Below are 57,671 nucleotides of genomic sequence, written 5' to 3'. Positions count from 1 at the left end.
TGAATTGCTTTGTCAGTTTAGGCGCTGAGTTTGCCTCATGGCGATGAAATCCATCTGCTTTTCGTTTTGGCGCATCAATCGCCGGTTAACCTTGACCGCGGTACAAGGTATACTTTGGCGATTTTCACTGTTTTGAGCCAGACATGAAGCTGATACGCGGCATACATAATCTTAGTCAGGCCCCGCACGGGTGTGTGTTGACTATTGGTAATTTCGACGGCGTGCATCGTGGTCACCGCGCGCTGCTGCAAGGTTTGCAGGAAGAAGGGCGCAAACGTGGCTTACCGGTGATGGTGATGATCTTTGAGCCGCAGCCGCTTGAGCTATTCGCGACGGATAAAGCGCCCGCACGGCTGACTCGCCTGCGGGAGAAACTGCGTTACCTGGCGGAATGTGGCGTCGATTACGTGCTGTGCGTGCGTTTTGACCGACGTTTCGCCGCGCTTACCGCGCAGACGTTTATCAGCGATCTGCTGGTCAAACGCCTCGGGGTGCAATTTCTGGCTGTGGGTGATGATTTCCGCTTTGGCGCTGGCCGGGCGGGCGATTTCTTGTTATTACAGAAGGCTGGCCTGGAGTATGGCTTTGATGTCACCAGCACCCAAACCTTCTGTGAAGGCGGCGTGCGTATCAGCAGCACCGCCGTGCGCCAGGCGCTGGCGGAAGACAATCTGGCGCTGGCGGAAAGTTTACTGGGGCACCCGTTTACTCTCTCCGGACGCGTTGTCCACGGTGATGAACTGGGACGCACCATTGGTTTTCCGACGGCGAATATCCCGCTGCGCCGTCAGGTCTCCCCGGTGAAAGGGGTGTATGCGGTAGAAGTGAGGGGGCTTGGCGAAAAGCCATTGCCCGGCGTGGCGAATATCGGAACCCGGCCAACGGTGTCGGGCGTGCGCCAACAGTTAGAAGTGCACTTGCTGGATATTGCAATGGACCTCTACGGTCGCCATATAGATGTAGTGCTGCGTAAAAAAATACGCAACGAGCAGCGGTTTGCTTCGCTGGATGAACTGAAAGCGCAGATTGCGCGAGATGAATTAACGGCCCGCGAGTTTTTTGGGCGATACCCGGCTTAAATGCCTATGTATTAAATACGGAACCGAGAATCTGATGAGTGACTATAAATCAACCCTGAATTTGCCGGAAACAGGGTTCCCGATGCGCGGCGATCTCGCCAAGCGCGAACCGGGAATGCTGGCGCGTTGGACTGATGATGATCTGTACGGCATCATTCGTGCGGCCAAAAAAGGCAAAAAAACCTTCATTCTGCATGATGGCCCTCCCTATGCGAATGGCAGCATTCATATTGGTCACTCGGTTAACAAGATTCTGAAAGACATTATCGTGAAGTCCAAAGGACTCGCGGGATTCGACTCGCCTTATGTTCCGGGCTGGGACTGCCACGGTCTGCCGATCGAACTGAAAGTGGAGCAAGAATACGGTAAGCCGGGTGAGAAATTCACCGCCGCCGAATTCCGCGCCAAATGCCGTGAATATGCCGCTACGCAGGTTGACGGTCAGCGAAAAGACTTCATTCGCCTGGGCGTGCTGGGTGACTGGTCGCATCCGTATCTGACGATGGACTTCAAAACCGAAGCCAACATCATTCGCGCGCTGGGTAAAATCATCGGCAACGGCCACCTGCATAAAGGCGCCAAGCCGGTGCACTGGTGCGTAGATTGCCGTTCCGCGCTGGCGGAAGCGGAAGTCGAGTATTACGACAAAACGTCCCCTTCGATCGACGTGGCGTTTCGGGCGGTTGATCAGGATGCAGTGCAGGCGAAGTTTGGCCTGCCGGGCGTCAGCGGGCCGATCTCGTTGGTTATCTGGACCACGACGCCGTGGACGCTGCCAGCCAACCGCGCGATCTCTCTGGCGCCGGATTTCGACTATGCGTTGGTGCAGATCGACGGTCAGGCGCTGATCCTGGCGAAAGATCTGGTGGAAAGCGTGATGCAGCGTATTGGCGTGGCGGACTACCGCATCCTCGGCACGGTAAAAGGCGCGGAGCTGGAACTGCTGCGTTTCACTCACCCGTTTATGGGATTTGACGTCCCGGCTATCCTCGGCGATCACGTAACGCTGGATGCAGGTACCGGCGCCGTACATACCGCTGGTGGTCACGGTCCTGACGACTATACCATCAGCCTGAAATACGGTCTGGAAATCGCCAACCCGGTTGGTCCGGACGGCGCGTATCTGGCTGGGACTTATCCTGGGCTGGATGGCGTTAACGTTTTCAAAGCTAACGACACGATCGTTGAGCTACTGCGTGAGAAAGGCGCGCTGCTGCACGTGGCGAAAATGCAGCACAGCTATCCGTGCTGCTGGCGTCATAAGTCGCCGATCATCTTCCGCGCCACTCCGCAGTGGTTCGTCAGCATGGATCAGAAAGGTCTGCGCGCCCAGTCGCTGAAAGAGATCAAAGGCGTGCAGTGGATCCCGGACTGGGGCCAGGCGCGTATCGAATCCATGGTGGCTAACCGTCCAGACTGGTGTATCTCACGTCAGCGTACCTGGGGCGTACCCATGTCGCTGTTCGTTCACAAAGATACCGAAGAGCTGCATCCTCGCGCCGTTGAACTGATGGAAGAGGTGGCCAAACGCGTTGAAGTTGACGGCATCCAGGCGTGGTGGGATCTCGACCCGAAAGAGATCCTGGGCGACGAAGCTGACCAGTACGTGAAGGTCCCGGATACCCTGGACGTGTGGTTTGACTCCGGGTCTACTCACGCCTCTGTGGTTGACGTGCGCCCTGAGTTTGCCGGTCACGCTGCCGACATGTATCTGGAAGGGTCTGACCAACACCGCGGCTGGTTTATGTCATCCCTGATGATCTCCACCGCCATGAAGGGCAAAGCGCCTTACCGCCAGGTTCTGACCCACGGCTTCACCGTTGACGGTCAGGGACGCAAGATGTCCAAGTCCATCGGCAACACCGTGTCGCCGCAGGACGTGATGAACAAACTGGGCGCAGACATTCTGCGTCTGTGGGTGGCATCTACCGACTACACCGGCGAAATGGCGGTGTCGGACGAGATCCTGAAACGTGCCGCCGACAGCTATCGTCGTATCCGTAATACCGCGCGCTTCCTGCTGGCGAACCTGAACGGGTTCGATCCGGTGAAAGACATGGTGAAACCGGAAGAGATGGTGGTGTTGGATCGCTGGGCGGTCGGCTGTGCGAAAACCGCGCAGGACGACATCCTGAAAGCCTACGAGGACTATGACTTCCATGAAGTGGTGCAGCGTCTGATGCGTTTCTGCTCCGTTGAAATGGGCTCGTTCTATCTCGACATCATCAAAGACCGCCAGTACACCGCGAAGGCAGACAGCGTCGCGCGTCGCAGCTGCCAGAGCGCGCTGTACCACATCGCAGAGGCGCTGGTGCGCTGGATGGCGCCGATCATGTCCTTCACCGCAGACGAAATCTGGGGCTACCTGCCGGGCGAGCGTGAGAAATACGTCTTTACCGGCGAATGGTACGACGGTCTGTTTGGCTTAGGTGAAACCGAGCCAATGAACGATGCCTTCTGGGACGAGCTGCTGAAAGTGCGTGGCGAAGTGAACAAGGTGATCGAGCAGGCGCGCGCGGACAAGAAAGTGGGCGGTTCTCTGGAAGCGGCAGTGACCCTGTACGCGGAACCGGAACTGGCTGCCATGCTGACCGCGCTGGGCGACGAATTACGATTTGTCCTGTTGACCTCGGGCGCGAAAGTCGCGGACTATGCGGAGGCTTCTGCCGACGCACAGCAGAGCGAATTGCTTAAAGGACTGAAAGTCGCGTTGAGTAAAGCCGAAGGTGATAAATGCCCGCGTTGCTGGCATTACACTACAGATGTCGGCAAGGTGGCGGAACATGCAGATATCTGCGGCCGCTGTGTCAGCAATGTCGCCGGTGATGGCGAAAAACGTAAGTTCGCCTGATGAGTAAACCGATCTTTTCAACAGGGCTACGCTGGCTGTGGCTGGTGGTGGTCGTGCTGATTATCGATCTGGGCAGCAAATACCTGATCCTCCAGAACTTTGCTCTGGGGGATACGGTGGCGCTGTTCCCGTCGCTTAATCTGCATTATGCGCGTAACTATGGCGCGGCGTTCAGTTTCCTCGCTGACAGCGGTGGCTGGCAGCGCTGGTTCTTTGCCGGTATTGCGATAGGTATCTGCCTTATTTTGACGGTGATGATGTACCGTTCAAAAGCGACGCAGAAACTAAATAACATAGCCTATGCGTTAATCATTGGCGGCGCGCTGGGTAATTTGTTTGATCGCCTGTGGCACGGCTTCGTCGTCGATATGATCGATTTCTACGTCGGGGACTGGCATTTCGCCACGTTTAACCTCGCCGACAGCGCGATTTGTATCGGTGCGGCGCTGATCGTGCTGGAAGGATTTATACCTTCCAGACAAAAAACGGCGGCATAAACGCCGTATCCGGCCTTTGGGTAGAGGCCTGTTTAAGCAGGCCCGGTGACGCTTCGCATACCGGGCCTGGCGAAAGACAATAAGTGAGCAACCTGCATGTCTAAATCAGTACAGAGTAACAGTGCGGTGCTGGTGCACTTCACTTTAAAGCTCGACGATGGCTCCACCGCTGAGTCAACCCGTAACAACGGAAAGCCAGCGCTTTTTCGCCTGGGTGACGGCTCTCTGTCTGAAGGACTGGAGCAGCATCTTCTTGGCCTGAAGGCGGGCGATAAAACCACCTTTTCTCTGGAGCCGGATGCCGCGTTTGGCGTACCGACCCCTGACCTGATCCAGTATTTCTCTCGTCGTGAATTTATGGACGCGGGCGAACCTGAGATTGGGGCCATCATGCTCTTTACCGCAATGGACGGCAGTGAAATGCCTGGCGTGATCCGCGAGATCAACGGCGACTCGATCACCGTGGATTTCAACCATCCGCTGGCCGGGCATACCGTTCATTTTGATATTGAAGTGCTGGAAGTCGAACCGGCACTGGAGGCGTAAAATGCAGATCCTGTTGGCCAACCCGCGCGGTTTTTGCGCAGGTGTAGACCGCGCTATCAGCATTGTTGAAAACGCGCTGGCAATCTACGGCGCGCCCATTTATGTTCGTCACGAAGTGGTGCATAACCGCTACGTGGTCGACAGCCTGCGTGAACGTGGGGCGATCTTTATTGAACAGATCAGCGAAGTGCCGGACGGCGCGATTCTGATTTTTTCTGCCCACGGGGTATCTCAGGCGGTACGCAACGAAGCCAAAAGCCGCGATCTGACCGTTTTTGACGCCACCTGTCCGCTGGTCACTAAGGTTCATATGGAAGTGGCGCGCGCCAGCCGCCGCGGTGAAGAGTCGATCCTGATTGGTCACGCGGGGCACCCGGAAGTGGAAGGGACGATGGGGCAGTACAGCAACCCGGAAGGGGGCATGTACCTGGTCGAGTCGCCGGATGATGTCTGGACGCTTGACGTTAAAAACGAAGGCAAACTCTCCTTCATGACCCAGACCACGCTGTCCGTCGACGATACCTCGGACGTGATAGACGCGCTGCGCCAGCGTTTCCCGAAAATCGTCGGTCCTCGCAAGGACGACATTTGTTACGCCACCACCAACCGTCAGGAAGCGGTGCGCGCCCTGGCGGAGCAGGCGGATGTGGTGCTGGTGGTCGGGTCGAAAAACTCCTCTAACTCCAACCGACTGGCTGAACTGGCGCAGCGGATGGGAAAAATGGCGTTTTTGATCGACGATGCCGCCGACATCCAGGAAGCCTGGGTGAAAGACGCGGAATGCGTGGGTGTCACTGCTGGCGCATCGGCGCCGGATATACTGGTGCAAAACGTCATCGCCCGCCTGCAGGAGCTTGGCGGCGGGGAGGCAGTCCCGCTTGAAGGCCGCGAAGAGAATATTGTCTTCGAGGTGCCGAAAGAGTTGCGCATCGACGCGCAGGAAATCAAATAACCTCTCTCGTGCTGACAGACGTGATAATGCCGGGTTTGTTACCCGGCATTTTTTCGCCGCATACTGGCAAGTTAATCGATTAATCTGCTACTCTGACGATGTTGTTCTCCTCGGGCCGGAGACACATATGAACCTTTCTTTTAGCCAGCCGCCGCGGCTGGAATGGACTACCGGCGATTTATCCGGTGGTCCGCTATTGCGTAAGTCAACGTGCATTCAGGATCTCACTGGGATATTCAGCGATGAGCGTGCCCGCCAGTCACTGGCCGGGGAACGCATTGTGTATGAGGTTGAGATGCTGAACACGTCTCCCGCCGACGGCGAGCTTTATACCGGGATAACCCACCTTTATCCCGGTCGTGTCGGTCACGAATATTTTATGACCCGCGGTCATTTTCATGCCCATCGCGAACAAGGTGAGGTCTATTTTGGGCTACGCGGCGTCGGGTTGTTGCTGCTGCAAAATGAACAGGGCGAAGTACGTCTGGAAAAGGTCTTTACCGGCTCGGTCCATATCATCGCAGGTTATACCGCACACCGATTGATCAACACCGGAGACGAGGTACTCTCAGCGCTGGCCGTATGGCCGACGCTGGCGGGGCATGATTATCAGGCGCTGGCAAAAGGCTTCAATGTCCGGGTGTTTGAAGAGAACCAGCAACCGCTGGCGAGGAGGGTGCAGAATGGCTGAACCTTCATCACGTTTTGGGCTGGATATGGCGGTGCATCATCACCCGCTTGGGTTTAGCTATGGCGAGGAAGTAACCGGACCCATGCCGGAAATTCGTCGGCTCGAACATATTCGAGCCTCTCTGCGCGACCCGCACTGTTGCGGGCCGGAGGATGTTTACGCTATCGCAATGGATGTCGCGCGGATGCAGGATCGTGACGAGCTGAAAAAACGGATGCTGCTGTTTGGCGTGGTGACCTACGCGGCAGGGCGATTGGGTGAGGAGCCGATTCGAAGTCAGGGGCATGTTCATCGGATCAGCCAGCACAGCGGCTGGTCGCCGCCGGAGCTCTATGAGATCTGGCAGGGAAAAGCGATCGTTTATATGCAAGAGTATGTCGATGACGATCCAGGCCGCTGCTTCGCGGTGATCGCCGGACCGGGCGAGAAAGTACTGGTGCCGCCAGGCTGGGGTCATGCCACGATCTCCGCCGATCCTGATACGCCACTCACTTTTGGCGCCTGGTGTGACCGTGAATATGGCTTTGAATATGAGGCAGTCAGGGCACATAAAGGGTTGGCATGGTACCCGCTGCTACAGGGAAAAAACGTCGTCTGGCAGCATAATCCGCGCTATATCGCTGGCCGGTTACAGGTTGTGACGCCCCGGCACTATACGGAGTTTGGGCTTAGCTCCGCGCCAATCTATCAGCAGTTTATTGACGAACCGGCGCGCTTCCAGTTTATTTCCCGTCCGGATAAAGTCGCCGAGCTTTGGACGCAGTTTCATCCATAAAAAACCGGGGCATCGCCCCGGCCATTCGTTTTGCGTTGACGCTCTTTATGCCATCACGCGGATTTAACCCGCAAACAGGCCCGTTGCGACTCCCAGCGCCGCCAGCACCAGAAGCAGTATCATCGCTTTTACCGGCGAGACGCCGCGCTTCGCCATCAAATACCAGGTGCCAAGCACCACGACCAGCGGCAGGAGCTGAGGGAAGATGCCATCCAGCATCTGTTGAACATGAATATTTACGCCATCCTGCGTGATAAATTCCAGCCCGGTGCCTAACTTCACGTAGCTTGCCGCAACGCCGCCCATGACAAACACGCCCAGTAACGACAACGCTTCGCGTAGGCGGGTAGATTTACTGCTCACCAGCATCTCAACCGAACCAGAACCCATTTTGTAACCTTTCAAAAACAGGAACCAGGAGCCGGGAATGATGATCGCCAGCCAGGCGACGGTATAAAAAAGCGGCCCCAGTATATTTCCCCCTGCGGCGAGCGCCATGCCGATACTCAACAGAATGGGGATCAACATCCCTGGGATCATGGAATCGCCAATACCGGCAATTGGGCCCATCAGGCCGACTTTTAGGGTGTTAATGGTCTCGCCGTCAATGGGTTCGCCGTTAGCTTTTTTCTCTTCCAGCCCCAGCGCCATGCCGTTTACGATAGCGCCAATCTGCGGTTCGGTGTTGTAGAACGAGGCGTGGCGTCGCAGCATTTCGGTACGCTGCGCGGCATCCGGATAGAGCTTTTTCGCGACCGGCAGCATGCTCAGACAAAAGCCAAACGACTCCAGACGTTCAAAGCTCATTGAGGAGAGGTTGTGCATCATCCATGCTCGCCAGCAGCGCCGGAGATCTTTACGGGTCAGGGAACGTTCTTCCATCAGAATTCATCCTCATCATCTGTCGCGGCGGACGCCGCATTAGCCGCCTGCGGCGCTTCCGGCTTGTAGTTATAGTGAATCAACGCCAGCAGCGAACCGACGATCACCAGCGCGACCATGTTCAGTTTTAAGAAAACGATGCAGACAAAACCCACGAGGAAATAGATCAACATGGTGTAGTTTTTAATGATCTGCTTGAGGAGGATGGCGATCCCCACGGCGGGCAGAATGCCGCCCAGTACGTTCATCGTTGACAGCACGACGCCAGGTAAGCTGTCCATAAAGCCGCTGATATACTGTGCGCCGAAGTAAACGGCAATAAAGGTCGGAACGAAACGTAAAATAAAATTTGTCACCTGTGGCCAAATGGCGCTGTTCAGGTAGATGCCGCGCTCGTCGCCGCGCTCCAGCGCCACGTCGGCCCGATGGTTCCAGAAAGAGTTAAGCACCATCATCGCATTAAACAGGATGGTTCCGGCGATACCGATCGTTGCCGCCAGCGCGACCGCCACTTCAGGGCCTTTTCCGGACAGGATCCCAAGGGCAATCGCCGGGTAAGCCACAAAGTTAAGATCGGCGGGCATGGAGCCGCCGGGCGTCACCATGGCGATGTACACGGCCTGAACCGCAACGCCAATGATGATGCCGGTTTTCATATCGCCGAGGATGATCCCCACCAGCATACCGGAAATCAGCGGGCGGGTGATCAGATACCAGCCGCCCGTCAGCCCAAGAAGCCAGGGGCTACTGAGGGCGCCGAGATAGCACAGAATACCGATTAACGTCGCTTCGAAAATCATCGTCCCCTCCTTATTTCAGCTTCTGGCGTGCGTCCTGCCAGCTGTAGAAACCGGCATCCGGCACCAGGCGGAACTCCACCTGATGTCCGCGCTGCGTCAGCCAGTCAAACGCGGCGATTTCGTCTGGATTGACCGACTGGTTAGGACCGATGGTGGTGGTGCCGGCGCGGGCGCTCATCGGGCCGACGTTGATTTTGCCATTGCTGTTCTGCAGGCTGATGCCTGCCTCTTCGAGGCGCTTTAACGTGACGGGCGATTTGCCAATCACGAAATAACGCTTCTCACTGGCGATAACCTTTGGCAACTTCTCAATCGCGGTCGCCGTATCAAATAACCAGACTTTAGTGTCCTGAACCGCGCCTTTCATGACTGATGAGAGCAGAGGATCGGCCGCAACGGCGTCGTCGATCGCGACAATGCCGTCACAGGGCAGCTCTCTGGCCCAACGTGTCACGAGCTGCCCATGGATAACGCGGTCATCAATACGTACAAAAGAAATACTCATGGTGGTTTCCTTTAAAAATCATCTGACTGAACGGTTAAAACCGGGGCGGCTTTAATCAACGTCGGTACGGTTAACGCCAGCAGCTCGGCTGCGGCGGCATGCACGTCCGTTAAGTGGCAGATCTCTTCGCTTTGCAGCAGCATAGGAAAATTAACGCCTGCGACAACGGCGACAGGCGGTAAGGTCCGGGCAGAGAATGCATGCTGGCAGGCGACATTCCAGGGCGTGCCGCTTTGCATATCGCACAGTACCAGCACGCCATCCGCGTTTTGCCCGGCATCGGCCAGGGCTTTCGCAAAGCTCTCTTTAAATCCTTCAATCCCGGCCTGGTCGCTCAGCGTAACGGTGTGGACGTGCGGTAATTCGCCGTAAACCATACGGCCACTGGCGAGGAGCGCTTCTGCCAGCGGTCCGTGGGTGGCGACAAGAATGTTGATCATACGGTTATCCTCTTACCCAGGCTTTGATGGTGGCGAATGGCCGGTCGACACTGTTGCCAGACGGCGTAATCCGGTATTCGCCTACGGCCGCCGGAATGATAAATGTCTCAGCGTAGCGAACGGTAAATGGGGCGAACGCACCGCTGGGGCTGTCGACAATCGCCTCTGCCCCTTCCACCAGATTCAGAACGTTAACGCCACCCTGGGTGTGATGGATTACCGGCGCGCTAAACCAGTGGCGACGCGTTTCGATAAACTCTCGCTCATGCATGCCGGTGCGTTCTTCTCTCCAGCCTTCCCCTTGCGCAATGGGTTCAATGCGGTTAACCAGATTGTCGTAGACCCACTGCGTATCCCGCTGCCAGTCAATAACGCGCTCGCCGTGTTCAAGATGCACAGGCCGGGGCAAACCGTCTAAACCTAAGCGTCCCCAGTCCCACAGTTTGAAGGTGAAGATATACGGCGTCGCACTGATTTCCAGCACCATGGTGCCCGCGCCGGAACAGTGAACGGTGCCTGCCGGGATGAGAAAGTGATCGTGCTGGCGGGCTGGGATCTGATTTACGAAACGCGCATCGTCGAACGTTTTTTCTCCACGTTCCGCGGCGCGCAGGTCGTCCAGCATCGCCTGCGGCTCAATGCCCGTTTGGGTGCCCAGATACACCACCGCGCCGGGCTGTGCGGCGAGAATGTAATAACTTTCATCCTGGGTATAGTGCATCCCGAACTGCTGCTGGATATATTCCGTCAGCGGGTGAACCTGAAAGCTGAGATTCTGCCCGTCGATGGTGTCGAGAAAATCAAAACGAATCGGAAATTCCGCGCCGAAGCGGGCATGGACCTTCTCACCGAGAAGGGGACGCGGGTAAAGCAAAACTAAATCCTGAGAGGGGATCTCGATCCGTACGGCGCCAAAACGCAGTAACAGGCTGTTTTCCTCGGGCACGCAATCAAAACACCACGCGTAATTGGGTGCCGCAGGATCGAGATCAAACTGCTGCTTCATCCACTGACCGCCCCAGACGCCGGGGTCAAAGAAAGGAACAACGCGAAACGGCTGGGTGGTGGTCTGCTGCAGGCCAGCGCGTAGCGCATCGCCGCTGACCATGGCAGGCGCGTTTTCAACGGTGGAATCAAGCAAAAAGTCGGCGCGCTTGAGCAGTGGCGTTTTGTGTCTGTCAAAGACACGCCATTCAATGAAAAAAGCACGTTTGTAGCGACGGAGAATATCCTCGTCCGGATTTTCCGCCCCCCAGTTGCTCAGCCCGTGATGGCGCATACGCTGCTGGATTTCCCAGCGAGGGAGATCGGCATAGACGAGGATATCGCCGGGATGCGCCAGCGCTGCGCCGGGACCATATACGACGACCAGGCCCTCTTCTACCGAGGCGATGCGCTGGCGAATCTGATTGAGTTTGTCAGGATCAAAAAACTCAACAAGCTGATGGCAGGAAAGAACGCCGAACACCCGGTCATCGGTCAGGTTGCGGGCCAGAAGATCGTGTAATGCCTCTTTTCCGAGGCGGGCAGATTCGATATTCACCACCAACGCGGCATTTAAGGTGGCCAGAAGCCGTTGTTCCAGCTCATCTGAGCGCACGCCCGGATAGCAATCCACGACCAGCACGCGTTTTGTCAAACCTGAAACCCTGGTGTTGAGCACAGAAGCAATAGAATCCCAGCCTTGCCAGGCCTGGGTGTCATAACCCTGAACGACAACCTCAGGGAATTTATTATAGGTAGTCTGCATGTTGAGTCTCCGTAATCGCTGGATTAAGATTAATCGATTAACCTTAAATTCAAAGCGTGGTTAACGCGATTAACCCGCCATAATCAGAAACAAACCGGGATCATGCGCCGTCCGTGTGATGAGTATCACAGGCCAGAGGCGCCAGATTGGGGTTATTCGATTAACTGGCGTTTCACAAGGAGAAATCATGACAACAGTCACGTTAGCGCAGGTCGCGAAGCGCGCAGGGGTGTCGACGGCGACCGTTTCGATGGTACTGCGCAACCGGGGGCGTATTTCGCAGGCCACGCGTGAGCGAGTGCTGAAAGCGCTGGACGAGTCTGGCTATGTTTACAATCAAACGGCCGCGAATCTACGCAACCGGAGTAGCAACCAGGTAGGGTTGTTGCTGCATGACATCACCAACCCGTTCTACGGCGAGATGACCGCCGGGCTGAGCCATGAGATGGAACGGCATGACTTGCTGCTGTTTCTGGCGAACAGTGAAGAATCCGGCGAGCGGCAGCAAAAATTTGTGGATTCCCTGATGCGAAACAACGCCTGCGGCATGGTGCTTTGCGCAGCGCGGGAAACGCCAGTCTCGTTTTTTGCCGCGCTGAAAAGACGCAATATCCCCGCCATAATGGTGGTCCGCCCGCTCAGCGATCCTGATTTTGACTTTGTGGGCACCGATAACTTCCTCGGTACTCAGATGGCGACGACGCATTTACTCAGGTTGGGGCATAAGAATATCGCTTTTATCGGCGGTAGCCCAAGCTCTGGCAGTCGGGCGCAGCGAATGGGGGGATTCACCAGTACGTTGATGGAGTGGGGGATCTCACCGAATCCAGACTGGATCGTCGCCGCCGAAGCCAGTCAGATCGACGGCGCCAGAGTGGCGGAATCATTACTTACCCGCTATCCGCAGATCACCGCCGCTGTCTGTTATCAGGATATCGTTGCGCTAGGGGTTATGCAGGCGCTGCGTAAAATGGGACGGGAACCGGGGAACGATTTTGCGCTGGTGGGATTTGACGATATCACCGAAGCGGCGCTGGTGCAGCCCGCGTTGACAACCGTTTCGGTTGCGGCAAAAGAGATTGGTCGCAAAGCGGGTGAGCTGTTGTACAGCCGCATCCAGGGGAACGATGAGCCGCCGAAACGAATCATTCTGCCGCCCGCGCTGGTGATCAGAGAGTCATGCGGTTTTCGCTGAGTATCATGCCTTTTACTGATACTCCCTCCTGTTTATCATAAAATTCTAATTATCGGCGATTTCAGATGGCGGCTTTGTCTCGGGCTGGTTAATCTGAAAACGATTTACATCATTTTAACGTAAGAGAATAACTATGCATGATGCACAGGTCCGCGTCGCGATAGCGGGCGCGGGGGGCCGTATGGGCCGCCAGCTGATTCAGGCGGCCCTTGAAATGGAAGGCGTTGCGCTTGGTGCGGCGCTGGAGCGCGAAGGATCGTCATTGCTGGGCGCCGATGCCGGTGAGCTGGCGGGCGTCGGCAAAACGGGAGTGACTGTACAATGCAGCCTCGAGGCGGTAACCGACGATTTTGATGTTTTCATCGACTTTACGCGCCCGGAAGGCACGTTGAATCATCTGGCATTTTGTCGTCAACACGGCAAAGGCATGGTCATTGGCACCACCGGTTTTGATGACGCAGGCAAACAGGCGATTCGTGAGGCGGCAGCTGACATCGGCATTGTCTTCGCGGCAAATTTCAGCGTTGGGGTAAACGTCATGCTGAAGCTGCTGGAGAAGGCGGCAAAAGTCATGGGCGATTATACCGATATCGAAATTATTGAAGCGCACCATCGCCATAAGGTTGACGCGCCGTCCGGCACCGCGCTGGCGATGGGCGAGGCAATAGCGCATGCACTGGATAAAGATCTGAAAGCGTGCGCCGTGTACAGCCGTGAAGGTTACACCGGCGAGCGTGTGCCGGGTACCATTGGCTTTGCTACCGTGCGTGCGGGCGACATTGTTGGTGAACACACTGCGATGTTTGCCGATATTGGCGAGCGTATCGAAATTACCCATAAGGCCTCCAGCCGTATGACCTTTGCCAACGGCGCGGTAAGATCGGCGCTTTGGGTCAGTACAAAGCAAAACGGTATTTTTGATATGCGAGATGTCCTGAATTTACACAGTTTGTGATGTGTTATTACCCTTCGTGATGTGGTTATTGTAATCTTAATGTGTTGATTACATAGGGCAATATTTTATTGCCCTTTTATTTTAGCGTCTTTCCATTAAATTTTTCTTGTAATGCCTGAAATTCTACTTTTTGTTATCAAATATTGTGGCTGAAATGTAAATTTTGACCAGATGGTCCACTTTTTTCTGCGCTACCGCCATTTTTTATATTCTTCTTGCTGCGCAAGCGTTTTCTCAACCAGGTTAGTTGCTCTTTTTGCCCGTTAATCCGTCCTTTTTACCTCCAGGTTGCAAAAGAATATAAAAAATACTGCCTTTAAGTTGACTTTTAGCTGCCTTATCTCCAGAATGCCGCCGTTTGCCAGAAATTCAAGGTAAGCAAATTTGCATTGATTCATCGCGTATAAATGAATTAGTATGCAAATAAAGTGAGTGAATATTCTCTGGAGGGTGTTTTGATTAAGTCAGCGCTATTGGTTCTGGAAGACGGAACCCAGTTTCACGGTCGGGCCATAGGGGCAACAGGTTCGGCGGTTGGGGAAGTCGTTTTCAATACTTCAATGACCGGTTATCAAGAAATCCTCACTGATCCTTCCTATTCCCGCCAAATTGTTACTCTTACTTATCCCCATATCGGCAATGTCGGCACCAATGCTGCTGATGAAGAATCTTCTCAGGTTCATGCGCAAGGCCTCGTCATTCGTGACCTGCCGCTGATCGCCAGCAACTTCCGCAACACCGAAGACCTCTCGTCTTACCTGAAACGCCATAACATCGTGGCGATTGCTGATATCGATACTCGTAAGCTGACGCGTCTGTTACGTGAAAAGGGCGCGCAAAACGGCTGCATCATCGCGGGCGATAATCCGGATGCGCAGCTGGCGCTGGAAAAAGCGAAAGCCTTCCCGGGCCTGAACGGGATGGATTTGGCGAAAGAAGTGACCACGGCGGAAGCGTATAGCTGGACCCAGGGAAGCTGGACGCTGGCAAATGACCTGCCGGAAGCAAAACAACAAGACGAACTGCCGTTCCACGTGGTCGCCTATGACTTTGGCGCCAAGCGCAATATCCTGCGCATGCTGGTGGACAGAGGCTGCCGCCTGACGGTGGTGCCCGCGAAAACCTCAGCGGAAGATGTTCTGAAAATGAACCCGGACGGCATCTTCCTTTCAAATGGCCCTGGCGACCCGGCGCCGTGTGACTATGCTATCGACGCAATCCAGACATTCCTCGAAACCGATGTGCCGGTATTCGGTATCTGCCTCGGTCATCAGCTCCTGGCGCTGGCGAGCGGCGCGAAGACCGTGAAGATGAAATTCGGTCACCACGGCGGCAACCACCCGGTAAAAGATATCGACAACAATACCGTAATGATTACGGCGCAGAATCACGGCTTTGCCGTCGATGAAGCTACGCTGCCGGCGAACCTGCGCGTAACCCATAAGTCCCTTTTCGACCATACCCTGCAAGGTATTCATCGCACCGATAAGCCAGCGTTTAGTTTCCAGGGGCACCCGGAAGCCAGCCCAGGTCCGCACGACGCCGCGCCGTTGTTCGACCACTTTATCGAGTTAATTGAGCAGTACCGTCAGTCCGCGAAATAATCAGGAGTTAAGAGAGCCATGCCAAAACGTACAGACATAAAAAGTATCCTGATTCTGGGCGCGGGTCCGATTGTTATCGGTCAGGCGTGCGAGTTTGACTACTCCGGCGCGCAGGCGTGTAAAGCCCTGCGTGAAGAGGGTTACCGCGTTATCCTGGTCAACTCTAACCCGGCGACCATCATGACCGACCCGGAAATGGCCGATGCGACCTACATCGAGCCGATTCACTGGGAAGTCGTGCGTAAAATCATCGAAAAAGAGCGTCCGGACGCGGTGCTGCCGACGATGGGCGGCCAGACGGCGCTGAACTGCGCGCTGGAGCTGGAGCGTCAGGGCGTGCTGGAAGAGTTCGGCGTGACCATGATTGGCGCAACCGCCGACGCGATCGATAAAGCCGAAGACCGTCGCCGTTTCGACATCGCGATGAAAAAAATCGGTCTCGACACCGCGCGTTCCGGTATCGCCCATAACATGGAAGAAGCGCTGGCGGTGGCCGCCGACGTCGGTTATCCGTGCATCATCCGTCCGTCCTTTACTATGGGCGGCACCGGCGGCGGTATCGCCTACAACCGCGAAGAGTTTGAAGAAATCTGTACGCGCGGTCTGGATCTTTCCCCTACCAACGAGCTGCTGATTGATGAATCGCTGATCGGCTGGAAAGAGTATGAGATGGAAGTGGTGCGTGATAAAAACGACAACTGCATCATCGTCTGCTCCATCGAAAACTTCGACGCGATGGGTATCCACACCGGCGACTCGATCACCGTTGCGCCTGCCCAGACGCTGACCGACAAAGAATACCAAATCATGCGTAACGCCTCGATGGCTGTGCTGCGTGAAATCGGCGTTGAAACCGGCGGTTCTAACGTTCAGTTCGCGGTGAACCCGAAGAATGGTCGCCTGATTGTCATTGAGATGAACCCGCGCGTGTCGCGTTCGTCGGCGCTGGCCTCTAAAGCCACCGGCTTCCCGATTGCGAAAGTGGCGGCGAAACTGGCGGTGGGCTACACCCTTGACGAACTGATGAACGACATCACCGGTGGGCGTACCCCGGCCTCGTTCGAGCCGTCTATCGACTACGTGGTGACTAAAATCCCACGCTTTAACTTTGAAAAATTTGCTGGCAGCAATGACCGCCTGACTACCCAGATGAAGTCGGTGGGCGAAGTGATGGCGATTGGCCGCACCCAGCAGGAATCGATGCAGAAAGCGCTGCGCGGGCTGGAAGTGGGCGCGACCGGCTTCGACCCGAAAGTCAGTCTCGACGATCCGGAAGCGCTGACCAAAATTCGCCGCGAGCTGAAAGACGCTGGCGCGGATCGTATCTGGTATATCGCTGACGCGTTCCGTGCGGGACTTTCCGTAGACGGCGTCTTCAACTTGACCAACATCGACCGCTGGTTCCTGGTGCAAATTGAAGAGCTGGTCCGTCTGGAAGAAAAAGTCGCGGAGCTGGGCATCAATGGCCTGACCGCCGACTTCCTGCGCCAGCTTAAGCGCAAAGGCTTCGCTGATGCGCGTCTGGCGAAACTGGCGGGCGTACGCGAAGCGGAAATCCGCAAGCTGCGCGACCAGTACGACCTGCACCCGGTCTACAAGCGCGTGGATACCTGCGCGGCGGAATTCGCCACCGACACCGCCTACATGTACTCCACCTATGAAGACGAATGTGAAGCGAACCCGTCCGTCGACCGCGACAAGATTATGGTGCTGGGCGGCGGTCCAAACCGTATCGGCCAGGGCATTGAGTTCGACTACTGCTGCGTACACGCCTCGCTGGCGCTGCGCGAAGACGGTTACGAGACCATCATGGTCAACTGTAACCCGGAAACGGTCTCCACCGACTACGACACCTCCGACCGCCTGTACTTTGAGCCGGTTACCCTGGAAGACGTGCTGGAAATCGTGCGTATCGAAAAACCGAAAGGGGTTATCGTCCAGTACGGCGGCCAGACTCCGCTGAAGCTGGCGCGCGCGCTGGAAGCCGCGGGCGTACCGGTTATCGGCACCAGCCCGGACGCCATCGACCGGGCGGAAGACCGTGAACGCTTCCAGCATGCGGTTGACCGTCTGAAGCTGAAACAGCCGGCGAACGCGACTGTCACCGCCATTGAACAAGCGGTAGAAAAAGCGAAAGAGATCGGCTATCCGCTGGTGGTGCGTCCTTCTTACGTACTTGGCGGACGGGCGATGGAAATCGTCTATGACGAAGCGGATCTGCGTCGTTACTTCCAGACCGCGGTCAGCGTCTCCAACGACGCGCCGGTGCTGCTTGACCGCTTCCTCGACGATGCGGTTGAAGTGGATGTGGATGCGATTTGCGATGGTGAAAGGGTGCTGATTGGCGGCATCATGGAGCACATTGAGCAGGCAGGCGTTCACTCCGGCGATTCCGCCTGTTCGCTGCCAGCCTACACCCTGAGCCAGGAAATACAGGACGTGATGCGCCAGCAGGTGCAGAAGCTGGCCTTCGAGTTGCAGGTTCGCGGTCTGATGAACGTCCAGTTTGCGGTGAAAGACAACGAAGTCTACCTGATTGAAGTGAACCCGCGTGCCGCGCGTACCGTACCGTTCGTCTCCAAAGCCACCGGCGTACCGCTGGCGAAAGTGGCGGCGCGCGTGATGGTGGGCAAATCGCTGGCCGAGCAGGGGGTGACAGAAGAGATTATTCCGCCTTACTACTCGGTGAAAGAGGTGGTGCTGCCGTTCAACAAATTCCCTGGCGTTGACCCGCTGTTAGGGCCGGAAATGCGCTCTACCGGAGAAGTGATGGGGGTGGGGCGCACCTTTGCGGAAGCGTTCGCCAAGGCGCAGTTGGGCAGTAACTCCACGATGAAAAAACAAGGCCGTGCGCTGCTCTCCGTTCGCGAAGGCGATAAAGAACGCGTGGTAGACCTTGCCGCGAAGCTGCTGAAGCAGGGCTTTGAGCTGGATGCGACTCACGGTACGGCGATCGTACTGGGTGAAGCCGGTATTAATCCGCGTCTGGTAAACAAAGTGCATGAAGGCCGTCCTCACATTCAGGACCGTATCAAGAATGGCGAGTACACCTACATCATTAACACCACCGCCGGGCGTCGCGCGATTGAAGATTCCCGCGTTATTCGCCGCAGCGCGTTGCAGTACAAGGTGCATTACGACACCACCCTGAACGGCGGTTTCGCCACCGCGATGGCGCTTAATGCTGACGCCACGGAGAAAGTGATCTCCGTACAGGAAATGCACGCGCAAATTAAAAAATAACCGACCCTGATGTTCCACGGTCTTAAAAACGGTTCCGGAAACGGAGCCGTTTTTTTATGCAATCAGTCGTTTCCTGGCGAAATATACTGCAATAGCAGAAATGTGAATGTAACAAGCAAGATTTGGATCACACTCATGACCCGGCAAGTTGCATACTATCCCTTATATCCACAATTTTAATAGGGTCTTGTCGGGAATATGATGGACAGGACGCAACACGATTTTTAATTTGTGAAATGGTGTGCTTATGTGTGAAGAGTATGTTGAAAAACCACTTTATTTGATGATTGCCGACTGGGTCATGGCGGAAAAGCGTTGGGTCAGCGCAAAAGAGATTGCAAAGCAGTTTAATATGGATCACTGCAAAGCAATTAATACCGTCTCTTATATTCTCGCGGAAGTGGGGGAAATTCATTGTGAGACTAAGACCATCCCTAACCAACTGGAAGGACGGGGCTGTCAGTGCCAGCGTCTGGTGCGGGTAACCCATATCGCGCCGCAGCTTTACGCGCGTTTGGGACAGCGCGCGCAGGAAAAGGTGGCCAGCAGAGCGCCCCGGATCCCGGCGGTTCCACCGTCAGAACTGAACCGTGAGCAGAAATGGCAGATGATGCTGTCAAAGAGTTTGCGGCGGTAAGGCGGAGATCCGCCGTATCGAATGGCGGTATAAACGACGTATCCGGCCTGGGGATGGCGAACATCGCAGGCCGGATAAATGCTGTGCCATCAGGCGTTAACGGCCTTTCCATACCGGGGCGCGTTTTTCCGCAAATGCCTGCGGCCCTTCAAGGGCATCCTCTGAATGCAGGACCGACGGATAGTGCTTCAGCACGCCGCTGCGGATAAAACGATACCCTTCCTCGACCGGCATTTCACTGGTGGTCCGAGAGATCTCCTTCAGCGCGGCAATGGCCAGCGGCGCGCTGTTGACCAGTTCTTGCGCCAGTTCGCGCGCGCTGTCCATCAGTTCCTGCTGGCTGACCACGCGGTTGACGATCCCCCAGCGCAGCGCTTCCGCGGCATCCATTCGTCTGCCGGTCATTACCATTTCATTCACGATGGCCGGGGGTAACCGTTTTGGCAGACGCAACACGCCGCCGCTGTCTGGCACAATGCCCAGTTTCGCTTCCGGCAGCGCAAAGCTGGCGTTTTCGGCGCAGACGATAAAATCCGCCGCCAGCGCCAGTTCGAAACCACCGCCAAAGGCATAGCCGTTCACGGCGGCAATCACCGGTTTATCGAGATCAAAGCATTCCGTTAGTCCGGCAAAACCGCCGGGGCCAAAGTCGGCGTCCGGCGCTTCACCTTCTGCGGCGGCTTTTAAGTCCCAGCCTGCGGAAAAGAATTTCTCCCCCGCGCCGGTGACGATCGCGACGCGCAGTTCGGGATCGTCACGAAATTGCAGAAAAGCCTCCCCCATCTGAAAGCTGGTTTTGGCATCGATCGCATTGGCTTTAGGTCGATCCAGAATGATTTCCAGAACAGGTCCGTTACGGGTCAAACGTAAAGATTCACTCATGGTTCATCTCCAGAAAATAAAGTAACTGGCGGGCATTTCCCGCCAGCAGGGTTATTTCAGATTCTTTTTGATTATTTTTCCTGAACAGTTACGGGGCAGGTCAGTTCTTATTTCCATAAACGAGGGCACTTTGAATTTCGCCATATTTTGTTCGCAGAAATGGAAGAATTCTTCTTCCGTCAGCGTTTCGCCTTCATTAAGTACGACGAAGGCTTTAATGGCTTCGTCGCGAATCGCATCCTGAATACCAATCACCACGATGTCCTGAATTTTAGGATGTGCGGAAATGATATTTTCCAGCTCAACGCAGGAGACGTTTTCACCGCCGCGTTTAATCATGTTGCAGCGCCGGTCGACAAAATAGAAAAAGCCGTCTTCGTCGCGATATCCGGAATCGCCGGTGTGTAACCAGCCGGTGGAGTCGAACGCTTTCGCCGTGGCGTCGGGCCTGGCGTAATAGGCTTTAAAGAGTGTTTTGCCCGGTACCCCCTTGATGCAGATTTCGCCAATCTCGCCAGCGGGCAGCGCACGGTTCTGCTCGTCGCGAATTTCCGCTTCGTAGCAAAATCCCGGACGGCCTATCGACGGCCAGCGTCGCTTATCGCCGGGTCGGTCGCCAATGATGCCGACGATGGTTTCCGTCATGCCATAGGAGGTCAGCAGGCGCACGCCGAAACGGGTGACAAAGGCGTCTTTCTCCTGTTCCGAAAGGTTAAGGTAGAACATGACTTCCCGCAGACAATGTTGGTTGTCCTGCGGTGTAACGGGTTGCGCCATGAGCGTGCGGATCATCATTGGGATGCATTCTATGACGGTCGCGCGGTATTTTCGGATCTGCTGCCAGAAGGCGCGGACGCTGTATTTTTCAATCAGCACAAACGTCGCGCCTGCCGAGAATGCTGCCATGGCGGCGGTGCATTGACAGTCGATATGAAACGCAGGCATCACCGTCAGGTAAATATCCTCTTCACGCAGGGCGCACTGCCAGGAGGAGTAGTATCCGGCAAAGCGCAGGTTGTAATGGGTGATCACCACCCCTTTTGGTCGTGACGTGGTGCCGGAGGTAAATAAGATCTCTGCGGTGTCGTCGGTAGACAGCGGTACCGTTTCCTGCAAGGCGCCCGGCTGGCGATCTTTTTGCAGTGAAAAGTGACTCACGCCGGGTTCGGTCCCGACGTTTTCGCCAACCACCCAGATAAGGGTTAACTGCGTTTCGCCTTCACGCTGGATCTCGCGGTACATCGGCAAAAACGCGGAACTGGTGACGATCTGCCTGGCCTGGCTGTTTTGCAGGATCCACGCGCTTTCGTCACGCAGCAGGCGGGCGTTGATCGGCACCATGATGGCGCCGATTTTTGCCAGTCCAAACCAGCAAAAGATAAATTCCGGGCAGTTATCCAGATGCAGGGCAACCTTATCCCCTTTGCGAATGCCTGAGGCGTGGAACAGATTCGCTGTGCGATTGATCTCCTCATTGAGCGACGCGTAGCTGTACTGTCGTATCTCCCCGTCGCTGGATTCACAAATCAGCGCCGTTTTACTGCCATGCCGTTCGGCCAAATCGTCCCACATCTGGCGTAAGTGTTGTCCGCCAACGATATCCATAGCACCTCTGTCCATTTATTCAGGCGCTAACCGGAGATGCCAGTTAGCGCGTTCGGGTTAATCCTCTACTTTGGCCAGACCTTTACTGACCAGTGACTGAATTTCAGCGTCGCTGTAGCCGATGTTATGCAGAATGGCGGCGGTATCCATGCCGTGTGACGGCATGCCGCGCCAGATTTTTCCAGGGTTATTTTTGAATTTCGGCATCACGTTTGGCCCTTTGCAACTGCGGCCATCCAGCGTTTGCCATTGGGTAATGGATTCCCGGGCAATGTACTGCGGGTTACCTTCCAGTTCCGGAATCGTCAGCACTTTGGCGCAGGCGATATTCAGCTCGGCGAAGCGTGCCTGAGCCTCGGCGAGGGTGCGTGTCGCCAGCCAGGCATCGAGTTTTTCCTCTACCAGCGGTCCGTAAGGGCATTCGATCCGGTGAATCAACTGTGTGCCTTCCGGAACCTCCGGTGTGCCCAGAATGTGCGCCAGACCAATATCCTTAAAGCATTCGGCGATTTGCGTAATACCGACCAGCTCCATCACGATGTAGCCATCGGTGCACTTATACAGTCCGCAGCCAGCGTAGTAGGGATCTTTACCTTTGGTCATTCGCGGGCATATCTCGCCGCCGTTGAAATAATCCATCATGAAATATTGACCCATACGCAGCATGACTTCGTACATTGCGACATCAATACTTTCGCCTTTGCCGGTTTCACGCGCTTTATGCAACGCCGCCAGCGCCGCGGTGGTGGCGGTCATGCCGGAAAAATAGTCGGCGGTGTACGGGAAGGCGGGCATCGGCTGGTCGACGTCGCCGTTCTGGATCAGGTAGCCGCTGAACGCCTGGGCAATGGTGTTGTAGGCTGGCAGGTGGGTGTACTCTTCGCTGCCGTACTGACCAAAACCGGATAAATGAGCGATAACCAGCTTCGGGTTATGCCGCCACAGGACGTCATCGGTAATACCGCGGCGGGCAAATGCCGGGCCTTTGCTGGCTTCAATAAAGATATCGGTGGTTTCCATTAATTTGAGAAACGCTTCCCGCCCCTCATCTTTGAAAATATTCAGCGACAGCGCGTGGAGATTACGGCGCGAAAGCTGCGGATAGTGAGGCTGGACGCGAATGGTATCGGCCCAGGCCACGTTTTCAATCCAGATAACCTCCGCGCCCCATTCAGCAAACAATTGTCCGGCGAACGGTCCGGCGATTTCGATGCCGGAAAAAACCACCCGCAGCCCGGCAAGCGGGCCAAAGGTGGGCATGGGGAGACGATTCATACCTATGCTCCTGGCAGTTATAGGTGTCCCGTAGGCCGGATAACAGCGTGAACGCCTTATCCGGCCAGGAAAAAACACCCGATAATGATTAACGGTATTGCTTCAGCACCGCGCGACCGAGGGTCAGGATTTGCATTTCGTCAGACCCACCGGAAACGCGGTCCACGCGCAGATCTCGCCAGAAGCGGCTGATACGATGATTACCGGCAATTCCAACGCCGCCCAGTACCTGCATTGCGCTGTCCACCACCTCGAACGCCGCGTTGGCGCAGAAGTATTTGCACATCGCCGCATCTCCCGAAGTAATCGTGCCGTTATCAGCCTTCCACGCGGCTTCCAGCAGCATGTTTTTCATCGAATTGAGCTTGATGGCCATGTGAGCAAATTTTTCCTGAATCAGCTGGAAGCGACCGATGGTTTCGCCAAACTGTACGCGCTGGTTAGCGTAGCGCGCTGCATCTTCAAAGGCGCACATCGCCGTACCGTAGTTGGTGAGCGCCACCAGGAACCGTTCATGATCGAACTCTTCTTTCACGCGGTTAAAGCCGTTGCCTTCCCGCCCGAACCTGTCTTTTTCATCCAGTTCGACGTCATCGAAGTTAATTTCGCAGCAACTGTCCATCCGCAGGCCGAGCTTATCGAGTTTATTCACCTGGATGCCGGGTTTCGTCATATCGACAAACCATTCGGTATAAACGGGTTTGTCAGGCGACGCGGCGTCCCGGGCCATCACCACGATATAGGGCGTGTAGGCGCTGCTGGTGATAAAACACTTACTGCCGTTGAGATAAACCTTACCATTTTTACGGGTATAGGTGGTTTTGAGGCTGCCCACATCCGATCCCGCTCCCGGTTCGGTGATTGCCGAGTTCCACATCTGTTTGCCTGTCCCCCGGAAGGCCATGATCTTATCGATCTGCTCCTGCGTGCCTTCGCGCAGGAAAGTGTTAAAACCGCCCGGCAACTGGTACAGCACATAGGTAGGCGCGCCGAGACGTCCCAGCTCCATCCAGACAGCGGCAACGGTGACGAACCCCGCTTCCAGCCCGCCATGTTCTTCCGGGATCAACAGGCTGTCGATACCCATCTCCGCCAGCGCTTTAACAAAGCGCTCCGGATACACGCTCTCACGGTCGCACTCGGCAAAATAGGCTTCCCAGTTCTCACTGGCCATCAGTTCGCGAATACCGGCGACAAACAGTTCCTGCTCGTCATTCAAGTTAAAATCCATCTTTCAACCTCTTGATCTGTTAGGGGTAATTGAGTTGTCTTTCCAGTGCGCTTTGGCGTCTTTAATAAAGGAGAGGGTCACCATAATGTTGACGAAGAACAGCGGGCAGCCGCCGGCAATGATGGCGGTTTGAATCGGCTTCAGGCCGCCAAGCGCCAGCAACACAATACCGATGACGCCCACCAGCACCGACCAGCCGATCCGCACCAGCAGCGGCGGCTCGTCGCCGTCGCGCACTTCGCGACAGGTCGACATCGCCAGTGTATACGAACAGGCGTTAATCAGCGTCACGGTGGCAATAAAGCAGAGGATGAAGAATCCCCACATGGTGGCGGTACTGAACGGCAGCGCGGCCCAGGTTTCGATAATGGCGCGCGCCACGCCGTGCTGCTCTATCAACTGCGGAATGTTGATGATGTTTTTATCCATCAATAACAGGGTGTTGCTGCCCAGCACGGTCCACAGGATCCAGGTGGAGGCGGTCAGCCCTAACACCATCCCAAAACACAGTTCGCGCACGGTGCGTCCACGGGAAATGCGCGCCAGGAAGATGCTCATCTGAATGGCGTAAATCACCCACCACGCCCAGTAAAAAACGGTCCAGCCCTGAGGGAAGCCACCTTTGGCGATAGGATCGGTATAGAACAACATGCGCGGCAGATACATCAGCAGCGTGCCCACCGAATCGGTGAAGTAGTTCATGATGAAGCTGGCGCCGCTGACGATAAACACCCAGCCGAGCATCATGAAGCTCAGATAGCTGCGCACGTCGCTGGCGATACGCACCCCTTTTTGCAGGCCGCAGGCCACGCAAATCGCGTTGAGGATGATCCAGCAGGTGATAATAATGGCGTCCAGCTCCAGGGTATGCGGGATCCCGAACAGGTATTGCATACATTCCGTGACCAGCGGCGTCGCAAGGCCCAGGCTGGTGCCCATCGCGAAAATCAGCGCGACGAGATAGAAGTTATCAATGATGGTGCCGAGCAGCCCTTTGGCATGTTTTTCCCCCACCAGCGGCACCAGCGTGGAGCTGGGACGGATCACGTCCATTTTGCGGACAAAAAAGAAGTAGGCGAAGGCGACAGAAAGGAAGCTGTAGGTCGCCCACGGCAGCGGTCCCCAGTGGAACAGGCTGTATGCGAGGCCCAGTTCTTTCGCGCTGGTTGAGTGAGCGGCAAAGCCAAACGGCGGGGTCGAGATATAGTAGTAAATCTCAATCGAGCCCCAGAACAGCACAGCGGCAGAGGTACAGGAGGCGAACATCATAAAGATCCAGCTGGCAGTGCTGAACTCCGGTTTCTCATCGCCAAGTTTCTTTTTGGCGTAGGGGCCAAATACCAGCCAGAACCAGCCGATAAGCATGACGACCATATACCATTCGAAGGCCCATCCCCAGATATTGGTGACATAACTGAAGACGGCATTAATAACAATATTCGCTGCGTCTAAATCGCGAACCGTTAGCCAGCAAAGTATTCCGACAATGATTAATGGTGGAAAGAAAACCTTTGGCTCAATGCCGGACTTTCTCTTTTCATTTTTCATGCGCTAATTCCAGTTTAAAAATGAATGTATTATTCGTTCCCAATTGTTCTATTTTTATTACATAGTTGTTGATGGTCATTTAACCTCGGGGCGCGTGAGCGAATAACTCATAATGGGTATTCGCGTGGCTGTGTTCTGTTACCCTCATCACACTTTTCAGACGGGCTGTCCTGGGGTGTTGATATTGATATTTTTATTTTTAATCAATAAGTTAATGGTGTGTTTGGCGCTTTTTATACCCGTCGGCGTTCAATATTGGTGATCCGTAAAACAATATTGAAAATTAGCTGTTGTATTCGCTTGTGTTCAATATTGGTGAAGCGGTTAACAATATTGAAAGTTGAAATCATCAGTGTGTGACATTTTCAATAATGGTGATTAAGGTTTTATTTCGGAATTAACGTGCGTGCTATCTGTAATTAACACCGCCGATATTCATGACTTCTGGAGATGCAATGAAGATATTGACTTGCTATAAAAGCGTACCTGATGAACAGGATATTTCGATTAATAATGCTGACGGTTCCCTGGATATCAGCAAAGCCGAAAGCAAAATCAGCCAGTACGATTTGAATGCGATTGAAGCCGCCTGCCAGCTTAAACAGCAGGTCAGCGACGCGCAGGTTATCGCCCTGAGCGTGGGCGGCAAAGCGCTAACCAATGCGAAGGGACGCAAAGACGTGCTGTCGCGCGGTCCGGATGAGCTGGTAGTGGTCATTGACGACCCGTTTGAACAGGCGCTCCCGCAGCAGACGGCCAGCGCTCTGGCGGCCGCAGCGCAAAAGCGGGGGTTCGATCTGCTGATTTGCGGCGACGGATCGTCCGATCTGTACGCGCAGCAGGTTGGTCTGTTGGTCGGCGAAATCCTCAACATTCCGGCGGTTAACGGCGTCAGCAAGATCCTCTCGCTGAGCGACAGCACGCTGACCGTTGAGCGTGAGCTGGAAGACGAAATCGAAACCCTCTGCATCCCGCTACCTGCCGTGGTGGCGGTATCCACTGACATTAACTCTCCGCAAATCCCGTCTATGAAGGCCATTCTGGGCGCGGCGAAAAAACCGGTTCAGGTCTGGTCTGCGGCGGATATTGGGTTTAACGCAGGGGAAGCGCGTTCCTCACAAACAGTAGCCGCGCCGAAGCAGCGAGAACGCCTGCGCAAAGTGATTGAAGGCGATGGTGAAGAGCAGATCGCCGCATTTGCCGACAGTTTGCGCAAGATGATTAATTAAAAGGGGATGTTATGAGCAAGTTTTCCAGCGTCTGGGTTTTCAGCGATATGACTTCACGCCTGCCGGAACTGATCGGCGGCGCGCGGATTTTAGGTGAACAAGTGAATGCGTTTGTGCAGCACGCCGACGAGGAGACAACGGCGTTGCAGTGCGGTGCGGAGCACGTGTGGCTGTTGCAGGGGAAACCGGACGACCGCATGGTGGAGGATTATGCGGACGTCATTGCGCAGACCATCCGTCAGCAGGGCGACGCCGGACTGGTTTTGCTGCCCAATACCCGTCGCGGCAAGCTACTGGCGGCTAAGCTGGGCCATCGTCTCGCCGCGGCGGTCTCAAACGACGCCAGCGACGTACTCTGCCAGGACGGTCATGCACAGGTCAAACATATGGTGTATGGCGGCCTGGCGATAGGGAACGAGACCGTGACATCGCCTTTCGCGGTGATCACGCTCAATAGCGGGACGTTTGACGCGCCGCAGCCGGACGCGTCACGCAGCGGCGAGACGCATATTGTGGCATGGCAGGCGCCGGAGATAAGCGTAACCCGTACCGCCATCGAGGCGCGTCAGAGCCAGCGCGTCGACCTCGACAAAGCGCGGCTGGTGGTCAGCGTGGGGCGCGGCATCGGCAGCCAGGAGAATATCGCGCTGGCACAAGCGCTATGTCAGGCCATCGGCGCCGAACTGGCCTGCTCTCGTCCGGTTGCGGAAAACGAGAAGTGGATGGCGCATGAGCGCTATGTCGGGATCTCTAATCTGATGCTGAAACCCGAGCTGTATCTGGCGGTGGGGATCTCCGGGCAGATCCAGCACATGGTTGGGGCGAACGGCGCGCAGACCATCTTTGCCATTAACAAAGACAAAAATGCGCCGATCTTTCAGTACGCGGACTACGGCATTGTCGGCGATGCGCTGAAGATCCTTCCTGCGCTGACCGCCGCTCTGGCGCGCTAATCCACACCAGCAGGGAGGATGTATGTCTGAAGATATCTTTGACGCCATTATCGTAGGGGCAGGGCTCGCCGGGTCCGTTGCGGCATTGGTGCTTGCCCGGGAAGGGGCGCAAGTGCTGGTTATCGAACGTGGGAATTCGGCGGGCGCGAAGAATGTCACCGGCGGGCGCATTTACGCGCACAGTCTCGAACGCATTATCCCGGGGTTTGCGCAGCAGGCTCCCGTTGAGCGCATCATCACTCACGAAAAATTGTCCTTTATGACCGATCGCGGTGCGATGACGGTGGACTATCTCAACGCGGAAAGCGCTTCGCCAGCAGAGGTTTCTTATTCGGTGCTGCGCAGCCGGTTTGACGGCTGGCTGATGGATCAGGCCGAAGCGGCGGGCGCACAGCTGATTGCCGGGATCCGCGTGGATAACGTGGTTCAGCGCGATGGCAAAGTGGTGGGCGTTGAAGCCGACGGCGAGATCATTGAAGGAAATGTGGTGATCCTCGCCGACGGGGTGAACTCCCTGCTCGCGGAAAAGCTGGGGATGGCGAAACGGGTCGACGCTGCGCACGTCGCGGTGGGGGTGAAAGAGCTGATCGAACTGCCGAAAGCGGTTATTGAGGATCGTTTTCAGCTCCAGGGCAACGAAGGCGCGGCCTGCCTGTTCGCCGGTTCGCCTACCGATGGCCTGATGGGCGGCGGCTTCCTCTATACCAATGAAAGTACGCTTTCGCTGGGGCTGGTATGTGGTCTTCATCATTTACAGGAGGCGAAAAAATCGGTTCCGCAAATGCTGGAAGATTTTAAACAGCATCCGGCCGTCGCGCCGCTGATAGCCGGCGGCAAGCTGGTTGAATATGCGGCGCATGTCGTACCGGAAGCCGGGATGAACATGCAGCCTGAACTGGTAGGCGACGGTGTGCTGATTGCCGGCGATGCCGCAGGAATGTGCCTGAACCTGGGATTCACCATTCGCGGTATGGATTTAGCCGTTGCCGCTGGCGAAGCGGCGGCAAAAGCGGTGCTCTCGGCGAGGCTGCGCAATGATTTTAGCCGTCAGGGGCTGGCAACGTATCGCCAGTACCTGGAAGACGGCCCGCTACGGGATATGCGGATGTATCAGCGTTTGCCCGCGCTGCTGGATAATCCCCGGATGTTTACCCGCTACCCGGAAATGGCGGTGGGGATCGCCCGCGACCTGTTCACCGTCGACGGCAGCGCGCCGGTGCCGCTGCGTAAGAAAATCCTGCGTCACGCGAAAAACGTGGGCTTCATCAATCTGATGAAAGATGGTCTGAAAGGAGTGACCGCATTATGACTTCTCCCGTCAATGTGGACGTCAAACTGGGCGTCAATAAATTCAATGTCGATGAGGAGCATCCGCACATCATCGTGAAAAACGATGCGAATCAGCAGGTGCTGGATGTACTGGTCAAGGCGTGCCCTGCCGGGCTGTACAAAAAACAGGATGACGGCAGCGTGCGTTTTGACTATGCGGGATGCCTGGAATGCGGTACCTGCCGCATCCTCGGGCTGGGGACGGCGCTGGAGAAATGGGAATACCCGCGCGGCACCTTTGGTGTGGAATTTCGCTACGGCTAAACCGGGCGCCGGATGGCGATGCGAAGGGTCATCCGGCAGGATGTTTACACAGGATATGCTCATGCAACAGCCACGGAATTTTGAGGACATAAAATTTTCATCCATTCACCGCAGGATCATGCTGTGGGGAAGCGGAGGTCCCTTCCTCGACGGCTATGTGCTGGTGATAATTGGCGTTGCGCTTGAGCAACTTACGCCAGCGCTCAAACTTGACGCCGGGTGGCTGGGGCTGCTCGGCGCTGGCACCCTGGCCGGGCTGTTCGTCGGAACCTCGCTGTTTGGCTATATCTCTGACAAGGTCGGGCGACGAAAAATGTTCCTTATCGATATCATCGCGATTGGGGTGATATCGCTGGCGACCATGTTTGTTTCCACCCCAGCGGAACTGCTGGTGATGCGGGTGTTGATCGGTGTGGTGATCGGCGCGGATTATCCGATTGCCACCTCCATGATTACCGAGTTTTCCAACACCCGTCAGCGGGCGTTCTCCATCTGTTTTATTGCCGCCATGTGGTATGTCGGCGCGACCTGTGCCGATCTGGTTGGTTACTGGCTGTATGACGTGGAGGGCGGCTGGCGCTGGATGCTGGGTAGTGCGGTCATTCCCTGTATTTTGATCCTGGTTGGACGCTTCGATCTGCCTGAGTCGCCGCGCTGGTTGCTGCGCAAGGGACGAGTGAAAGAGTGTGAAGCGATGATGATTAAGCTGTTTGGCGAGCCGGTAGCGTTTGAAGAAGAACCGCCGCAGGAAACGCGCTTTTTACAGCTTTTTAATCGTCGTCACTTCCCGTTTGTGCTGTTTGTCGCGGCTATCTGGACCTGTCAGGTGATCCCGATGTTTGCCATTTACACCTTTGGTCCGCAGATTGTGGGGTTGTTGGGACTGGGGGCCGGGAAAAGCGCCGCGCTGGGCAACGTGGTCATCAGTCTGTTCTTTATGCTGGGCTGCATTCCTCCCATGTTCTGGCTCAACAGCGCGGGTCGACGACCCCTGCTGATCGGCAGTTTTGTAATGATGACGCTGGCGTTAGCGGTGTTGGGGCTGATACCGGAAATGGGGATTGGGCTGGTGGTCACGGCGTTTGCGGTTTACGCCTTTTTTTCCGGCGGGCCGGGAAACCTTCAGTGGTTATATCCGAATGAGCTGTTTCCTACCGATATTCGCGCCTCGGCGGTCGGCGTCATCATGTCGTTGAGCCGTATTGGCACTATCCTTTCGACCTGGGCGCTGCCGATCTTCATTACAAAATACGGCATCAGTTACGTCATGTTGATGGGCGCCGGAATTTCGCTGGTTGGGCTGTTAATCTCCATTGCCTTCGCCCCTGAAACCCGTGGCCTGACGTTGGCTGAAACCAGCACCATGACCCTCCGCAGGTCGCCGCTGCGCTAACGACGCCATTCAGAGTGTTCTGCATTTGCGTTCAGCGTCAACCCCTTAGGCTACAGTTAACGGGTAAGTAACAGAAAATGACTGAAAAGCAGGGAGAACACCATGCAAAAGCATCGACTGATCGCGTCTATTTTGGCCGCAGCAACCGTCTTCACCGTCGTGGGCTGTTCCTCAAACCAGGCGGTACGCACCACCGACGGCAGAACCATTGTCACCGACGGCAAACCACAGGTGGATGACGACACCGGGCTGGTATCTTACAAAAACGCCGAAACCGGTCAGACGGAACAAATTAACCGTGACCAGGTGAAAAACATGAGCGAGCTGGATAACTAATTCAGTTTTATCCATTAGGCTGCTCAATTATATTCACTATTAGCCTGTTCGATTAGTGACTACACTCTGTTACAAAACAGAGCACTAAAAAAACAGGCTAAACATGATCCTCATTATTTACGCGCATCCTTATCCGCAGCATTCGCATGCGAATAGACGGATGCTTGAACAGGCAAGGACCCTGGAAGGGGTTGAAGTACGTTCGCTGTATCAACTTTATCCCGACTTCAATATCGACATCGCCGCTGAACAGGAGGCGCTTTCCCGTGCCGATCTGATTATCTGGCAGCATCCGATGCAGTGGTACAGCGTGCCACCTTTGCTCAAACTTTGGATGGATAAGGTGCTCTCTCACGGCTGGGCCTACGGTCACGGCGGCACGGCGTTGCAGGGGAAACAGTTGATGTGGGCGGTTACGACCGGCGGGGGCGAGAATCATTTCGAGATCGGCTCGCATCCGGGATTTGCGGTGCTTTCACAACCTCTCCAGGCGACGGCGCTTTATTGTGGTCTCAACTGGCTCCCGCCGTTTGCGATGCACTGCACGTTTATCTGCGATGATGAAACCCTGCAAGCGCAGGCGCGGCGTTATAAACAACGTTTGCTGGAGTGGCAGGAGGCGCACAATGGATAGCCATACGCTGATACAGGCGCTGATTTATCTCGGTTCCGCGGCACTGATTGTCCCGATTGCTGTGCGGCTCGGTCTGGGGTCGGTGCTCGGCTATCTGATTGCCGGGTGCATCATTGGTCCCTGGGGACTTCGGTTGGTCACTGACGCAGAGTCGATACTGCACTTTGCGGAAATCGGCGTGGTGCTGATGCTGTTTGTCATTGGCCTTGAGCTGGATCCCCAGCGTCTCTGGAAGCTCCGGGCCTCGGTGTTTGGCGGCGGCGCGCTACAGATGGTCGTGTGCGGCGGGCTGATCGGCCTGTTCTGTATGTTCCTCGGCCTGCGTTGGCAGGTGGCGGAGCTGATCGGCCTGACCCTGGCGCTCTCCTCCACGGCGATAGCGATGCAGGCAATGAATGAGCGAAATCTTACCGTCTCGCAGATGGGGCGCAGCGCCTTTGCGGTGCTGCTGTTTCAGGATATTGCGGCTATACCGCTGGTGGCGATGATCCCCCTGCTGGCAGCCAGCGGCGCGTCAACAACGCTGGGCGCGTTTGCGCTGTCAGCGCTGAAGGTGGTCGGCGCGCTGGCGCTGGTGATTTTGCTTGGGCGCTATGTCACGCGTCCGGCGTTGCGCTTTGTCGCGCGTTCTGGTTTGCGCGAAGTGTTCAGCGCCGTGGCGTTGTTTCTGGTGTTCGGCTTCGGTCTGTTGCTGGAAGAAGTGGGGCTGTCAATGGCGATGGGCGCGTTTCTGGCAGGTGTACTGCTGGCAAGCTCGGAGTATCGTCACGCTCTGGAAAGCGATATTGAACCGTTTAAAGGCCTGCTGCTTGGGCTGTTCTTTATCGGCGTCGGCATGTCGATAGACTTCGGTACGCTTATTGATAATCCTTTGCGCATTATCATTCTGCTGGTGGGCTTTCTGGTTATTAAGACCGGCATGTTATGGCTGATTGCCCGCCCGCTGAAGGTGCCGAATAAACAGCGTCGTTGGTTCGCGGTGCTGCTGGGACAGGGCAGCGAGTTCGCGTTTGTGGTGTTTGGCGCGGCGCAGATGGCGGGCGTGTTGGATCCGGAATGGGCGAAAGCGCTGACGCTGGCGGTGGCGCTCTCAATGGCCGCGACGCCGATCTTCCTCGTCATCCTTACCCGTCTGGAGAAAAATGCCGCCGGGGAAGAACGCGAAGCGGATGAAATCGATGAGGAACAGCCGCGGGTGATTATTTCCGGCTTTGGGCGCTTCGGGCAGATTACCGGCCGTTTGCTGCTCTCCAGCGGGGTAAAAATGGTGGTCCTCGACCATGACCCGGATCATATTGAAACGCTGCGCAAATTCGGCATGAAGGTGTTTTACGGCGACGCAACGCGAATGGATCTGCTGGAATCCGCCGGGGCGGCGAAAGCGGAAGTGCTAATCAACGCCATTGACGATCCGCAAACCAGCCTGGCGCTGACGGAAATGGTCAAAGCGCATTTCCCGAATTTGCAGATTATCGCCCGCGCGCGTGATGTCGATCACTACATTCGTCTGCGTCAGGCCGGGGTGGAGCAACCTGAGCGTGAAACCTTTGAAGGTGCGTTGAAAACCGGACGGCTGGCGCTGGAAAATCTCGGGCTGGGACGCTACGAGGCACGCGAGCGCGCCGATCTGTTCCGCCGCTATAACACCCGAATGGTTGAGGAGATGGCGAAGGGCGAAAACGATACCACTTCTCGTGCGGCAGTATATAAACGTACCAGCGCGATGCTCAGCGAAATCATCACCGAGGACCGTGAACATTTGTCGTTGGTACAGCGTCACGGCTGGCAGGGAACGGAGGAAGGCAAGCACACCGGCGACATCGCCGATGAGCCGGACGTTAAACCGCCAACCGGGGTAAAAGTGTGATGTACCGCAAACTTTACTACTAAGTCGCTGTTTTTAAATTACTGTAATGCAGCGAGTCCACCCGCAAGACGTGGACTCGCCAGCAGAACGGAAAATTTTCGTGTTCTTCCTCTTTTCGTCAGTCGACGAAAGATTGCTCTTTACGTATAGTGGCGACAATTTTTTTGTATCCGGGAATGAATAAATGATCAGTCTGATTGCTGCGTTAGCGGTAGATCGCGTTATTGGCATGGAAAACGCCATGCCGTGGAATCTGCCTGCCGATCTCGCCTGGTTTAAACGCAATACCTTAAATAAGCCTGTAGTGATGGGACGCCATACCTGGGAATCCATCGGACGTCCGCTGCCGGGACGTAAAAATATAGTCATCAGCAGCCAGCCGGGCACAGACGACCGCGTTCAGTGGGTAAAATCCGTTGATGAAGCGCTGGTTGCCTGCGGCGATGCGCCAGAGATTATGGTGATTGGCGGTGGACGCGTGTATGAGCAGTTCCTGCCGAAAGCGGACAAGCTTTACCTGACGCATATCGACGCGGAGGTGGAAGGGGACACGCACTTCCCGGATTACGATCCGGACGACTGGGAATCGGTGTTCAGAGAATTTCACGATGCCGATGCACAGAACTCTCACAGCTATTGCTTCGAGATCCTGGAGCGTCGTTAATCCGCTTTATGCCGGAGGGTTGTCTGCGACCGGTCAATCTCGTGTGGGCCGGATAAGCGCAACGCCATCCGGCACGCATCGTCAGGCGTTGACCGCTTCGCCTTCGCCCATATCCATCTGACGATTCGACGGCTGGACAAAATAACGCTTGTCTTCCCAGCGTAGACAGGTCAACTCTCCGCCCCAGCAGCAGCCGGTATCCAGCGCATAAATCCCTTCCGGCGTACCTTTGCCTTCCAGCGAGGCCCAATGCCCAAAGGCGATGCTGTATTCCTCACTTACCGGACCGGGAATGGCGAACCACGGCTTTAGCGGCGCGGGCGCGTCTTCGGGTGACTCTTTGCTGTACATGTCCAGTTGACCGTTCGGGAAGCAATACCGCATACGGGTAAAGGCGTTAGTGATAAAACGCAGACGCGCCAGTCCTGTTAGCGCTGGCGACCAGTTATTCGGCATGTCGCCGTACATCGCATCAAGGAAGAAAGGATAAGAGTCGCTCGACAGCACGGCTTCGACATCGCGCGCGCACTCTTTCGCCGTCTGCAGATCCCACTGCGGCGTAATCCCCGCATGGGCCATTACCAGCTTTTTCTCTTCGTCGATCTGTAACAGCGGCTGGCGGCGCAGCCAGTTCAGCAGTTCGTCAGCGTCGGGCGCTTCCAGCAGGGGGCCTAACCGATCTTTGGGTTTGTTACGGCTTATTCCGGCAAACACCGCCAACAGATGAAGGTCGTGATTGCCCAGCACCAGGCGTACGCAGTCGCCGAGTGACTTCACATAGCGCAGCACGTCCAGCGAGCCGGGGCCGCGAGCGACTAAATCACCGGTAAGCCAGAGGGTATCGGATTCGGGGGTAAATTTTACCTGGTCTAACAATGCGATCAGTTCATCGTAGCAACCGTGAACGTCGCCAATAAGGTATGTTGCCATAGCTATTGTTTTAGTGAATGAGTGTTGGAACGGCGAGTCGGAAAACAGGAATATCGATGGTAAAGGCGACGCCGTTCTCATCAATCATCTCGTAATGACCCTGCATAGTGCCCAGCGGCGTTTCAATCACCGCACCGCTGGTGTACTGGTATTCTTCGCCAGGATCAATGTGCGGCTGAACGCCCACCACGCCTTCTCCCTGGACTTCGGTTTCACGGCCATGACCATTGGTAATTAACCAGTAGCGTCCCAATAGCTGCACTGGCGCTCGCCCCAGATTGCGGATGGTTACGGTATAGGCAAAAACGTAACGTTCATCATCAGGTGAAGATTGCGCCTCAATATAGACGCTTTGTACCTGAACACACACTCGGGGCGAATTGATCATGCTTAGTTCTCCTTCGACGGCGCGTTTTCGGCCAGATAGTTCGCCATCTTGCAATACTGCGCGACAGAGATATTTTCCGCTCGCATCGCCGGATCGACGCCCAGCTCCGTCAGAACCTCGACGCTGAAAAGATTGCCGAGGCTGTTGCGAATCGTTTTACGGCGCTGGTTAAACGCTTCGGTGGTGATGCGGCTTAACACGCGAATATCGTTGACCGGATACGGCATCGTCGCATGCGGCACCAGGCGCACCACGGCGGAATCGACTTTAGGCGGCGGCGTGAAGGCGGACGGCGGCACTTCAAGCACCGGGATCACGTTGCAGTAATACTGCGCCATGACGCTTAATCGACCATACGCTTTACTGTTGGGTCCTGCAACCAGACGATTGACCACTTCCTTCTGCAACATAAAGTGCATATCGGCAATGGCATCAGTATAGCTAAACAGGTGGAACATCAGCGGCGTGGAGATGTTATACGGCAGGTTGCCGAACACGCGCAGCGGTTGGCCCATTTTCTCCGCCAGTTCGCCGAAGTTCATCGTCATGGCATCCTGCTGATAAATGGTCAGCTTTGGCCCCAGAAACGGATGGGTTTGCAGACGCGCTGCCAGATCGCGGTCAAGTTCAATAACCGTCAGTTGGTCAAGACGTTCGCCAACCGGCTCCGTCAGCGCGGCCAGACCGGGGCCGATTTCAACCATCGCCTGACCCTTTTGCGGGTTGATGGCGGAAACAATGCTGTCGATCACAAACTGATCGTTGAGAAAGTTTTGCCCGAAGCGTTTACGGGCTAAGTGGCCCTGATGGACTCGATTATTCATTGGGTATTAACAATCATTTTGATGGCGAGATTAAGCGCCGTAATAAAACTGCCGACGTCAGCATCACCCCGGCCCGCCAGTTCAAGGGCAGTGCCGTGGTCTACCGACGTACGGATAAAGGGCAGGCCCAGCGTGATATTCACTCCGCGGCCAAATCCCTGGTATTTTAGCACGGGGAGACCCTGATCGTGGTACATTGCCAGCACCGCGTCCGCATGTTGCAGATATTTCGGCTGAAACAGCGTATCTGCGGGCAACGGGCCGGTCAGTTTCATCCCCTGAGCGCGCAGCGTATCCAGCACCGGAACGATCGTGTCGATCTCTTCGGTTCCCATGTGGCCGCCTTCACCGGCATGTGGATTCAGGCCACAGACCAGGATCCGCGGCTCGGCGACACCGAATTTGGTGCGTAAATCGTGATGCAAAATGCCGATCACTTCATGAAGCAGTGCAGGCGTAATGGCATCGGCGACGTCGCGAAGCGGCAAATGCGTGGTTGCCAGCGCGACGCGCAGCGCTTCAGTGGCCAGCATCATCACGACTTTTTGTGTCTGCGAACGTGCTTCAAAAAACTCGGTGTGCCCGGTAAACGGGATGCCCGCATCGTTAATAACGCCCTTGTGCACCGGGCCGGTAATCAGCGCGGCGAATTCTCCCTCCAGGCAGCCGTCACAGGCGCGCGCCAACGTCTGCACGACATATTCACCGTTTTCCACGGAGAGCTGTCCTGCGATGACCGGCGCGCGCAACGCCACCGGCAGCAATGTCAGCGTACCGGCGGTCTGAGCTTTGGCTGGCGTATCGGGAGAATAAGGGAGGAGGGAAAGCGGTAGACCGAGCTGGTTTGCCCGGTCTGTTAACATCGCGGCGTCGGCGCAAACGACCAGTTCAACCGGCCAGTCGCGTTGCGCCAGTTGAACCACCAGATCCGGGCCGATCCCGGCGGGTTCGCCGGGAGTAATGACAACGCGTTGAGCAACCGTCATTAATTGCTCAGGATTTTAACGTAGGCGCTGGCGCGCTGTTCCTGCATCCAGGTTGCCGCTTCTTCCGAGAACTTACGGTTCATCAGCATGCGGTAAGCGCGATCTTTTTGCGCGGCGTCGGTTTTATCGACGTTACGCGTGTCCAGCAGTTCGATCAGATGCCAGCCGAAGGAAGAGTGTACCGGCGTGCTCATCTGGCCTTTGTTCAGACGGGTTAACGCATCGCGGAAGGCCGGATCGAAAATATCTGCCGCAGCCCAGCCCAAATCGCCGCCCTGGTTGGCGGAACCCGGATCCTGGGAGAACTCTTTCGCTGCGGCGGCAAAGGTGGTTTTCCCGCTCTTAATGTCTGCCGCAATCTGCTCAAGTTTCTGGCGAGCCTGCTGATCGGTCATGATTGGCGACGGCTTCAGCAGAATGTGACGGGCATGAACTTCGGTCACCGAAATGCTCTGGTTCTGACCACGCATATCGTTCACTTTCAGGATGTGGAAACCTACCCCGGAGCGAATCGGGCCAACCACGTCGCCTTTCTTCGCAGTGCTCAGCGCCTGAGCGAAAATGCCTGGCAGTTCCTGAATGCGACCCCAGCCCATCTGGCCGCCTTTCAGCGCCTGCTGGTCAGCAGAGTAGGTAATCGCCAGTTTGCCGAAGTCATTGCCGTTACGCGCCTGATCGACAATCGAGCGCGCCTGCGCTTCCGCTTCATTCACCTGGTCAGAGGTCGGATTTTCCGGCAACGGGATCAGGATGTGGCTGAGGTTCAGCTCGGTGTTGGCATCGTTCTGGTTGCCCACCTGCTGCGCCAGCGCCTCGACTTCCTGCGGCAGAATAGTGACACGACGGCGCACTTCGTTGTTGCGCACTTCAGAAATTATCATCTCTTTACGGATCTGGTTACGGTAGGTCGAATAGTTCAACCCGTCGTAGGCCAGGCGGCTACGCATTTGATCCAGCGTCATGTTGTTCTGTTTGGCGATATTGGCAATCGCCTGATCAAGCTGCTCATCAGAGATTTTTACGCCCATCTTCTGACCCATCTGCAGGACGATCTGGTCCATAATCAGACGTTCCAGGATCTGATGACGCAGCGTGGCGTCGTCCGGAAGCTGTTGACCGGCCTGACTCGCGTTCAGTTTGACAGACTGCATTAAGCCATCAACGTCGCTTTCCAGCACCACACCGTTATTTACAACGGCTGCGACTTTATCGACCACCTGCGGGGCAGCGAAACTGGTATTCGCGATCATGGCGATACCGAGAAGCAGCGTTTTCCAGTTCTTCATACTTTTTCCATTTCAATTAACCGCACTGCGGATTACGTGGTAAATCAATCTATTACAGAGTGCTTTGATACGGCAATATGTTGGAGCGCAGCATCTCTTTCGTGCCGAGACCGTAGTTGGAGCTCAGACCGCGAAGTTCGATGTTGAATCCAATGATATTGTCATATACCGCGTGTTCTTTTTCGTTTTCCCAGCCGTTCAGCTTACGCTCGTAACCGACGCGGATCGCGTAACAGCAGGAGTTGTATTGCAGACCCAACATCTGGTCGGCAGGTTTATTCACGTTGGTATCGTAGTAGTAAGCGCCAACGACAGACCAGCGGTCGGCGATCGGCCAACTGGCGACAGCGCCCACCTGGTTGATACCGTTTTTGTACTGCTCAGCCGTCGAGTAGTAACTCGGCAGCGTAGCCTGGATATACTCCGGGCTGGCGTAACGGTAGTTCAACTGTACCAGGCGGTCTTCGTCGCGACGGTATTCGATACTGGAACTGCTGGTCGCGACGCTGTCCAGACGGGTATCGTACTGAATACCGCCACGCAGTCCCCAGCGCTCAGAAATACGCCAGTATGTGTCGCCTGCCCATACCAGAGAGCCTTTTTGGTCATCATTCTCCCACTTAATATTGTCATCGCCGGTGCGAGACTCGGTGAAATAGTAGATTTGACCAACAGAAACGTTAAAACGTTCAACCGCCGCGTCATCATATACGCGGGATGTGACGCCGGTCGTGACCTGATTCGCCGAGGCGATACGGTCCAGGCCGCCATAGGTGCGATCGCGGAACAGACCGGTATAGTCAGACTGCAGCAAAGAGGAGTCGTAGTTGTAAATTTTGCTCTGATCGCGATACGGCACGTACAGATACTGCGCGCGCGGCTCCAGCGTCTGGGTGTATCCCGGCGCGAGCATGTTCATATCACGTTCGAATACCATTTTGCCGTCAACCTTGAACTGCGGCATAACGCGGTTCACCGAATCATCATATTGCGGATAATTCTCGAGGTTCTTTTGCTGGTAGTGCGTCGCCATCAGTTTCGCTTCGGTGTTGAGGCTTCCCCACTTGTTTGACAGCGGCAGATTGATGGTTGGCTCCAGGTGCAAACGCGTCGCTTCCGGCATGTTGTCTTTGGTGTTGACAAAATGCACTGCCTGGCCGTAGATACGGGTGTCAAACGGACCGACGTCATTCTTATAGTAGTTAACGTCCAACTGAGGCTCTGCGGAGTAACTACTGTTATTTTGATCGCTAAAGACCTGGAACTGCTTGGTCGACACGGTGGCGTCGAAGTTTTCTACCGCGTAACCGACGCTGAATTTCTGCGTGGCGTAACCGTCGGTACTGGAACCGTACTTATTGTCGAAATCGTTAAAGTAGCTGGAGTCGCTGACTTTGGTGTAGTCGACATTGAAGCGCCACACCTGATCCATCACCCCGGAATGCTGCCAGTAAAACAGCCAGCGGCGCGAGTTATCGTCTTTGGGATGCTCATCGTCATAGACGCGGTCAGAGTTCAGATAGTCAAACTCCATCAGGCCTGCGCCCGCTTGCGTCAGATAGCGGAATTCGTTCTCCCACATTATCCCGCCGCGACGGTGCATGTAGTGCGGCGTGATCGTCGCGTCCATATTTGGCGCGATGTTCCAGTAATAAGGAAGATAGAACTCGAAATAGTTTTTCGACGTGTACTTCGCGTTCGGGATCAGGAAACCTGAGCGACGCTTATCCCCCACCGGCAATTGCAGGTACGGGCTGTAAAAAATCGGAACCGGACCCACTTTAAAGCGGGCGTTCCAGATTTCCGCAACCTGTTCTTCACGGTCGTGGATCACTTCGCTACCGACCACGCTCCAGGTATCAGAACCCGGCAGACAGGAGGTGAAGCTGCCGTTCTCAAGGATGGTATAGCGGTTTTCCCCGCGCTGTTTCATCAGGTCGGCTTTACCGCGGCCCTGACGGCCCACCATCTGGTAATCACCTTCCCAGACGTTGGTATCTTTTGTGTTCAGGTTTGCCCAGCCCTTCGGCCCTTTGAGGATCACCTGGTTGTCGTCGTAATGGACGTTACCGAGCGCATCGACGGTGCGTACTGGCTCAGGCTGGCCTGGCGCGGCTTTCTGATGCAACTGCACCTCATCGGCCTGCAGACGGCTGTTGCCCTGCATGATGTCCACATTGCCGCTAAACACCGCGTCATCGGGATAATTTCCTTTCGCATGATCGGCATTAATGGTGACAGGGAGTTCATTCGTCTCGCCCTGTACCAGAGGACGGTCATAGCTTGGCACGCCCAACATACATTGTGAGGCGAGGCTGGCTGCCAGACCCTGCTGACTGTACAGGGCGGTGGCAATCATGGTGGCCAGGAGGGTGGGAATACGTTTTTTCATACGTTGTATTTTATTGTTCCATCATCAGTAGCGTCGCGCGTGACAAACCGCCACAGCCTAACTTACTCATGTTCGTAGTGCTAGTGTTAATCCTGCCGGGATAGCGTCTGTGGTGTTAGTCACGGCTGTGAATGACAGGTATGATAATGCAAATTATAGGCGATGTCCCACAATTGACCGTTGCCGTGAAACGGTAAAAAGCGGCTTATTTTGCGGGACATAACCTCACCAGGCGTGAGACAAATTGGGGAGTTTATGCAGTACTGGGGAAAAATTATTGGCGTGGCCGTGGCTCTGATGATGGGCGGCGGCTTCTGGGGCGTGGTTCTCGGGCTGTTAATCGGCCATATGTTTGACAAAGCCCGCAGCCGAAAAATGGCGTGGTTTGCCAACCAGCGTGAGCGTCAGGCGCTGTTTTTTGCCACTACCTTTGAGGTGATGGGGCACTTAACGAAATCAAAAGGACGGGTGACCGAAGCGGATATCCATGTGGCAAATGTGCTTATGGATCGAATGAATTTACATGGCGAATCGCGATCTGCGGCGCAAAACGCGTTCCGCGTCGGAAAATCAGACAATTACCCACTGCGTGAAAAAATGCGTCAGTTTCGTAGCGTCTGTTTTGGTCGTTTCGACCTGATTCGTATGTTTCTGGAGATTCAAATCCAGGCGGCATTTGCCGACGGCTCGCTGCACCCGAACGAACGCGAAGTGCTGTATGTGATTGCCGAAGAGCTGGGCATTTCCCGCGTTCAGTTTGAGCAATTCCTGCGTATGATGCAGGGCGGCGCGCAGTTTGGCGGTGGTTACCAGCAGCAATCCGGCGGTGGCTGGCAGCAGACGCAGCGCGGTCCGACGCTGGAGGACGCCTGTAACGTGCTGGGGGTGAAGCCCTCTGATGATGCAACCACCATCAAACGCGCTTACCGTAAGCTCATGAGCGAACATCACCCGGACAAACTGGTCGCTAAGGGGTTACCGCCAGAAATGATGGAGATGGCGAAGCAGAAAGCGCAGGAAATTCAGAAAGCATATGAATTAATCAAAGACCAGAAAGGATTTAAGTGAGTCGTTTACCGGATGGCGCAGCGCCATCCGGTAAACAAAGTTAAAAATCGGCAGGCGCTTTAAACGTCATGCTGTTGCCGTAAGCGGGATGGGTAATGGTGAGCGTTTCGGCGTGCAACAGCAGTCGCGGCGCCATTGCCAGCGCTTCCGGGGTGGCGTAAAAGCGATCGCCGAGGATCGGATGACCGAGCGCCAGCATATGGACACGAAGCTGATGCGAGCGTCCGGTGATGGGTTTGAGCACCACGCGGGCGCTGTTATCCGCCGCATAGTCCACCACTTCATACCCGGTCTGCGCCGCTTTACCGGTCTCGTAGCAGACCTTCTGCTTTGGCCGGTTTGGCCAGTCGCAAATAAGCGGTAGATCAATCAGCCCCTCGGCGGGCTGAGGATGTCCCCACACCCGCGCGACGTACTTTTTTTTTGGCTCGCGCTCGCGAAACTGGCGCTTCAGTTCACGTTCCGCCGCTTTGGTTAACGCAACGACAATCACGCCGCTGGTGGCCATATCCAGTCGGTGCACCGACTCTGCCTGTGGATAGTCGCGCTGGATGCGGGTCATGATGCTGTCTTTATGCTCGTCAAGACGCCCCGGCACGGACAACAAGCCGCTCGGCTTGTTGACCACCATAATGTGTTCATCCTGGTACAGAATCACCAGCCAGGGATCCTGCGGCGGATTGTAGTTCTCCATTCCCATCTTCAGCTCCGTTACTGATGCGTAACGACAATCAGACGTAACGCATCAAGTCGCCATCCGGCCTGGTTCAGGCTTTCCAGCACCTGCTGACGGTTGCTCTCAATCGCCGCCAGCTCATCGTCGCGGATGTTTGGATTGACGGCGCGCAGCGCTTCCAGACGCGAAAGCTCTGCCGACAGTTTTTCATCAGCTTCATGACGCGCGGCGTCAATCAGCGCACGGGCAGATTTCTCAACCTGCGCTTCGCCCTGTTGCAAAATCGCATGCACATCCTGCTGCACCGCATTAACCAGTTTGCTGCCGGTGTGACGGTTAACGGCGCTCAACTGACGGTTAAAGGTTTCGAACTCCACCTGCGCGGCCAGGTTATTACCGTTTTTATCCAGCAACAGGCGCACCGGCGTCGGCGGCAGGAAGCGGTTAAGCTGAAGCTGCTTCGGTGCCTGCGCCTCGACGACGTATACCAGTTCCAGCAACAGCGTGCCGACCGGCAGCGCCTTGTTCTTCAGCAGCGAAATGGTGCTGCTGCCGGTATCGCCGGAGAGGATCAGATCCAGGCCGTTACGAATCAGCGGATGCTCCCAGGTAATAAACTGCGCGTCTTCCCGCGATAGCGCCACATCACGTTCAAAGGTGATGGTGCAGCCATCTTCCGGCAGGCCCGGGAAGTCCGGCACCAGCATATGGTCGGACGGCGTCAGCACAATCAGGTTTTCACCGCGATCGTCCTGGTTAATGCCGACGATATCAAACAGGTTCATGGCAAAGGCGATCAGACTGGTGTCGTCATCCTGCTCTTCAATGCTTTCGGCAAGTTGCTGCGCTTTCTCGCCACCGTTGGAATGGATCTCCAGCAGGCGGTCGCGCCCCTGTTCCAGCTGTGCTTTTAGCGCCTCATGCTGCTCGCGGCAGGTTTTGATCAGATCGTCGAATCCGTCCGTCTCTTCCGGCGCCGCCAGGTAACCAATCAGGTTGTTGTAGACCGCATCGTAAATGGCGCGACCGGTCGGGCAGGTATGTTCAAACGCGTCCAGTCCTTCGTGATACCAGCGCACCAGCACCGACTGGGCGGTTTTTTCCAGGAAAGGCACGTGGATCTGAATATCGTGGGCCTGACCAATACGGTCGAGACGACCAATACGCTGTTCCAGCAGGTCCGGGTTAAACGGTAGATCAAACATCACCAGGTTGCTGGCAAACTGGAAGTTACGACCTTCAGAACCGATTTCAGAGCACAGCAGCACCTGGGCGCCGCTGTCTTCTTCGCCAAACCAGGCGGCGGCGCGGTCGCGTTCAATAATCGACATGCCTTCGTGGAACACGGCGGCGCGGATGCCTTCGCGTTCACGCAGCACCTGTTCCAGTTGCAGCGCGGTGGTCGCTTTGGCGCAGATGACCAGTACTTTTTGCGAGCGATGGCTGGTCAGATAGCCCATCAGCCATTCTACGCGCGGGTCGAAGTTCCACCAGGTGCCGGTATCGCCTTCAAACTCCTGATAAATTTGTTCCGGATACAGCATGTCGCGCGCTCTGTCTTCCGCGTTTTTGCGGGCGCCCATGATGCCGGACACTTTAATCGCCGTCTGATACTGCGTCGGCAGCGGCAACTTAATGGTATGCAGCTCGCGTTTCGGAAAACCTTTCACGCCGTTACGGGTATTACGGAACAGGACGCGGCTGGTGCCGTGGCGGTCCATCAGCATGGAGACCAGTTCCTGTCGGGCACTTTGCGCGCCTTCGCGGTCGCTGTTTGCCGTTTGCAGCAGCGGCTCAATATCCTGCTCGCCGATAAGCTCGCCCAACATATTCAGTTCGTCATTGCTGAGTTTGTTACCTGCCAGCAGCATGGCGACGGCGTCGGCGACCGGGCGGTAGTTCTTCTGTTCTTCGACAAATTGGGCGAAGTCGTGGAAGCGGCTCGGATCGAGTAAACGTAAACGGGCAAAGTGGCTTTCCATCCCCAGTTGCTCCGGGGTGGCGGTCAGCAGCAGAACGCCAGGCACGCGTTCTGCCAGTTGCTCAATCGCCAGATACTCGCGGCTTGGCGCGTCTTCGCTCCAGACCAGATGGTGCGCTTCGTCAACGACCATGAGATCCCATTCGGCGTCGCACAGATGCTCCAGGCGCTGTTTGTTACGGCGGGCGAAATCGAGCGAGCAGATCACTAACTGTTCCGTTTCAAACGGGTTGTAAGCGTCGTGCTGTGCTTCGGCGTAACGCTCATCATCGAACAGGGCGAAGCGCAGGTTGAAACGGCGCAGCATTTCAACCAGCCACTGATGCTGTAAGGTTTCGGGAACGATAATAAGTACGCGCTCCGCCGCGCCGGACAGCAGTTGTTGATGAAGGATCATGCCGGCTTCAATGGTTTTGCCTAAACCGACTTCATCCGCCAGCAGAACGCGTGGCGCGTGGCGGCGACCCACGTCATGGGCGATGTTTAGCTGGTGTGGAATCAGGCTGGTACGCTGACCGCGCAGGCCGCTCCACGGCATGCGGTACTGCTCGCTCTGAAATTTACGCGCGCGGTAGCGCAACGCAAAGCGGTCCATGCGATCGATTTGTCCGGCAAACAGGCGATCCTGGGGTTTACTGAACACCAGTTTGCTGTCCAGCAGGACTTCGCGCAGCATTACGCCGCTTTCTTCGGTGTCCAGACGGGTGCCAATGTAGACGAGCAAACCGTTTTCTTCTTTTACTTCATCGATTTGCAGCTGCCAGCCTTCGTGGCTGGTAATGGTATCGCCGGGGTTGAACATCACGCGGGTTACAGGGGAGTCACTGCGCGCATACAAACGGTTTTCGCCGGTAGAAGGGAAAAGCAGGGTGACGGTACGCGCATCCATGGCGACAACGGTTCCAAGTCCCAGTTCGCTTTCTGTATCGCTGATCCAGCGTTGACCAAGTGTAAAAGGCATATTTTGTTCGGCTCTATATCTTTAATTGCAGGCAATACTCGACATACTTCAGGCTGCAGATGCGTTGGCGCGACTCGCTCACTCCCGTCACTTACCCTCAGGAAGCGTCTGCGGATTTGCGGCGTCGTCGCCAGCCCGTCACTCGAATTATGGTGAGTATAACGACCCTGCCGCCATGCCTGGCGCCTACCGGGATAGTCGCTAAGTGGGCAGCAAGATTATTTGGGTCCAGGAATGGAAAGGGCGCTATGGTAATGGATGGCGGCGGATTCGTCACGCGTCAAAATAACCCTAATTGTCCTGTCAGTAGTGTAGCAAAATTATCGTCGATGAAAGGCAGGATACCTTCAGCGACGGGCTGCAGCTGGCGCGTCAGGTAATGCTCGTAATCCAGCGGCGAACGTTGGTAATCGTGCGGCTCCGGGCCGTTAATCGTCCAGACGTACTTTATAGTGCCACGGTTCTGGTATTGCGCTGGACGACCCCGCTTCAGGTTTTCTTCATCCGCCAGCCGCGCCGCGCGGACATGCGGCGGAACGTTGCGCTGGTATTCGCTCAACGGACGACGCAGCCGCTTGCGGTAAACCAGCCGATCGTCAAGCTCACCGGCCATCAGTTTAGCGATCGTTTCCCGCACGTAGTCCTGATAGGGTTCATGACGGAAAATTCGCAGGTACAGATCCTGCTGGAACTGCTGCGCGAGCGGCGTCCAGTCGGTACGCACGGTCTCCAGCCCTTTAAAGACTATCCGTTGCGCATCGCCTTCCTGAATGAGCCCGGCATAGCGCTTTTTACTGCCGGTATCCGCACCGCGAATGGTCGGCATCAAAAAGCGGCAAAAATGCGTCTCGTACTCCAGCTCAAGCGCGCTGTTGAGGTTTTGCCGTTGCAGTTCCTGCTTCCACCAGGCGTTGACGTGATCAACCAGCGAGCGGCCAATTTCCGCCGCGTCTGCTTCACTGTGAGCGCGTTTCAGCCAGACAAACGTGGAGTCTGTGTCGCCATAGATCACATCATAACCTTGCGCTTCAATCAGCGCTTTGGTCTGGCGCATGATCGCATGACCACGCATGGTAATTGACGAGGCCAGCCGGGGATCGAAGAATCGACAGGCGGTGGTGCCGAGCACGCCGTAAAAGGCATTCATAATGATTTTGAGCGCCTGGGAAAGCGGTATATTCCCCTGACGTTTGGCTTCGTCGCGACCTTGCCAGATCGTTGTCACGATCTCTGGCAGACAGTGTTTTTCCCGTGAAAACCAGGCGTCAAGGAAACCTTCGGTGCTGTGCGCGGGATCCGGGTGCGCCATCCCTTCGACCAGACCCACCGGGTCGATCAAAAAGGTGCGGATAATTGACGGATACAGGCTTTTGTAATCCAGCACCAGCACAGAGTCGTACAACCCGGGGCGTGAATCCATCACGTAGCCGCCTGGACTGGCGTGCGGGGGAACCTCGCCGAGATTGGGCGCAACATAACCTGCCCGATGCATTCGCGGGAAATAGAGGTGTCCAAAGGCAGCGACCGAACCGCCGTGGCGATCGGCAGGTAAACCATTGACCGTGGCGCGTTCCAACAGAAACGGCATAATCTCGGTTTTATGGAAGATCCGGGTGACCAGCTCGCAGTCTTTCAGGTTGTAGGTGGCGAGCGCGGGTTTGTCTTCAGCGAACCGGCGGTCGATTTCATCCATACGATCCCACGGGTTATCAATCGACTTGCCTTCGCCGAGTAATTCCTGCGAGACGGCCTCAAGGGAAAATGACGAGAAGTTCCAGAAGGCTGACTTCAGCGCTTCTATGCCATCGATAATGAGTCGACCTCTGGCCTGAGCGAAGAATACGCCATTTTTAAACCCGTGCTCGCGCCATTCCAGTTCGCTGTTGTCGCGGCCAAAGCGCAGCGGAACGCGGTAGCGCTCGGCGTGCTTTTGCAGCATGCGCAGATCGAACTGCACGACATTCCAGCCGATGATGACGTCCGGGTCATAGCGGGCAATCCATTCATTCAACTTTTCCAGAAGCTGTGGGCGGCTGGCGACGTACTCAAGCTGGAAGTCGAGCGTGGAAGCGTCGCCGTTCGCCGGGCCAAGCATATACACGGTGCGCTGGCCGCAGCCTTCCAGGCCAATACAATACAGTTCGCCGTGGCGGGTGGTTTCGATATCCAGTGAGAGCCATTTCAGCGGCGGACGATAGTCAGGATGTGGCTTGAGCCGCGCATTGACGATTGCGCCGTGACGCGCTTCGCCTTCTACCCACACCGGGGAGGTGATAAACCGTTCCATCAGGTAACGCTCTGGCGGACGCACATCGCCTTCGTACACCGTGACGCCATTTTCCCGCAGCAGCTTTTCCAGACGCATTAGCTGTCGGTGCGAACGGCAGTAAAGACCAGACACCGGTTGGCGATGAAAATCTCTGAGACGAAGCGGCGCCAGGCGATAGCCGTTTTCGGCGGCCAGAAGTGATTTTACCCGTGGCGTCTGCTGTTCAGGGAAAAAGGCGACGGATTCCTGAGGGGCAAGCGTCACCTGCAAAGGTCCGCTGTCTGTAGCCAGCCAGAATGAGACCTCTGTTCCCTGCGACGTATCCCGCCAGTGTCGGGTTAAAATAAAACCTGCCTGCGCCACGCTGTATACCTGTTCGCTTATGTGTCTTCAGTATAACCTGGTTTGAAAATAAATACTGTTATTTTGTACAGTAATTGACGAATGCAACCTTTATAAAGTCTGAATGAGGACATTATATATAATTCGGATTAGTGCCTGTTTGATTTTGTTACTTGTTTCTCGGAATAGCAAAATTTAGCAATTTTTATTTGTTTTCATTAAACGTAAGTGTAAAACTTTCTTTTGAAACGCCCGATTGCTTTGACTGAATATAATATATATTTGGGTAACCTATCGATAAAATATAATATATATTTAAATTTATCTATTGCTAAATAAAAAGGATGCGGTTCGATTTCGTCGGGAATATCTCTCTGTTATCATTTTGTTTTAAGCGGATGATTATTGTTCAGCTTAGGGAACGGGCGTTTTCTTTTTCATGGAGTGGGTATATGAATGAATTTACTCGAATACATCAGAATAATTATCATAACTATGTTTTTGTAAATACGCTGGTTTCAAGGCCGTCGGTGAACACCGTCAGTAAATATATTGAGTATAAAACATGGACAGGGCAGATTTGGCGTACTGAAACTATTGAAGATGGAAATGCGTTTTTCCATTGGCAAGGTCACGATCGTCGAAATGGCCATCGCGATACGGTGATTAATTATTTTTTACACGGGCAACGGTGGCAGTCAACGATCGTTGATTACGTCTTTTTTCATTCTCTGGAAGGGGAGGAAATACGCGGTTATTTTGATAATGCGATAGAATATATCAGCGCGAATAATTGTTTATTCAAAAGTCGATTCGCCGAATATCTTCCCGAATAAATAAGTTGCGCGTCTCTGTCCGGACGCGCAACGGCGTGTTACTGGCCGTAATAGGCTTTTGCGCCATGCTTGCGCAGATAATGTTTATCAAGCAGGGTTTGTTGCATATCGGGTAGCTGCGGGGCAAGCTGGCGACAGAAAATCCCCATGTAGGCGACCTCTTCCAGCACTATGGCGTTATGCACCGCATCTTCAGCATTCTTACCCCAGGCGAAGGGGCCGTGAGAATGTACCAGTACGCCCGGCATCTGGGCGGCATCAATGCCCTGTTTTTCGAAGGTTTCCACGATCACATTGCCGGTTTCCCATTCATACGCGCCGTTAATTTCCGCATCGGTCATTTTACGCGTGCAGGGGATCGTACCGTAGAAATAGTCGGCGTGGGTGGTACCGGTGGCAGGGATCGGCTGTCCGGCCTGTGCCCAGATGGTTGCGTGGCGGGAATGCGTGTGTACGATACCGCCAATTGATGGAAAAGCCTGATACAACAGGCGATGTGTGGGGGTATCGGAAGACGGTTTTTTCGTTCCTTCCACGACTTCACCGGTCGCAAGGCTGACCACCACCATATCCCCGGCGGTCATCGCGTTGTATTCAACGCCGGACGGTTTGATGATGAACACGCCGCGCTCGCGGTCAACGGCGCTGACATTCCCCCAGGTGAGCGTCACCAGATTATGCTGCGGCAAAGCCAGATTAGCTTCCAGCACCTGGCGTTTAAGATCGTCTAACATGTTTGTCTCCTTGCCTGATGGCGGCGTAAACGCCTTATCCGGCCTACACCTTGATCAGGCCGGATAAGTGAGGCGTATCAGGCAATTACCTGGTTAACGTTTGAATCCGTAATACACTTCATTCCAGCGCAGCGCGTCTTTAAAGGCGGGCAGGCGGGTTTCGTTATCAATAACGGCGATTTCGATATCGTGCATTTCAGCAAACTGGCGCATATCGTTCAGATCCAGCGCGTGGCTGAAGACGGTATGGTGGGCGCCGCCCGCCAGGATCCACGCTTCAGAGGCGGTAGGCAGGTCCGGCTGCGCTTTCCACAGCGCATTGGCGACCGGCAGTTTCGGCAGCGAGTGCGGCGTTTTGACGGTGTCGATGCAGTTCACCAGCAGGCGGTAGCGATCGCCCAGGTCGATCAGGCTGGCGACAATCGCCGGACCGGTTTGGGTGTTGAAGATCAGACGCGCGGGATCGTCTTTACCGCCAATGCCGAGATGCTGCACGTCGAGGATCGGTTTTTCTTCCACCGCGATGGTCGGACACACTTCCAGCATGTGCGAACCAAGCACCAGATCGTTGCCTTTCTCGAAGTGGTAGGTGTAGTCCTCCATAAATGAGGTGCCGCCCTGCAGACCGGTTGACATCACCTTCATGATGCGAAGCAGAGCGGCGGTTTTCCAGTCGCCTTCGCCCGCAAAGCCGTAGCCCTGCTGCATCAGACGCTGTACGGCCAGTCCCGGGAGCTGTTTCAGGCCGTGCAAATCTTCAAAAGTGGTGGTAAACGCGTGAAAGCCGCCCTGTTCGAGGAAACACTTCATTCCCAGCTCAATCCGCGCCGCTTCCAGCACGTTCTGCCGTTTTTCGCCGTGGATCTGCGTTGCAGGCGTCAGGGTGTAGCGGCTTTCATACTCGTCGATCAGCGCGTTGATATCGCCGTCGCTGATGGAATTAACCACCTGCACCAGATCGCCCACCGCCCAGGTATTCACCGAGAAGCCGAACTTGATCTGTGCGGCGACCTTATCGCCGTCAGTGACCGCCACTTCGCGCATGTTATCGCCGAAACGGCAGACCTTCAGATGACGCGTATCCTGTTTTGAGACCGCGTGACGCATCCACGAGCCGATACGATCCTGTGCCGTCTTATCCTGCCAGTGACCGGTGACTACGGCATGCTGCTGACGCATACGCGCGCCGATGAAACCGAACTCGCGACCGCCGTGTGCGGTCTGGTTCAGGTTCATAAAGTCCATATCAATACTGTCCCACGGCAGGGCGGCGTTGAACTGAGTGTGGAACTGAAGCAGCGGCTTATTAAGCGTCGTCAGTCCGTTGATCCACATTTTCGCAGGAGAGAACGTATGCAGCCAGACCACCAAACCCGCGCAGCGATCGTCGTAATTTGCATCGCGGCAAATGGCGGTGATCTCATCCGGCGTGGTGCCCAGCGGCTTCAATACCAGTTTGCACGGCAGTTTGGCTTCGCTGTTCAAAGCATTAACGACGTGTTCGGCGTGCTGAGTGACCTGACGCAGCGTTTCTGGCCCGTAAAGGTGCTGGCTACCGATTACAAACCACACTTCATAGTTATCAAAAATTGTCATTGTCGTGTCCTTAATGAGTCAGGGTTGCCTGGTGAGCCGGTGCGTTGATGACCGGGGCGGCAGTCGGAAGATAATGTTGCTCGGCGCTCACCGCCCACTGCTGGTAGCGGCGATAAAGCTGTTCGAAGCGCTGCGCCTGTTCAGGGCGGGGTTGCAGCGTGTTTTCCACCGCACTCGCCATCTTTTGTTGAGCGGCAGGGATGTCGGCATGCACCTTTGCCGCCACGGCGGCAAAGATCGCCGCGCCCAGCGCGCAGCACTGATCGGAGGCGACGATCTGCAACGGGCGATTCAGGACGTCGCAGCAGGCCTGCATAATGACCTTGTTTTTACGGGCGATACCGCCCAGCGCCATGACGTTATTCACCGCAATGCCTTGTTCAGTGAAGCACTCCATAATGGCGCGCGCGCCGAAGGCGGTGGCGGCAATCAGACCGCCGAACAGCGCCGGGGCGTCCGTCGCCAGATTCAGGTCGCTAATGACCCCTTTCAGACGCTGATTGGCGTTTGGCGTACGGCGTCCATTGAACCAGTCGAGTACCACCGGCAGGTGATCGAGCGAAGGATTGTTGGCCCACGCTTCGGTGAGCGCGGGCAGCAGTTGCTTCTGGCTGGCTTTGATCTGCGTTTTTAGCTCAGGATGCTGGGCGGCAAGCTGCTCAAGCGGCCAGCCGAGAATGCGGCCAAACCATGCATAGATATCGCCAAAGGCGGACTGTCCGGCTTCGAGCCCGATGAAATTGGGGACGACGCTGCCGTCAACCTGACCACAGATCCCTTTCACCGCGCGATCGCCCACGCTTTGCTTATCGGCAATCAGAATGTCGCAGGTTGACGTGCCGATCACTTTTACCAGCGCGTTCGGCTGCGCGCCTGCGCCCACGGCGCCCATATGGCAATCGAACGCGCCGCCGGAGATCACCACGCTCTGCGGCAGGCCGAGACGCTGCGCCCATTCCGCGCACAGCGTGCCAACCGGCAGATCGGCTGTGAAGGTTTCGCTGAATAACGGGTAGGGCAAATGCTGGTTAATGAGGGGATCAAGCTCGTCAAAGAAGCTGGCGGGCGGCAGGCCGCCCCAGCTTTCATGCCACAGCGATTTATGTCCGGCGCTACAGCGCCCGCGGCGGATATCCTGCGGACGGGTAGTGCCAGAAAGCAGGGCGGGCACCCAGTCGCAAAGCTCTATCCACGACACGGCGGCCTGTGCGACGGCACTGTCCTCGCGGGTGACGTGGAGGATTTTCGCCCAGAACCATTCGCTGGAATAAATACCGCCAATATAACGGGAATAGTCCGCTTTGCCCGGCGTATGGCACAGACGGGTAATGGCCTCCGCCTCTTCTACCGCGGTGTGGTCCTTCCACAAAACGAACATCGCGTTTGGGTTTTCAGCAAACTCCGGACGTAGGGCCAGGACGTTGCCGTCGGCGTCAATCGGGGCAGGGGTGGAACCTGTGCTGTCGACGCCAATTCCGACCACCTCTGCGCGTTGCGCGGCGCTCAGTTCAGCGAGAACGCTTTTTAGCGCTGCTTCCATTGATTCGATGTAGTCACGCGGATGATGGCGAAACCGGTTGTTCGGGCCATCGCAGTAGCGCCCTTCTTGCCAGCGGGGATACCATTCAACGCTGGTTGCCACTTCGCTGCCGGTGGCGCAATCCACCGCCAGCGCTCGCACTGAATCACTGCCAAAATCGAGGCCTATTGCAATCGCCATCGTCTTACTCCATCCAGAAATACGGGTATGGAGAAACAGTAGTGAGTGGGGATAAAAACCGTCAGGCAGGATCCGCTAATCTTATGGATAAAAATGCTATAGCATTGCAAAGTGTGACGCCGTGCAAATATTCAATGTGGACATTTCTGCCGTAGTTATAGACACTTTTGTTATCAGATTTTATCGCTCTGACCGCGCAATTTTGTTACAAAATGCTGTGAAAAAGCGGAGTTGATGCTCTGCCAGCAACAACGCCAGGGCAAAGCAGGGCGCAGATAACACCCTTTTACGTAATATGGACAATTTGTTTCCTCACCGAACTTCGGGAGTCGCGAAATTATGGCTGAACCGCAAAATGATCCCCTCCTGCCCGGCTACTCGTTTAACGCGCATCTGGTGGCGGGGTTAACGCCCATTGACGCCAACGGCTATCTCGATTTCTTTATCGATCGCCCGCTGGGGATGAAAGGCTATATTCTCAATCTCACCATTCGTGGGGAGGGCGTGATTAATAATCAGGGGAAGCAGTTTGTTTGCCGCCCCGGCGATATTTTGTTGTTTCCACCGGGTGAAATTCATCACTATGGACGTCACCCGGATGCCAGCCAGTGGTATCACCAGTGGGTTTACTTCCGTCCGCGCGCCTACTGGCAAGAATGGCTGGCCTGGCCGCCGATTTTCGCCCAGACCGGTTTTTTCCGCCCGGACGAAGCCCATCAGCCACACTTCAATGAACTGTTCGGTCAGATCATCAGCGCCGGGCAGGGGGAAGGACGCTATTCCGAACTGTTGGCGATTAACCTGCTGGAACAGCTCCTGTTACGCCGTATGGAGGCGATAAACGCCTCGCTGCATCCGCCAATGGACAACCGCGTGCGCGACGCCTGCCAATATATTAGCGACCATCTCGCCGACAGCCATTTTGATATCGCCAGCGTTGCCCAGCATGTTTGCCTGTCGCCGTCGCGTCTCTCGCATCTGTTCCGCCAGCAGTTGGGGATCAGCGTGCTGAGCTGGCGCGAGGACCAGCGTATCAGCCAGGCGAAACTGCTGCTCAGCACTACGCGTATGCCAATAGCCACCGTCGGACGTAACGTAGGTTTTGACGACCAGCTTTATTTCTCCCGGGTCTTTAAAAAATGCACCGGCGCCAGCCCGAGTGAGTTCCGCGCGGGATGTGAGGAAAAAGTGAATGATGTGTCAGTGAAGGTGTCATAAGCTGTAACTATTCAGATAATTGATGGCTTGACGAAGCAGCGAGGGGTTTGCAGAATCCCTGTTTCGTAAAACTGACGGACGAACTATGCAAGCATTTCTGGAACACTTCATCCTGCAGTCCGCCATGTACGCTTTGATAGCCGTGGTGTTGGTGGCCTTTCTGGAATCGCTGGCGCTGGTCGGTCTGATTTTACCCGGCACCGTACTGATGGCCGGATTGGGCGCGCTAATCGGTAGCGGCGAGCTTAATTTCTGGCACGCGTGGCTGGCGGGGATTGTGGGTTGCCTGCTCGGCGACTGGATCTCATTCTGGCTGGGATGGCGCTTTAAAAAGCCGCTGCATCGCTGGTCATTCCTTAAGAAAAACAAGGCGCTGCTGGATAAAACCGAACACGCGCTGCATCAACATAGTATGTTTACGATCCTGGTCGGACGGTTTGTCGGGCCGACGCGTCCGCTGGTGCCGATGGTGGCAGGAATGCTGGATCTGCCGGTCTCGAAATTTATCACCCCCAATATCATCGGCTGTCTGCTCTGGCCGCCGTTTTACTTTCTGCCGGGGATACTGGCGGGTGCGGCGATCGATATTCCTGCGGGAATGCAGAGCGGCGAGTTTAAATGGCTACTGCTGGCAACGGCGCTCCTGTTATGGGTTGGCGGCTGGCTGTGTTGGCGCCTGTGGCGAAGTGGAAAGGCGGCAACCGACAGGTTAACTGTATTTCTCCCAAAAGCGCGTTTGCTGTGGCTCGCGCCTGGCGTGCTGGCGCTGGGGATTGTTGCGCTGGTGATGCTGATTCGTCATCCGCTAATGCCAGTCTACGTGGATATCCTGCTGAAGGTGGTCGGCGTCTGATTCTGGCTGAAGGATGGCTTCGCGTAATCTGGCCTACAGATGTGTTTCACTGTAGGCCGGGAAAGCGAAGCGTCCATGACAACCATCACCCTTTAATTCCCAGCAATGCCGAGGCGCTGGCTTTCCCACTGACCAGTTCATCGGTTTTGCCTTGCCAGGCGATTCGCCCATCGGCCACGACAACGGAGCGGGGGGCGATGCGGGCGGCGTCCTCCACACTGTGTGAAACCATCAGCAGCGTTAACTGTCGGTTGTGACAGACATCGCTGACTAACGCCAGCATCTCCTGACGCAGGGCGGGGTCGAGAGCGGAAAACGGCTCATCAAGGAGCAGCACGGGCTGATCGCGTACCAGACAGCGCGCCAGCGCAACGCGCTGACGTTGACCGCCGGACAGTTCGCCGGGCAGGCGGCGCATCAGGTTGTCGATGCCCATTTGCCGCGCGATATGCATCAGTTTCTCGCGCTGTAGGGCGCTGAGCTTCAACCCCGGATCCAGCCCCAGCCCAATGTTTTGCTGCACGTTCAGATGGCTGAACAGGTTATTTTCCTGAAATAACATCGACACCGGACGACGAGAAGGGGGGGTAGCGGTATGATCGTCGCCCTCAATCATCAACGTGCCGCTGGCAGGAGTAAGAAAACCGGCGATCAGGTTCAGTAGCGTACTTTTCCCCGCCCCGCTAGGCCCCAGAACGGCTACCTGCTCGCCCCGGGCCACGGAAAGCGTAAAGCGCATTGGCAGATGATGATAAAGCCAGGTTATATCAGTCAGTTTTAGCATGTCGTCCTGGTAATTTCTCGATAGCGGTAAAAAGCATAAAGCACAGCAACAGCAGTAACAGTGCGGTCACGGCGCCGTCCTGACTGCGGTACGAGCCGATTTGTTGGTACAGATAAAACGGCAGCGTCCGAAAATCGTCATTACCGAACAGCGCCACCACGCCAAAATCACCGATGGAAAGCACACAGGCGAAAGCCAGCGCCTGCGCAAGCGGTCGTTTCAGAGCGCGTAACTCCACAACCTTGAGCCGCCGCCAGCCTTCAATCCCCAGCGACTGGCACAGCATTGAGTAGCGGGAGGCGGCGTCACGCATGGGGTTTTCCAGCACCTTTAACGCATAAGGGATCGCCATCAGCGCATTGGTGAAGATCACGATGCCGTCCGCCGACGCCGGCAGACCAATGCTGTTATTGAGCAGCAAAAAGAAACCGGTCGCCAGCACAATGCCGGGCATGGCGAGGATCAGCATTCCGCTCAGTTCCAGCGTTTGCCCTGCCAGCACATGCTGACGGGCCCGCAGTTCACGGCTACTCCACAGGAGCATCATGGTGAGGATCACGCACAGCAGGCCTGCCGCCAGGGCGATGCGCAGCGAGGTCCACATTGCCTGCCACAGGATCGGTTGCGCCAGTACGTCCCACAGATGGCGGTTGAGGCCATCAACAATCACCGCCAGCAGCGGCGGCAGTAACAACAGTAACGCGAGGAGAATAAGCAGCGTATCGCTAATCCGACTGTGCAGGCGGTCGTCCGGATCGCGCCACCCCTGCACCAGCGTGGTTCCGGGAACGATGGCTTTACTTAAGCGCTGGCTCAGTAGCACCAACGCCAGGCAGCAGACCATCTGGATCAACGCCAGCATCGCCGCGCGCGCCGGATCGTAGTCATAGCTCAGCGCCTGATAAATCGCCAGCTCGATAGTGGTCGCCTGTGGCCCGCCGCCGAGCGATAGCACGGTGGCAAAGCTGGCGAAACAGAGCATAAAGATAAGGGCGGCGACCGGCGGGATTTGACGGCGCAACCACGGCCACTCGACGAAACGAAAAAAATGCCAGCCGCGAAGACCAAGTTGGGCGGCGAGCTGACGCTGTTCGCCGGGAATATTTTCCAGCGACTGCAGCAGAAGTCGGCTTGCCATAGGCATATTGAAAAAAACGTGGGCCAGCAGGATACCTTGCAAACCGTAAGGAGAGAAGGTCCATTCCAGCCCGAACG

The 57,671-nt window shown here is 55.7% G+C and carries 49 protein-coding genes and 1 pseudogene (2 of these 50 running past the window's edge); 26 read left to right on the top strand and 24 right to left on the bottom strand.

Going from position 1 to position 57,671, the window contains the following annotated elements; genetic code table 11:
• The 8 genes and pseudogenes from APU02_RS27015 to APU02_RS17300 all read left to right on the top strand — a co-directional run.
• Window positions 1–136 (top strand): annotated as a pseudogene (locus APU02_RS27015) (DUF2575 domain-containing protein) (it extends 83 nt beyond the left edge of the window).
• Window positions 137–143: 7 nt separating this feature from the next.
• Complete coding sequence (gene ribF / locus APU02_RS17330) at window positions 144–1,079, top strand: bifunctional riboflavin kinase/FAD synthetase (protein WP_042290220.1); 936 nt, start codon at window positions 144–146, stop codon at window positions 1,077–1,079.
• Window positions 1,080–1,113: 34 nt separating this feature from the next.
• Window positions 1,114–3,930: an isoleucine--tRNA ligase gene (gene ileS, locus APU02_RS17325; RefSeq protein WP_042290217.1), complete on the top strand. Its 2,817-nt coding sequence runs from the start codon at window positions 1,114–1,116 to the stop codon at window positions 3,928–3,930.
• A complete protein-coding gene (gene lspA / locus APU02_RS17320; protein WP_042290214.1) occupies window positions 3,930–4,427 on the top strand; it encodes a signal peptidase II in 498 nt (165 codons plus the stop codon). Before ileS ends, lspA begins: the two co-directional genes overlap by 1 nt.
• Window positions 4,428–4,523: 96 nt before the next feature.
• On the top strand, window positions 4,524–4,973 hold the full coding sequence (gene fkpB / locus APU02_RS17315; RefSeq protein WP_042290212.1) for an FKBP-type peptidyl-prolyl cis-trans isomerase: 450 nt from the start codon (window positions 4,524–4,526) through the stop codon (window positions 4,971–4,973).
• Window position 4,974: 1 nt separating this feature from the next.
• Window positions 4,975–5,925: a 4-hydroxy-3-methylbut-2-enyl diphosphate reductase gene (gene ispH, locus APU02_RS17310; RefSeq protein ID WP_042290209.1), complete on the top strand. Its 951-nt coding sequence runs from the start codon at window positions 4,975–4,977 to the stop codon at window positions 5,923–5,925.
• Window positions 5,926–6,052: 127 nt separating this feature from the next.
• A complete protein-coding gene (locus tag APU02_RS17305) occupies window positions 6,053–6,616 on the top strand; it encodes a glucose-6-phosphate isomerase family protein (protein WP_060570762.1) in 564 nt (187 codons plus the stop codon).
• Window positions 6,609–7,391, top strand: a complete 783-nt coding sequence (locus APU02_RS17300) for a glucose-6-phosphate isomerase family protein (protein ID WP_042290204.1) — start codon at window positions 6,609–6,611, stop codon at window positions 7,389–7,391. Before APU02_RS17305 ends, APU02_RS17300 begins: the two co-directional genes overlap by 8 nt.
• A 63-nt stretch (window positions 7,392–7,454) precedes the next feature.
• Here the strand turns inward: APU02_RS17300 and APU02_RS17295 are convergent, their stop codons facing one another.
• Genes APU02_RS17295 through APU02_RS17275 form a run of 5 tightly spaced genes read right to left on the bottom strand, consistent with a single transcriptional unit; the run spans window position 7,455 to window position 11,768 of the window.
• On the bottom strand, window positions 7,455–8,273 hold the full coding sequence (locus APU02_RS17295) for a PTS system mannose/fructose/sorbose family transporter subunit IID (RefSeq protein ID WP_042290202.1): 819 nt from the start codon (window positions 8,271–8,273) through the stop codon (window positions 7,455–7,457).
• The gene (locus tag APU02_RS17290) at window positions 8,273–9,073 is read right to left on the bottom strand and encodes a PTS sugar transporter subunit IIC (RefSeq protein ID WP_042290199.1); all 801 of its coding nucleotides are present in this window, start codon (window positions 9,071–9,073) and stop codon (window positions 8,273–8,275) included. The genes APU02_RS17295 and APU02_RS17290 overlap by 1 nt, the downstream gene beginning before the upstream one ends.
• Before the next feature lie 10 nt (window positions 9,074–9,083).
• The gene (locus APU02_RS17285) at window positions 9,084–9,578 is read right to left on the bottom strand and encodes a PTS sugar transporter subunit IIB (RefSeq protein ID WP_042290197.1); all 495 of its coding nucleotides are present in this window, start codon (window positions 9,576–9,578) and stop codon (window positions 9,084–9,086) included.
• Between the two features lie 11 nt (window positions 9,579–9,589).
• Window positions 9,590–10,018: a PTS sugar transporter subunit IIA gene (locus APU02_RS17280; protein ID WP_042290195.1), complete on the bottom strand. Its 429-nt coding sequence runs from the start codon at window positions 10,016–10,018 to the stop codon at window positions 9,590–9,592.
• Window positions 10,019–10,022: 4 nt separating this feature from the next.
• The gene (locus APU02_RS17275; protein WP_060570761.1) at window positions 10,023–11,768 is read right to left on the bottom strand and encodes a class I mannose-6-phosphate isomerase; all 1,746 of its coding nucleotides are present in this window, start codon (window positions 11,766–11,768) and stop codon (window positions 10,023–10,025) included.
• 187 nt (window positions 11,769–11,955) lie between these two features.
• On the opposite strand from APU02_RS17275, the gene APU02_RS17270 reads away from it, so the two are divergent.
• From APU02_RS17270 to caiF, 5 genes are all read left to right on the top strand, one after another.
• The gene (locus tag APU02_RS17270) at window positions 11,956–12,963 is read left to right on the top strand and encodes a LacI family DNA-binding transcriptional regulator (protein ID WP_042290191.1); all 1,008 of its coding nucleotides are present in this window, start codon (window positions 11,956–11,958) and stop codon (window positions 12,961–12,963) included.
• Window positions 12,964–13,096: 133 nt separating this feature from the next.
• Window positions 13,097–13,918 (top strand): 4-hydroxy-tetrahydrodipicolinate reductase, encoded by an 822-nt coding sequence (gene dapB, locus APU02_RS17265; RefSeq protein ID WP_060570760.1) that lies wholly within the window; start codon window positions 13,097–13,099, stop codon window positions 13,916–13,918.
• Between the two features lie 455 nt (window positions 13,919–14,373).
• A complete protein-coding gene (gene carA / locus APU02_RS17260; RefSeq protein WP_060570759.1) occupies window positions 14,374–15,522 on the top strand; it encodes a glutamine-hydrolyzing carbamoyl-phosphate synthase small subunit in 1,149 nt (382 codons plus the stop codon).
• A gap of 18 nt (window positions 15,523–15,540) precedes the next feature.
• Complete coding sequence (gene carB, locus APU02_RS17255; RefSeq protein ID WP_042290184.1) at window positions 15,541–18,765, top strand: carbamoyl-phosphate synthase large subunit; 3,225 nt, start codon at window positions 15,541–15,543, stop codon at window positions 18,763–18,765.
• A 247-nt stretch (window positions 18,766–19,012) separates the two neighbouring features.
• Complete coding sequence (gene caiF, locus APU02_RS17250) at window positions 19,013–19,402, top strand: carnitine metabolism transcriptional regulator CaiF (RefSeq protein WP_042290179.1); 390 nt, start codon at window positions 19,013–19,015, stop codon at window positions 19,400–19,402.
• A gap of 96 nt (window positions 19,403–19,498) precedes the next feature.
• On the opposite strand, the gene caiD is transcribed toward caiF, so the two are convergent.
• The 5 genes from caiD to caiT all read right to left on the bottom strand — a co-directional run bounded on the left by caiD (window position 19,499) and on the right by caiT (window position 25,943).
• The gene (gene caiD, locus APU02_RS17245; protein ID WP_042290176.1) at window positions 19,499–20,284 is read right to left on the bottom strand and encodes a crotonobetainyl-CoA hydratase; all 786 of its coding nucleotides are present in this window, start codon (window positions 20,282–20,284) and stop codon (window positions 19,499–19,501) included.
• Window positions 20,285–20,335: 51 nt separating this feature from the next.
• Window positions 20,336–21,889 carry a crotonobetaine/carnitine-CoA ligase gene (gene caiC / locus APU02_RS17240; protein WP_060570758.1) on the bottom strand — a complete coding sequence of 518 codons (1,554 nt, stop codon included), beginning with the start codon at window positions 21,887–21,889 and terminating at the stop codon, window positions 20,336–20,338.
• 57 nt (window positions 21,890–21,946) lie between these two features.
• Window positions 21,947–23,164, bottom strand: a complete 1,218-nt coding sequence (gene caiB / locus APU02_RS17235; RefSeq protein ID WP_060570757.1) for an L-carnitine CoA-transferase — start codon at window positions 23,162–23,164, stop codon at window positions 21,947–21,949.
• 88 nt (window positions 23,165–23,252) lie between these two features.
• Entirely contained in the window at window positions 23,253–24,395 is a 1,143-nt protein-coding gene (gene caiA, locus APU02_RS17230; RefSeq protein WP_060570756.1) for a crotonobetainyl-CoA dehydrogenase, read from the bottom strand.
• 3 nt (window positions 24,396–24,398) lie between these two features.
• Complete coding sequence (caiT, locus tag APU02_RS17225; protein ID WP_060570755.1) at window positions 24,399–25,943, bottom strand: L-carnitine/gamma-butyrobetaine antiporter; 1,545 nt, start codon at window positions 25,941–25,943, stop codon at window positions 24,399–24,401.
• Window positions 25,944–26,398: 455 nt separating this feature from the next.
• Here caiT and APU02_RS17220 point away from each other — a divergent pair, with 455 nt between their 5' ends.
• From APU02_RS17220 to folA, 9 genes are all read left to right on the top strand, one after another.
• Complete coding sequence (locus APU02_RS17220) at window positions 26,399–27,172, top strand: electron transfer flavoprotein FixA (RefSeq protein WP_060570754.1); 774 nt, start codon at window positions 26,399–26,401, stop codon at window positions 27,170–27,172.
• Window positions 27,173–27,183: 11 nt separating this feature from the next.
• Window positions 27,184–28,125: an electron transfer flavoprotein subunit alpha/FixB family protein gene (locus APU02_RS17215; protein ID WP_060570753.1), complete on the top strand. Its 942-nt coding sequence runs from the start codon at window positions 27,184–27,186 to the stop codon at window positions 28,123–28,125.
• A gap of 22 nt (window positions 28,126–28,147) precedes the next feature.
• Entirely contained in the window at window positions 28,148–29,434 is a 1,287-nt protein-coding gene (gene fixC / locus APU02_RS17210; RefSeq protein WP_060570752.1) for an FAD-dependent oxidoreductase FixC, read from the top strand.
• Window positions 29,431–29,718: a ferredoxin-like protein FixX gene (gene fixX, locus APU02_RS17205; protein WP_060570751.1), complete on the top strand. Its 288-nt coding sequence runs from the start codon at window positions 29,431–29,433 to the stop codon at window positions 29,716–29,718. The genes fixC and fixX overlap by 4 nt, the downstream gene beginning before the upstream one ends.
• Before the next feature lie 61 nt (window positions 29,719–29,779).
• Window positions 29,780–31,111, top strand: a complete 1,332-nt coding sequence (locus tag APU02_RS17200; protein WP_060570750.1) for an MFS transporter — start codon at window positions 29,780–29,782, stop codon at window positions 31,109–31,111.
• Window positions 31,112–31,213: 102 nt separating this feature from the next.
• Window positions 31,214–31,447 carry a YgdI/YgdR family lipoprotein gene (locus APU02_RS17195; RefSeq protein WP_042290152.1) on the top strand — a complete coding sequence of 78 codons (234 nt, stop codon included), beginning with the start codon at window positions 31,214–31,216 and terminating at the stop codon, window positions 31,445–31,447.
• 103 nt (window positions 31,448–31,550) lie between these two features.
• Entirely contained in the window at window positions 31,551–32,081 is a 531-nt protein-coding gene (gene kefF / locus APU02_RS17190) for a glutathione-regulated potassium-efflux system oxidoreductase KefF (RefSeq protein WP_060570749.1), read from the top strand.
• Window positions 32,074–33,948, top strand: coding sequence for a glutathione-regulated potassium-efflux system protein KefC (kefC, locus tag APU02_RS17185; protein ID WP_060570748.1), 1,875 nt, complete (start codon window positions 32,074–32,076; stop codon window positions 33,946–33,948). Before kefF ends, kefC begins: the two co-directional genes overlap by 8 nt.
• Window positions 33,949–34,132: 184 nt before the next feature.
• The gene (folA, locus tag APU02_RS17180) at window positions 34,133–34,612 is read left to right on the top strand and encodes a type 3 dihydrofolate reductase (RefSeq protein WP_060570747.1); all 480 of its coding nucleotides are present in this window, start codon (window positions 34,133–34,135) and stop codon (window positions 34,610–34,612) included.
• Between the two features lie 81 nt (window positions 34,613–34,693).
• On the opposite strand, the gene apaH is transcribed toward folA, so the two are convergent.
• From apaH to lptD, 6 genes are read right to left on the bottom strand one after another with little or no spacing between them, the layout of a single operon-like run.
• Complete coding sequence (gene apaH, locus APU02_RS17175; RefSeq protein WP_042290143.1) at window positions 34,694–35,542, bottom strand: bis(5'-nucleosyl)-tetraphosphatase (symmetrical) ApaH; 849 nt, start codon at window positions 35,540–35,542, stop codon at window positions 34,694–34,696.
• Window positions 35,543–35,552: 10 nt separating this feature from the next.
• Complete coding sequence (apaG, locus tag APU02_RS17170; protein ID WP_042290141.1) at window positions 35,553–35,930, bottom strand: Co2+/Mg2+ efflux protein ApaG; 378 nt, start codon at window positions 35,928–35,930, stop codon at window positions 35,553–35,555.
• A gap of 2 nt (window positions 35,931–35,932) precedes the next feature.
• Window positions 35,933–36,754 carry a 16S rRNA (adenine(1518)-N(6)/adenine(1519)-N(6))-dimethyltransferase RsmA gene (gene rsmA / locus APU02_RS17165; protein WP_060570746.1) on the bottom strand — a complete coding sequence of 274 codons (822 nt, stop codon included), beginning with the start codon at window positions 36,752–36,754 and terminating at the stop codon, window positions 35,933–35,935.
• Window positions 36,751–37,740: a 4-hydroxythreonine-4-phosphate dehydrogenase PdxA gene (gene pdxA / locus APU02_RS17160; RefSeq protein WP_060570745.1), complete on the bottom strand. Its 990-nt coding sequence runs from the start codon at window positions 37,738–37,740 to the stop codon at window positions 36,751–36,753. Before pdxA ends, rsmA begins: the two co-directional genes overlap by 4 nt.
• Window positions 37,740–39,026 (bottom strand): peptidylprolyl isomerase SurA, encoded by a 1,287-nt coding sequence (gene surA / locus APU02_RS17155; protein ID WP_042290135.1) that lies wholly within the window; start codon window positions 39,024–39,026, stop codon window positions 37,740–37,742. Before surA ends, pdxA begins: the two co-directional genes overlap by 1 nt.
• A gap of 52 nt (window positions 39,027–39,078) precedes the next feature.
• Entirely contained in the window at window positions 39,079–41,418 is a 2,340-nt protein-coding gene (gene lptD / locus APU02_RS17150) for an LPS assembly protein LptD (protein ID WP_042290133.1), read from the bottom strand.
• A gap of 255 nt (window positions 41,419–41,673) precedes the next feature.
• On the opposite strand from lptD, the gene djlA reads away from it, so the two are divergent.
• Window positions 41,674–42,486, top strand: coding sequence for a co-chaperone DjlA (djlA, locus tag APU02_RS17145; RefSeq protein ID WP_042290130.1), 813 nt, complete (start codon window positions 41,674–41,676; stop codon window positions 42,484–42,486).
• A 40-nt stretch (window positions 42,487–42,526) separates the two neighbouring features.
• Here the strand turns inward: djlA and rluA are convergent, their stop codons facing one another.
• The 3 genes from rluA to polB all read right to left on the bottom strand — a co-directional run bounded on the left by rluA (window position 42,527) and on the right by polB (window position 48,736).
• Complete coding sequence (gene rluA, locus APU02_RS17140) at window positions 42,527–43,186, bottom strand: bifunctional tRNA pseudouridine(32) synthase/23S rRNA pseudouridine(746) synthase RluA (protein WP_060570744.1); 660 nt, start codon at window positions 43,184–43,186, stop codon at window positions 42,527–42,529.
• A gap of 11 nt (window positions 43,187–43,197) precedes the next feature.
• Complete coding sequence (gene rapA / locus APU02_RS17135) at window positions 43,198–46,104, bottom strand: RNA polymerase-associated protein RapA (protein ID WP_060570743.1); 2,907 nt, start codon at window positions 46,102–46,104, stop codon at window positions 43,198–43,200.
• A gap of 280 nt (window positions 46,105–46,384) precedes the next feature.
• The gene (gene polB, locus APU02_RS17130; protein ID WP_060570742.1) at window positions 46,385–48,736 is read right to left on the bottom strand and encodes a DNA polymerase II; all 2,352 of its coding nucleotides are present in this window, start codon (window positions 48,734–48,736) and stop codon (window positions 46,385–46,387) included.
• 431 nt (window positions 48,737–49,167) lie between these two features.
• On the opposite strand from polB, the gene APU02_RS17125 reads away from it, so the two are divergent.
• On the top strand, window positions 49,168–49,551 hold the full coding sequence (locus tag APU02_RS17125; RefSeq protein ID WP_042290118.1) for a DUF4751 family protein: 384 nt from the start codon (window positions 49,168–49,170) through the stop codon (window positions 49,549–49,551).
• Between the two features lie 38 nt (window positions 49,552–49,589).
• Here the strand turns inward: APU02_RS17125 and araD are convergent, their stop codons facing one another.
• The 3 genes from araD to araB form a co-directional block, all read right to left on the bottom strand.
• Window positions 49,590–50,285, bottom strand: a complete 696-nt coding sequence (gene araD, locus APU02_RS17120; protein WP_042290115.1) for an L-ribulose-5-phosphate 4-epimerase — start codon at window positions 50,283–50,285, stop codon at window positions 49,590–49,592.
• 93 nt (window positions 50,286–50,378) lie between these two features.
• Window positions 50,379–51,881, bottom strand: a complete 1,503-nt coding sequence (araA, locus tag APU02_RS17115; protein ID WP_060570741.1) for an L-arabinose isomerase — start codon at window positions 51,879–51,881, stop codon at window positions 50,379–50,381.
• Between the two features lie 10 nt (window positions 51,882–51,891).
• Window positions 51,892–53,601, bottom strand: coding sequence for a ribulokinase (gene araB / locus APU02_RS17110; protein WP_042290110.1), 1,710 nt, complete (start codon window positions 53,599–53,601; stop codon window positions 51,892–51,894).
• 339 nt (window positions 53,602–53,940) lie between these two features.
• Here araB and araC point away from each other — a divergent pair, with 339 nt between their 5' ends.
• Window positions 53,941–54,819 (top strand): arabinose operon transcriptional regulator AraC, encoded by an 879-nt coding sequence (gene araC, locus APU02_RS17105; protein WP_042290107.1) that lies wholly within the window; start codon window positions 53,941–53,943, stop codon window positions 54,817–54,819.
• 85 nt (window positions 54,820–54,904) lie between these two features.
• Window positions 54,905–55,672 carry a DedA family protein gene (locus APU02_RS17100; RefSeq protein WP_060570740.1) on the top strand — a complete coding sequence of 256 codons (768 nt, stop codon included), beginning with the start codon at window positions 54,905–54,907 and terminating at the stop codon, window positions 55,670–55,672.
• 85 nt (window positions 55,673–55,757) lie between these two features.
• Here APU02_RS17100 and thiQ read toward each other — a convergent pair whose 3' ends face one another.
• Together thiQ and thiP are read right to left on the bottom strand one after the other, a co-directional pair.
• Complete coding sequence (thiQ, locus tag APU02_RS17095) at window positions 55,758–56,456, bottom strand: thiamine ABC transporter ATP-binding protein ThiQ (RefSeq protein ID WP_042290102.1); 699 nt, start codon at window positions 56,454–56,456, stop codon at window positions 55,758–55,760.
• On the bottom strand, window positions 56,440–57,671 hold the 3' portion of the coding sequence (gene thiP / locus APU02_RS17090) for a thiamine/thiamine pyrophosphate ABC transporter permease ThiP (RefSeq protein ID WP_060570739.1). Its footprint extends 379 nt past the window's final position; 1,232 of the gene's 1,611 nt are visible here — the last part of the coding sequence; its start codon lies beyond the right edge, outside the window; the stop codon is at window positions 56,440–56,442. Before thiP ends, thiQ begins: the two co-directional genes overlap by 17 nt.

Source organism: Citrobacter sp. 50677481 (assembly GCF_001463265.1).
GTDB lineage: Bacteria > Pseudomonadota > Gammaproteobacteria > Enterobacterales > Enterobacteriaceae > Citrobacter_A > Citrobacter_A sedlakii.
The sequence above is the reverse complement of the archived record's forward strand: the minus strand, read 5'-3'. Positions and strand labels throughout refer to the sequence as shown.

Coding starts and splice junctions, on each gene's coding strand:
- caiD (WP_042290176.1), bottom strand. CDS start 20,284: ATGAGTGAATCTTTACGTTTGACCCGTAACGGACCTGTTCTGGAAATC.
- araB (WP_042290110.1), bottom strand. CDS start 53,601: ATGGCGATTGCAATAGGCCTCGATTTTGGCAGTGATTCAGTGCGAGCG.
- kefC (WP_060570748.1), top strand. CDS start 32,074: ATGGATAGCCATACGCTGATACAGGCGCTGATTTATCTCGGTTCCGCG.
- APU02_RS17125 (WP_042290118.1), top strand. CDS start 49,168: ATGAATGAATTTACTCGAATACATCAGAATAATTATCATAACTATGTT.
- djlA (WP_042290130.1), top strand. CDS start 41,674: ATGCAGTACTGGGGAAAAATTATTGGCGTGGCCGTGGCTCTGATGATG.
- dapB (WP_060570760.1), top strand. CDS start 13,097: ATGCATGATGCACAGGTCCGCGTCGCGATAGCGGGCGCGGGGGGCCGT.
- lspA (WP_042290214.1), top strand. CDS start 3,930: ATGAGTAAACCGATCTTTTCAACAGGGCTACGCTGGCTGTGGCTGGTG.
- APU02_RS17275 (WP_060570761.1), bottom strand. CDS start 11,768: ATGCAGACTACCTATAATAAATTCCCTGAGGTTGTCGTTCAGGGTTAT.
- APU02_RS17280 (WP_042290195.1), bottom strand. CDS start 10,018: ATGATCAACATTCTTGTCGCCACCCACGGACCGCTGGCAGAAGCGCTC.
- caiB (WP_060570757.1), bottom strand. CDS start 23,164: ATGAATCGTCTCCCCATGCCCACCTTTGGCCCGCTTGCCGGGCTGCGG.
- rapA (WP_060570743.1), bottom strand. CDS start 46,104: ATGCCTTTTACACTTGGTCAACGCTGGATCAGCGATACAGAAAGCGAA.
- fixX (WP_060570751.1), top strand. CDS start 29,431: ATGACTTCTCCCGTCAATGTGGACGTCAAACTGGGCGTCAATAAATTC.
- APU02_RS17200 (WP_060570750.1), top strand. CDS start 29,780: ATGCAACAGCCACGGAATTTTGAGGACATAAAATTTTCATCCATTCAC.
- kefF (WP_060570749.1), top strand. CDS start 31,551: ATGATCCTCATTATTTACGCGCATCCTTATCCGCAGCATTCGCATGCG.
- thiQ (WP_042290102.1), bottom strand. CDS start 56,456: ATGCTAAAACTGACTGATATAACCTGGCTTTATCATCATCTGCCAATG.
- caiA (WP_060570756.1), bottom strand. CDS start 24,395: ATGGATTTTAACTTGAATGACGAGCAGGAACTGTTTGTCGCCGGTATT.
- folA (WP_060570747.1), top strand. CDS start 34,133: ATGATCAGTCTGATTGCTGCGTTAGCGGTAGATCGCGTTATTGGCATG.
- lptD (WP_042290133.1), bottom strand. CDS start 41,418: ATGAAAAAACGTATTCCCACCCTCCTGGCCACCATGATTGCCACCGCC.
- ileS (WP_042290217.1), top strand. CDS start 1,114: ATGAGTGACTATAAATCAACCCTGAATTTGCCGGAAACAGGGTTCCCG.
- apaG (WP_042290141.1), bottom strand. CDS start 35,930: ATGATCAATTCGCCCCGAGTGTGTGTTCAGGTACAAAGCGTCTATATT.
- ispH (WP_042290209.1), top strand. CDS start 4,975: ATGCAGATCCTGTTGGCCAACCCGCGCGGTTTTTGCGCAGGTGTAGAC.
- APU02_RS17215 (WP_060570753.1), top strand. CDS start 27,184: ATGAGCAAGTTTTCCAGCGTCTGGGTTTTCAGCGATATGACTTCACGC.
- APU02_RS17295 (WP_042290202.1), bottom strand. CDS start 8,273: ATGGAAGAACGTTCCCTGACCCGTAAAGATCTCCGGCGCTGCTGGCGA.
- araA (WP_060570741.1), bottom strand. CDS start 51,881: ATGACAATTTTTGATAACTATGAAGTGTGGTTTGTAATCGGTAGCCAG.
- APU02_RS17300 (WP_042290204.1), top strand. CDS start 6,609: ATGGCTGAACCTTCATCACGTTTTGGGCTGGATATGGCGGTGCATCAT.
- APU02_RS17195 (WP_042290152.1), top strand. CDS start 31,214: ATGCAAAAGCATCGACTGATCGCGTCTATTTTGGCCGCAGCAACCGTC.
- apaH (WP_042290143.1), bottom strand. CDS start 35,542: ATGGCAACATACCTTATTGGCGACGTTCACGGTTGCTACGATGAACTG.
- APU02_RS17285 (WP_042290197.1), bottom strand. CDS start 9,578: ATGAGTATTTCTTTTGTACGTATTGATGACCGCGTTATCCATGGGCAG.
- araC (WP_042290107.1), top strand. CDS start 53,941: ATGGCTGAACCGCAAAATGATCCCCTCCTGCCCGGCTACTCGTTTAAC.
- carB (WP_042290184.1), top strand. CDS start 15,541: ATGCCAAAACGTACAGACATAAAAAGTATCCTGATTCTGGGCGCGGGT.
- APU02_RS17100 (WP_060570740.1), top strand. CDS start 54,905: ATGCAAGCATTTCTGGAACACTTCATCCTGCAGTCCGCCATGTACGCT.
- ribF (WP_042290220.1), top strand. CDS start 144: ATGAAGCTGATACGCGGCATACATAATCTTAGTCAGGCCCCGCACGGG.
- caiF (WP_042290179.1), top strand. CDS start 19,013: ATGTGTGAAGAGTATGTTGAAAAACCACTTTATTTGATGATTGCCGAC.
- APU02_RS17290 (WP_042290199.1), bottom strand. CDS start 9,073: ATGATTTTCGAAGCGACGTTAATCGGTATTCTGTGCTATCTCGGCGCC.
- pdxA (WP_060570745.1), bottom strand. CDS start 37,740: ATGACGGTTGCTCAACGCGTTGTCATTACTCCCGGCGAACCCGCCGGG.
- araD (WP_042290115.1), bottom strand. CDS start 50,285: ATGTTAGACGATCTTAAACGCCAGGTGCTGGAAGCTAATCTGGCTTTG.
- caiC (WP_060570758.1), bottom strand. CDS start 21,889: ATGGATATCGTTGGCGGACAACACTTACGCCAGATGTGGGACGATTTG.
- surA (WP_042290135.1), bottom strand. CDS start 39,026: ATGAAGAACTGGAAAACGCTGCTTCTCGGTATCGCCATGATCGCGAAT.
- caiT (WP_060570755.1), bottom strand. CDS start 25,943: ATGAAAAATGAAAAGAGAAAGTCCGGCATTGAGCCAAAGGTTTTCTTT.
- rluA (WP_060570744.1), bottom strand. CDS start 43,186: ATGGGAATGGAGAACTACAATCCGCCGCAGGATCCCTGGCTGGTGATT.
- APU02_RS17305 (WP_060570762.1), top strand. CDS start 6,053: ATGAACCTTTCTTTTAGCCAGCCGCCGCGGCTGGAATGGACTACCGGC.
- rsmA (WP_060570746.1), bottom strand. CDS start 36,754: ATGAATAATCGAGTCCATCAGGGCCACTTAGCCCGTAAACGCTTCGGG.
- fkpB (WP_042290212.1), top strand. CDS start 4,524: ATGTCTAAATCAGTACAGAGTAACAGTGCGGTGCTGGTGCACTTCACT.
- fixC (WP_060570752.1), top strand. CDS start 28,148: ATGTCTGAAGATATCTTTGACGCCATTATCGTAGGGGCAGGGCTCGCC.
- APU02_RS17270 (WP_042290191.1), top strand. CDS start 11,956: ATGACAACAGTCACGTTAGCGCAGGTCGCGAAGCGCGCAGGGGTGTCG.
- APU02_RS17220 (WP_060570754.1), top strand. CDS start 26,399: ATGAAGATATTGACTTGCTATAAAAGCGTACCTGATGAACAGGATATT.